The organism is Variovorax boronicumulans (genome assembly GCF_019352895.1).
Taxonomy (GTDB): Bacteria; Pseudomonadota; Gammaproteobacteria; order Burkholderiales; family Burkholderiaceae_C; genus Variovorax; species Variovorax boronicumulans_A.
The window spans coordinates 111,876-168,805 of sequence record NZ_JAAAFX010000015.1 but is presented as its reverse complement, the minus strand read 5'-3'; the positions used below and the strand labels follow the sequence as shown (position 1 = coordinate 168,805).

49 protein-coding genes and 1 riboswitch (1 of these 50 only partly in view) are annotated in these 56,930 nt (G+C 69.7%); of the genes, 21 read left to right on the top strand and 28 right to left on the bottom strand.

Annotation, left to right across the window (positions count from 1 at the left end; all coding sequences use genetic code 11):
- Positions 1-65: 65 nt before the first annotated feature.
- From K0H49_RS30355 to K0H49_RS30315, 9 genes are all read left to right on the top strand, one after another.
- Entirely contained in the window at positions 66-980 is a 915-nt protein-coding gene (locus K0H49_RS30355) for a LysR substrate-binding domain-containing protein (protein ID WP_219220755.1), read from the top strand.
- 36 nt (positions 981-1,016) lie between these two features.
- A complete protein-coding gene (locus K0H49_RS30350) occupies positions 1,017-1,985 on the top strand; it encodes a lipopolysaccharide kinase InaA family protein (RefSeq protein ID WP_219220753.1) in 969 nt (322 codons plus the stop codon).
- A gap of 18 nt (positions 1,986-2,003) precedes the next feature.
- The gene (locus K0H49_RS30345) at positions 2,004-2,981 is read left to right on the top strand and encodes a VWA domain-containing protein (RefSeq protein WP_219220751.1); all 978 of its coding nucleotides are present in this window, start codon (positions 2,004-2,006) and stop codon (positions 2,979-2,981) included.
- Between the two features lie 13 nt (positions 2,982-2,994).
- On the top strand, positions 2,995-4,305 hold the full coding sequence (locus K0H49_RS30340) for an adenylosuccinate synthetase (RefSeq protein ID WP_374122452.1): 1,311 nt from the start codon (positions 2,995-2,997) through the stop codon (positions 4,303-4,305).
- A 100-nt stretch (positions 4,306-4,405) separates the two neighbouring features.
- Positions 4,406-6,043, top strand: a complete 1,638-nt coding sequence (locus tag K0H49_RS30335; RefSeq protein WP_219220747.1) for an FAD-dependent oxidoreductase — start codon at positions 4,406-4,408, stop codon at positions 6,041-6,043.
- Complete coding sequence (locus K0H49_RS30330; RefSeq protein WP_219220746.1) at positions 6,040-6,369, top strand: 4Fe-4S binding protein; 330 nt, start codon at positions 6,040-6,042, stop codon at positions 6,367-6,369. Before K0H49_RS30335 ends, K0H49_RS30330 begins: the two co-directional genes overlap by 4 nt.
- Before the next feature lie 31 nt (positions 6,370-6,400).
- Positions 6,401-7,381 (top strand): ABC transporter substrate-binding protein, encoded by a 981-nt coding sequence (locus K0H49_RS30325; protein WP_374122451.1) that lies wholly within the window; start codon positions 6,401-6,403, stop codon positions 7,379-7,381.
- Between the two features lie 84 nt (positions 7,382-7,465).
- On the top strand, positions 7,466-9,184 hold the full coding sequence (locus K0H49_RS30320; protein WP_219220741.1) for a molecular chaperone HscC: 1,719 nt from the start codon (positions 7,466-7,468) through the stop codon (positions 9,182-9,184).
- A complete protein-coding gene (locus K0H49_RS30315; protein WP_219220739.1) occupies positions 9,181-10,584 on the top strand; it encodes a hypothetical protein in 1,404 nt (467 codons plus the stop codon). The genes K0H49_RS30320 and K0H49_RS30315 overlap by 4 nt, the downstream gene beginning before the upstream one ends.
- Before the next feature lie 18 nt (positions 10,585-10,602).
- Here the strand turns inward: K0H49_RS30315 and K0H49_RS30310 are convergent, their stop codons facing one another.
- Together K0H49_RS30310 and K0H49_RS30305 are read right to left on the bottom strand one after the other, a co-directional pair.
- A complete protein-coding gene (locus K0H49_RS30310) occupies positions 10,603-11,097 on the bottom strand; it encodes a hypothetical protein (protein ID WP_219220737.1) in 495 nt (164 codons plus the stop codon).
- Positions 11,094-11,645, bottom strand: coding sequence for a hypothetical protein (locus K0H49_RS30305; RefSeq protein ID WP_219220735.1), 552 nt, complete (start codon positions 11,643-11,645; stop codon positions 11,094-11,096). Before K0H49_RS30305 ends, K0H49_RS30310 begins: the two co-directional genes overlap by 4 nt.
- 374 nt (positions 11,646-12,019) lie before the next feature.
- On the opposite strand from K0H49_RS30305, the gene K0H49_RS30300 reads away from it, so the two are divergent.
- The 3 genes from K0H49_RS30300 to K0H49_RS30290 all read left to right on the top strand — a co-directional run bounded on the left by K0H49_RS30300 (position 12,020) and on the right by K0H49_RS30290 (position 14,970).
- Positions 12,020-12,943 carry an alpha/beta fold hydrolase gene (locus K0H49_RS30300; protein WP_374122450.1) on the top strand — a complete coding sequence of 308 codons (924 nt, stop codon included), beginning with the start codon at positions 12,020-12,022 and terminating at the stop codon, positions 12,941-12,943.
- A complete protein-coding gene (locus K0H49_RS30295; RefSeq protein WP_219220730.1) occupies positions 12,940-13,614 on the top strand; it encodes an alpha/beta fold hydrolase in 675 nt (224 codons plus the stop codon). Before K0H49_RS30300 ends, K0H49_RS30295 begins: the two co-directional genes overlap by 4 nt.
- A 117-nt stretch (positions 13,615-13,731) precedes the next feature.
- Positions 13,732-14,970: a TetR/AcrR family transcriptional regulator gene (locus K0H49_RS30290; protein ID WP_219220729.1), complete on the top strand. Its 1,239-nt coding sequence runs from the start codon at positions 13,732-13,734 to the stop codon at positions 14,968-14,970.
- An 86-nt stretch (positions 14,971-15,056) separates the two neighbouring features.
- Here the strand turns inward: K0H49_RS30290 and K0H49_RS30285 are convergent, their stop codons facing one another.
- The 11 genes from K0H49_RS30285 to K0H49_RS30235 form a co-directional block, all read right to left on the bottom strand.
- Entirely contained in the window at positions 15,057-16,103 is a 1,047-nt protein-coding gene (locus tag K0H49_RS30285) for a porin (RefSeq protein WP_219220727.1), read from the bottom strand.
- A 128-nt stretch (positions 16,104-16,231) separates the two neighbouring features.
- Entirely contained in the window at positions 16,232-17,368 is a 1,137-nt protein-coding gene (locus tag K0H49_RS30280) for an acyl-CoA dehydrogenase family protein (protein ID WP_219220725.1), read from the bottom strand.
- A 10-nt stretch (positions 17,369-17,378) separates the two neighbouring features.
- Positions 17,379-18,572, bottom strand: a complete 1,194-nt coding sequence (locus K0H49_RS30275) for an acyl-CoA dehydrogenase family protein (RefSeq protein WP_219220723.1) — start codon at positions 18,570-18,572, stop codon at positions 17,379-17,381.
- An 84-nt stretch (positions 18,573-18,656) separates the two neighbouring features.
- The gene (locus K0H49_RS30270; protein ID WP_219220721.1) at positions 18,657-20,747 is read right to left on the bottom strand and encodes a 3-hydroxyacyl-CoA dehydrogenase NAD-binding domain-containing protein; all 2,091 of its coding nucleotides are present in this window, start codon (positions 20,745-20,747) and stop codon (positions 18,657-18,659) included.
- 26 nt (positions 20,748-20,773) lie between these two features.
- On the bottom strand, positions 20,774-21,976 hold the full coding sequence (locus tag K0H49_RS30265; RefSeq protein WP_219220719.1) for an acetyl-CoA C-acyltransferase: 1,203 nt from the start codon (positions 21,974-21,976) through the stop codon (positions 20,774-20,776).
- Positions 21,977-22,118: 142 nt separating this feature from the next.
- Entirely contained in the window at positions 22,119-23,864 is a 1,746-nt protein-coding gene (locus K0H49_RS30260; RefSeq protein WP_219220717.1) for a long-chain-fatty-acid--CoA ligase, read from the bottom strand.
- Positions 23,865-23,884: 20 nt separating this feature from the next.
- Positions 23,885-24,862 (bottom strand): ABC transporter ATP-binding protein, encoded by a 978-nt coding sequence (locus K0H49_RS30255; RefSeq protein ID WP_219220714.1) that lies wholly within the window; start codon positions 24,860-24,862, stop codon positions 23,885-23,887.
- A 40-nt stretch (positions 24,863-24,902) separates the two neighbouring features.
- On the bottom strand, positions 24,903-25,871 hold the full coding sequence (locus K0H49_RS30250; protein ID WP_219220712.1) for an ABC transporter ATP-binding protein: 969 nt from the start codon (positions 25,869-25,871) through the stop codon (positions 24,903-24,905).
- Positions 25,872-25,939: 68 nt separating this feature from the next.
- Positions 25,940-27,643, bottom strand: coding sequence for an ABC transporter substrate-binding protein (locus K0H49_RS30245; protein WP_219220710.1), 1,704 nt, complete (start codon positions 27,641-27,643; stop codon positions 25,940-25,942).
- 40 nt (positions 27,644-27,683) lie between these two features.
- The gene (locus tag K0H49_RS30240; protein ID WP_219220709.1) at positions 27,684-28,619 is read right to left on the bottom strand and encodes an ABC transporter permease; all 936 of its coding nucleotides are present in this window, start codon (positions 28,617-28,619) and stop codon (positions 27,684-27,686) included.
- 11 nt (positions 28,620-28,630) lie between these two features.
- The gene (locus K0H49_RS30235; protein ID WP_219220706.1) at positions 28,631-29,587 is read right to left on the bottom strand and encodes an ABC transporter permease; all 957 of its coding nucleotides are present in this window, start codon (positions 29,585-29,587) and stop codon (positions 28,631-28,633) included.
- 855 nt (positions 29,588-30,442) lie between these two features.
- Here K0H49_RS30235 and K0H49_RS30230 point away from each other — a divergent pair.
- The 3 genes from K0H49_RS30230 to K0H49_RS30220 all read left to right on the top strand — a co-directional run bounded on the left by K0H49_RS30230 (position 30,443) and on the right by K0H49_RS30220 (position 33,688).
- Complete coding sequence (locus K0H49_RS30230) at positions 30,443-31,117, top strand: alpha/beta fold hydrolase (RefSeq protein WP_219220704.1); 675 nt, start codon at positions 30,443-30,445, stop codon at positions 31,115-31,117.
- The gene (locus K0H49_RS30225; protein ID WP_219220703.1) at positions 31,114-32,439 is read left to right on the top strand and encodes an MFS transporter; all 1,326 of its coding nucleotides are present in this window, start codon (positions 31,114-31,116) and stop codon (positions 32,437-32,439) included. Before K0H49_RS30230 ends, K0H49_RS30225 begins: the two co-directional genes overlap by 4 nt.
- A 232-nt stretch (positions 32,440-32,671) precedes the next feature.
- The gene (locus tag K0H49_RS30220; RefSeq protein WP_219220701.1) at positions 32,672-33,688 is read left to right on the top strand and encodes a Bug family tripartite tricarboxylate transporter substrate binding protein; all 1,017 of its coding nucleotides are present in this window, start codon (positions 32,672-32,674) and stop codon (positions 33,686-33,688) included.
- Positions 33,689-33,717: 29 nt separating this feature from the next.
- Here the strand turns inward: K0H49_RS30220 and K0H49_RS30215 are convergent, their stop codons facing one another.
- Both K0H49_RS30215 and K0H49_RS30210 read right to left on the bottom strand, forming a co-directional pair.
- The gene (locus K0H49_RS30215; RefSeq protein ID WP_219220700.1) at positions 33,718-33,927 is read right to left on the bottom strand and encodes a hypothetical protein; all 210 of its coding nucleotides are present in this window, start codon (positions 33,925-33,927) and stop codon (positions 33,718-33,720) included.
- 31 nt (positions 33,928-33,958) lie between these two features.
- Positions 33,959-34,540 (bottom strand): type 1 glutamine amidotransferase domain-containing protein, encoded by a 582-nt coding sequence (locus tag K0H49_RS30210; protein WP_219220697.1) that lies wholly within the window; start codon positions 34,538-34,540, stop codon positions 33,959-33,961.
- A gap of 288 nt (positions 34,541-34,828) precedes the next feature.
- Here K0H49_RS30210 and K0H49_RS30205 point away from each other — a divergent pair, with 288 nt between their 5' ends.
- Positions 34,829-35,317, top strand: coding sequence for a hemerythrin domain-containing protein (locus tag K0H49_RS30205; protein WP_219220695.1), 489 nt, complete (start codon positions 34,829-34,831; stop codon positions 35,315-35,317).
- Between the two features lie 325 nt (positions 35,318-35,642).
- On the opposite strand, the gene K0H49_RS30200 is transcribed toward K0H49_RS30205, so the two are convergent.
- On the bottom strand, positions 35,643-35,924 hold the full coding sequence (locus K0H49_RS30200) for a hypothetical protein (RefSeq protein WP_219220692.1): 282 nt from the start codon (positions 35,922-35,924) through the stop codon (positions 35,643-35,645).
- 304 nt (positions 35,925-36,228) lie between these two features.
- Here K0H49_RS30200 and K0H49_RS30195 point away from each other — a divergent pair, with 304 nt between their 5' ends.
- From K0H49_RS30195 to K0H49_RS30175, 5 genes are all read left to right on the top strand, one after another.
- Positions 36,229-36,894: a response regulator gene (locus tag K0H49_RS30195; RefSeq protein ID WP_219220690.1), complete on the top strand. Its 666-nt coding sequence runs from the start codon at positions 36,229-36,231 to the stop codon at positions 36,892-36,894.
- Positions 36,895-36,981: 87 nt separating this feature from the next.
- Positions 36,982-38,394 carry a sensor histidine kinase N-terminal domain-containing protein gene (locus tag K0H49_RS30190; protein ID WP_219220803.1) on the top strand — a complete coding sequence of 471 codons (1,413 nt, stop codon included), beginning with the start codon at positions 36,982-36,984 and terminating at the stop codon, positions 38,392-38,394.
- Positions 38,391-39,419 carry a Bug family tripartite tricarboxylate transporter substrate binding protein gene (locus K0H49_RS30185; RefSeq protein ID WP_257625322.1) on the top strand — a complete coding sequence of 343 codons (1,029 nt, stop codon included), beginning with the start codon at positions 38,391-38,393 and terminating at the stop codon, positions 39,417-39,419. The genes K0H49_RS30190 and K0H49_RS30185 overlap by 4 nt, the downstream gene beginning before the upstream one ends.
- Before the next feature lie 121 nt (positions 39,420-39,540).
- Positions 39,541-40,347, top strand: a complete 807-nt coding sequence (locus K0H49_RS30180; RefSeq protein WP_219220688.1) for an alpha/beta fold hydrolase — start codon at positions 39,541-39,543, stop codon at positions 40,345-40,347.
- 10 nt (positions 40,348-40,357) lie between these two features.
- Positions 40,358-41,503 (top strand): PAS domain-containing sensor histidine kinase, encoded by a 1,146-nt coding sequence (locus tag K0H49_RS30175; protein ID WP_219220686.1) that lies wholly within the window; start codon positions 40,358-40,360, stop codon positions 41,501-41,503.
- Positions 41,504-41,595: 92 nt separating this feature from the next.
- On the opposite strand, the gene K0H49_RS30170 is transcribed toward K0H49_RS30175, so the two are convergent.
- The 12 genes from K0H49_RS30170 to K0H49_RS30115 all read right to left on the bottom strand — a co-directional run.
- Complete coding sequence (locus tag K0H49_RS30170; RefSeq protein ID WP_219220684.1) at positions 41,596-42,159, bottom strand: vWA domain-containing protein; 564 nt, start codon at positions 42,157-42,159, stop codon at positions 41,596-41,598.
- 89 nt (positions 42,160-42,248) lie between these two features.
- Positions 42,249-43,337 carry an ATP-binding protein gene (locus K0H49_RS30165; RefSeq protein WP_219220681.1) on the bottom strand — a complete coding sequence of 363 codons (1,089 nt, stop codon included), beginning with the start codon at positions 43,335-43,337 and terminating at the stop codon, positions 42,249-42,251.
- A complete protein-coding gene (cobN, locus tag K0H49_RS30160; protein ID WP_219220680.1) occupies positions 43,334-47,164 on the bottom strand; it encodes a cobaltochelatase subunit CobN in 3,831 nt (1,276 codons plus the stop codon). Before cobN ends, K0H49_RS30165 begins: the two co-directional genes overlap by 4 nt.
- Positions 47,165-47,183: 19 nt before the next feature.
- On the bottom strand, positions 47,184-48,242 hold the full coding sequence (gene cobW, locus K0H49_RS30155) for a cobalamin biosynthesis protein CobW (protein ID WP_219220678.1): 1,059 nt from the start codon (positions 48,240-48,242) through the stop codon (positions 47,184-47,186).
- A gap of 29 nt (positions 48,243-48,271) precedes the next feature.
- Positions 48,272-49,195 (bottom strand): LLM class flavin-dependent oxidoreductase, encoded by a 924-nt coding sequence (locus K0H49_RS30150; protein WP_257625321.1) that lies wholly within the window; start codon positions 49,193-49,195, stop codon positions 48,272-48,274.
- Entirely contained in the window at positions 49,192-49,965 is a 774-nt protein-coding gene (locus K0H49_RS30145; protein WP_219220674.1) for an ABC transporter ATP-binding protein, read from the bottom strand. Before K0H49_RS30145 ends, K0H49_RS30150 begins: the two co-directional genes overlap by 4 nt.
- Complete coding sequence (locus K0H49_RS30140; protein WP_219220671.1) at positions 49,962-50,969, bottom strand: FecCD family ABC transporter permease; 1,008 nt, start codon at positions 50,967-50,969, stop codon at positions 49,962-49,964. Before K0H49_RS30140 ends, K0H49_RS30145 begins: the two co-directional genes overlap by 4 nt.
- A 235-nt stretch (positions 50,970-51,204) precedes the next feature.
- Positions 51,205-52,053, bottom strand: coding sequence for an ABC transporter substrate-binding protein (locus K0H49_RS30135; RefSeq protein WP_374122449.1), 849 nt, complete (start codon positions 52,051-52,053; stop codon positions 51,205-51,207).
- A 128-nt stretch (positions 52,054-52,181) separates the two neighbouring features.
- Complete coding sequence (locus K0H49_RS30130) at positions 52,182-54,350, bottom strand: TonB-dependent receptor (RefSeq protein ID WP_219220666.1); 2,169 nt, start codon at positions 54,348-54,350, stop codon at positions 52,182-52,184.
- Between the two features lie 128 nt (positions 54,351-54,478).
- Positions 54,479-54,756: riboswitch (cobalamin riboswitch) on the bottom strand.
- Between the two features lie 94 nt (positions 54,757-54,850).
- Positions 54,851-55,408, bottom strand: a complete 558-nt coding sequence (locus K0H49_RS30125; protein WP_219220663.1) for a fasciclin domain-containing protein — start codon at positions 55,406-55,408, stop codon at positions 54,851-54,853.
- 104 nt (positions 55,409-55,512) lie between these two features.
- On the bottom strand, positions 55,513-56,586 hold the full coding sequence (locus K0H49_RS30120) for a phospholipase (RefSeq protein WP_219220662.1): 1,074 nt from the start codon (positions 56,584-56,586) through the stop codon (positions 55,513-55,515).
- A 12-nt stretch (positions 56,587-56,598) separates the two neighbouring features.
- On the bottom strand, positions 56,599-56,930 hold the final stretch of the coding sequence (locus K0H49_RS30115; RefSeq protein ID WP_219220659.1) for a Tex family protein. The gene runs 2,047 nt beyond the window's last position; the window shows 332 of its 2,379 coding nt (coding positions 2,048-2,379); its start codon lies off the right edge, out of view — the gene reads right to left on this strand; its stop codon occupies positions 56,599-56,601.

The window sequence follows — 56,930 nt, the reverse complement described above, 5'->3', positions numbered from 1 at the left end:
TGCGCACAATCTGCGAGTTTGGAACCGAGCCTTCGGAATCCGCGAAGCCTTGCTAGCATCGGCGCATGCAATTCGACCTGACCGACCTGCGCCTGTTCGTCGCCACCGCCGAGCTGGGCAACCTCACGCGTGCGGCCGAGCGCCAGCACCTGTCGCTGGCCGCGGCCAGCGCGCGCATCAAGGCGTTGGAAACCCAGGCTGGGTTGCAGCTGCTGACGCGCGAGGCGCGCGGCGTGCGCCTGCTGCCGCAGGGCGAGGCCTTCCTGCACCACGCCCGACTGGTGCTGCACCAGACGGACCGGCTGCGCGACGAACTGCTGGCCTACGGCGGCGGGCTGCGCGGCCACCTGCGGGTGTTCGCCAACACCACGGCCGTGACCGACTTCCTGCCCGAACTGCTGCCGGCCTTCCTGGCGGCGCATCCGCGCATCAACGTCGACCTTCAGGAGAAACCGAACGCTCAGATCCCGCGCGGTGTGCTCGAGGGCCGGGCCGACATCGGCATCGTCGCGGGCAACGTCGACACGCTGGGCCTGGAGGCGATCCACTTCAGCACCGACCGGCTGGTGCTCGTCACCTCACGCCAGCATCGCTTCGCCAGGCGCAAGCGCATCGCCTTCGCCGAGACGCTGGACGAAGACGCGGTGGGCATGGCGCAGGGCAGCACGCTGCAGGCCTTCCTGACGCAGATCACCGAGCACCTGGGCCGGCGCCAGAAGCTGCGCATCCAGCTGGGCAGCTTCGACGCCATGTGCCGCATGATCGGCAGCGGCGTGGGCATCGGCGTGGTGCCCGAATCGGCCGCGCGCCGCAACCAGCAGGGCATGCAGCTCGCGCTGATCGAACTCAGCGACGACTGGTGCGTGCGCGAGCGCTACCTGCTGGTGCGCGAGCGCGCCAGCCTGCCGACCTACGCCAAGGCGCTGGTCGAGGCGCTGTGCGAGCACTATGCGCAGGTAGACAAGCTGGACGTCGGCTGACACTCGGCACCGTGCCGGCCAAGTATGCTTGGCCCGATGCTGACCCTCACGGCCCTCGTCTGCCCGCAATGCGCCGCACCGCTGCCCCGTGCGGCACGCTGGCGCACCGTGCAATGCCCGTACTGCGGTGCCACCGTCATGCGCGGCGAGGAGATCATCCAGCGCGCCGACTTCCGTGCCGCCTGGCTGCGCGCGCAATCGCACGCGGCGGACGGCCAGATCTTCCAGTGGCGGGATGCGCGCTACCGCGTGCTGGTGCCGCTGGGCCACGGCCTGCACCATGAGGTGCTGCTGGCCCAGCGCCTGGGCGCCGCGCCCGAGCGCGTCACCGTGAAGCTCGCGCATGTGGCCGGCCATGCCGACGCGCTGCGCCAGGAGTTCGACGTGCTGCGCGCGCTGCAGAAGCTGCAGGGCCCGGGCGCCGCCTACTTCACGCGCCGCCTGCCGCAGCCCATCGGCGTGGGCGCGGCCACCACGGCCGCCGGCGGCTCGCACGACGCGCTGCTGCTGCGCCACCCGCCCGGCCATTGGGGCAGCCTGGCGGCCGTGGCGCAGGCCCAGCCCGAGGGCATCGATGCGCGCCATGCCGTCTGGCTGTGGCGCCGCATGCTCGAGTTGCTGGGCTTCGTGCATTCCCACGGCTGGACCCATCGCGACCTGACACCCGCGCACGCGCTCGTGCATCCGCACGACCACGGCGTGCTGCTGGTCGGCTGGCGCGAAGCGCGGCAGGCCGAAGGCCGGGCGTTGGCCGATGCGGTGGCGCACGACCTGCGGCAGTCGGCCTGGGCGATCCGCGCGGTGCTGCACGGCAGCCGCGATGGCGGCACGCCCGGCCTGGGCGCGCACACGCCCGCGCCGCTCGCCGAGCTGCTGCGCCGTTGCAGCGAAGACGGCACGACCCTGGACGCGGCCGCCCTCCAGACCGCGCTGACCGAGGCCGCGCTGGCTTCCTTCGGCGCCCCCCGATTCATCCCTTTCAACCCCGCGCCGCACGGCGCGTGAACCCCAGGAGTCAACGAGATGGGCTATGGCAACTACTCGCACGCGGCCCATGCCGCGCTGCTCGCCGACCGTGCCGCGCAACCCGGCCAGGAGGTCTTCACCCAGCGCGGCGTGCACACGCTGATGAACCCGCGCGGCCTCAAGGTGCGCGAATCGCGCGACAACGCCGACCATCCGAACTCGCTGCCGGTGGTGTTCGCACTCGACGTCACAGGCTCGATGGGCGACATCCCGCAGCTGCTCGCGCGCCAGGAGCTGCCGACCTTCATGAAGCTCCTGACCGACTGCGGCGTCGCCGACCCGCAGCTGATGTTCATGGCCATCGGCGACGCGGTGTCGGACTCGGCCCCGCTGCAGGTCGGCCAGTTCGAATCGACCGCCGAACTCATGGACCAGTGGCTCACCTCGAGCTACCTCGAAGGCGGCGGTGGCGGCAGCGGCGAGGAGAGCTACGAGCTGGCCTTCTACGTGCTCGCCCAGCACACCGACAGCGACGCCTGGGCCCAGCGCAAGAAGCGTGGCTACCTGTTCATGACCGGCGACGAACTGCCCTACAACGCCGTCTCTCGCCACCAGATCGAGGCGCTGATCGGCGACAAGCTCGACGAGGACATCCCGATCGAGGAAGTGATCGCGGCCGCGGCCGAGACCTACCACCTGTTCTTCCTGATCCCCGACGCGCAGCGCCGCCGCCGGTGCGAGGGCCGCTGGCGCGAACTGCTGGGCGACCATGTGATCTGCATGGACGCGCCGGAAGACGCCTGCGCCGTGGCCGCGGGCATCGTGGCGCTGACCGAGCACGCCGTGACGGGCCTCCAGGGGCTCACGCAGGTGATGGCCGCGCACGGCACACCCAAGGAACGCATCGCCACGGTCGCGCATGCGCTCGAGGCCTATGCCGAGCTGCTGGACCCGAACGCGCCCCGGCGCGCGCGACCCACCGCGGCGACCGCGACCACCGCCCTCGGCTCGTGGTGGAAGAAGCTGGTCGGATGAAGACCCTGCGACGGTGACGCGCTACGTCTCGCTGCTGGGCCTGGGCTTCGGCGACTGCGGCAAGGGCCTGTTCACCGACCACCTCTGCCGCACCGAGGCCGCCCACACCGTCGTGCGCTTCAACGGCGGCGCGCAGGCCGGCCACAACGTGGTGCTGGCCGACGGCCGGCACCACACCTTCTCGCAGTTCGGCGCCGGCAGCTTCGTGCCCGGCACGGCCACGTTGCTCGCAAGCCCGGTGATCGTGCATCCGACCGGGCTGCTGATGGAGCACGCGGCGCTGGAAAAAGCCGGCGTGCACGATGCCTTCGCGCGCCTGCAGATCGACGCGCGCTGCCGCGTCACCACGCCCTTCCACCAGGCCGCGGGCCGGCTGCGCGAATGGGCGCGCGGCGCGCAGGCGCATGGCAGCTGCGGCGTGGGCGTCGGCGAGACGGTGCGCCAGGCGCTGGCGCAGCCCGACACCGTGCTGCGCTATGGCGACCTGCGGCATCCGGCGCGCGCACTCGAAACGCTCGAAGCCATCCGCCGCGCGCTGCACGACGAATTCGCATCGCACGCGCCGCCACACGCCGCATGGGCCCAGGAGTTCGCGCTGTTGGCGAGCCCGCAGGTGGCGCGGCGCTGGCTGGCCGCGGTGCAGCCCTGCCTCGAACGCGCACCGCCGGCCTCGGTCGACGCGGTGGCCGCGCGGCTCGCCCGGCCGGGCTGCGTGGTGTTCGAGGGCGCGCAGGGCGTGCTGCTCGACGAAGCGCGCGGCTTCCATCCGCACACCACCTGGAGCACGGTCTCGACGCAGGCGGTGGAGGATGTGCTGGGCGACGCCGGCATCGCCGCGCGCGTCGAGCACCTGGGCGTGCTGCGCAGCCACCTCACGCGCCATGGCGCCGGCCCGCTGCCTACGGCCGATGCCGCGCTCGACCGCCTGCCCGAGCCGCACAACGCCGACACCGGCTGGCAGGGCCGCTTCCGCCGCGGCCATCCCGATGCGCTGCTGTGGGCGTATGCGCTGCAGGCCGTCGGCCGGCTCGACGGCCTGGTCGCAAGCCACCTCGATGCGATCGATGCAGCCCATCCGCTGCGGTGGTGCGAGGCCTACCGGATCGATGGCGAGCCCGACCCGGTGCGCGCCCTGCCCTGCTCGCCCGTGCCCGACCTCGATGCGCAGGCCGCGCTGACCCAGCGGCTGCTGCGTGCCGAGCCCACATACGACGCCGTGCCCGTGTCCACGCCCGCGCAATGGATCGAACGCGTGCAATCGCTGGCCGGGCTGCCGGTGAAGCTGACGTCGTTCGGCCCCACCTCCGCGCACGTTCGGGCCTGAGCCCGCCGATCCGCGCATATCGATCCTCGGAAAACTTCCTTGGCCGCCATCGCGGCGCTGGGTAGGGTCGCTGTCTCACGACATACAGGCGATCTTCCCCATGGGCGCACGCGATTTCCTCCAGCACTCGGCACTTTCGACCAACGACGGCCAGCGCCGCCACGAGGCCGACGTGCTCGTCATCGGCGGGGGCCCGGCCGGTACCTGGGCCGCGGTGAGCGCTGCGGCGCAGGGCGCGCGCGTGGTGCTCGCCGACAAGGGCTTCTGCGGCACCTCGGGCGCCACCGCGCCCTCGGGCACGGGCCTGTGGCACGTCTCGCCCGAGGGCACGGCGCGCGCCGACGCCAAGGCCGCGCGCTTCGCCATGGGCGGCCACCTGGCCGAGCACGCCTGGATGGACCGCGTGCTGGCCCAGACCTGGGACAACGTCGAGCGGCTCAAGGAATGGGGCTACCCCTTCCCCACCGACGACGAAGGCCAGCTGCGCTGCAACTCGCTGCAGGGCCCCGAATACATGCGGCTGATGCGCAAGCGGGTCAAGGCATCCGGCGCGCGCATCCTCGACCACAGCCCCGCGCTGGAGCTGCTGGTCGACGAGCACGGCACGGTCTGCGGCGCCACCGGCGTCAACCGCCAGAGCGGCGAGACCTGGGTGGTGCGTGCCGGCGCGGTGGTGATCGCCACCGGCGGCTGCGCCTTCCTGAGCAAGGCGCTGGGCTGCAACGTGCTGACCGGCGACGGCCAGCTGATGGCGGCCGAGGTCGGCGCCTCGCTGTCGGGCATGGAGTTCTCCAACGCCTACGGCCTGGGGCCGGCCTTTTCGTCGGTCACCAAGTCGCTGTTCTACAACTGGGCCACCTTCTACGACCGCGACGGCCAACCCGTCGAAGGGGCAGGCTCCTCGCGCGGGCGCAGCATCATCGCGCAGACCCTGCAGACGCAGCCGGTGTTCGCCTGCATCGACCGCGCCGACGCGCAGATCCGCGCCTGGATGCGCACCGCGCAACCCAACTTCTTCGTCTCCTTCGACCGCCAGGGCATCGACCCCTTCACCCAGCACTTCCCCGTGACGCTGCGGCTCGAAGGCACGGTGCGCGGCACCGGCGGGCTCAACCTGGTCGACGACAGCTGCGCCACCTCGGTGCCCGGCCTCTACGCCGCGGGCGATGCGGCCACGCGCGAGCTGATCTGCGGCGGTTTCACCGGCGGCGGCAGCCACAACGCGGCCTGGGCGCTGTCCTCGGGCTTCTGGGCCGGCGCGGGTGCGGCCGCCTTCGGCAAGGACGCACGCAGCGCGGGCGCCCAACGCCTGGCCCTGCGCGCGGGCGGCGTGGCGCTGAACACGCGCGGCGCAATGCCCTTCGACAGCAACGCCGTGGTGCGCGCCGTGCAGGACGAAGTCTTTCCCTACGAACGCAACTGGTTCCGCCAGGGCGAGGTGCTCGACGCTTCGCTGGCGCGGCTCGATGCGCTGTGGGCGCAGCTGCGTACCAGCGCACCGGCGCCCACCGCCGCCGACGCGGTGCGCGCCCGCGAAGCCGCGGCCATGCTCGCCACGGCGCGCTGGATGTACCGCAGCGCGCTGCAGCGCACCGAAACCCGCGGCATGCACCGGCGGCGCGAGCACGGCGCGCTCGACCCGTCACAGCAGCACCGGCTGCTCAGCGGCGGGCTCGACGAGGTGTGGGTGCAGCGGCAGGCGGTGCATGCCGAATCCGCGTCGGAGGTGACGGCGTGATCGAGCTCATCAGCGCCGAGCGCTGCACCGCCTGCAACATCTGCGTCAACGCCTGCCCGACCAACGTGTTCGAAGCCGTGGCCGGCGGCCCGCCGCGCATCGCGCGCCAGGACGACTGCCAGACCTGCTTCATGTGCGAGCTCTACTGCCCCGAGGACGCGCTGTACGTCGCGCCCATCGCCGACCGCCGAGCCACCGCCGAGGAGCGCGAACCCGCCACCGCCGCGCTGATGGGCAGCTACCGCAGCGCCGTCGGCTGGGGCCGCGGGCGCCAATCGACCGCGTCGGACGATGCCAGCTTCCACCTGCTGGGCCGCGCGCACTGAACCGCCTTCCCCTTTCCTCCCCTCTTTCAACGTGAACGCTTCATCCCCCACCCGCCGCCGCCTGCTCCAGGGCGCACTCGGCGCCGCCGCGGCCAGCACCCTGCCCGGCCTTGCCATCGCCCAACCCCAAAGCGCGAACGGCGTGCTGCGCCTGGGCTACATCGGCCCGGGCAAGAAGCCCGCGGCCGCCACCGGCTGGGCACTGCGCGAAGGCGGGCTGCTGAAGGAACTCGCGCCGCTGGGCATCCGCGAGATCGTCACGCGCAACTTCCCCAACGGGCCCGACCTCAACGAGGCCTTTCTTTCGGGCGTGCTCGACGTGGGCATCTACGGCGACACGCCGGCCGTGGTCGCGCGCGCACGCGGCTTCGACGCGCAGCTGATCGGCTTCGACACCGTGGGCATGAACGTCTGGCTGCTCACGCCGCGCGGCGGCGTGCGCAGCGTGAAGGAACTCGAAGGCCAGACCATCGGCGTGGCGCGCGGCTCCTACATGCACCGCTACGTGCTGGGCCTGCTCAAGGAACACGGCCTGCAGAAGTCGGTCAAGGTGATCCACATGTTCCCGCGCGACAGCGAGGCCGCGCTCGACCGGGGCTCGATCGCCGCCTTCGCGGCGCAGACCGACGTCGGCCCGCTGCTGGCCTCGCGCGGCTACCCGGTGATCGACCAGGCCGACCAGCATCCGACACTGCGCGGCACGCAGGTGATCATCGCCTCGCAGAAGACGCTGGCCGCCGCGCCCGGCCTGCCCGCCGCCTGGACCCGCGCGCGCCACACCGCGCTGCAGGACATCCGGCGCCGCAGCGACGCCTACTTCGACTTCCATGCCGAGGTCAGCGGCTTCCCGCTCGAGGTGGTGAAGATCTCGCACCCGCTCTCGCAGTTTCCCGACGTCGCCTACCCGGCCGAAGGCCTGGCGCTGCTGGGCGAGGTCAAGCGCTTCCTGCTGAGCGAGAAGCTGATCGACAAGGATTTCTCGCTCGACGACTGGCGAGTGAACGACGCCTGATCCTGCCGTCCCGACCCGGCCTCGCCACGCGCGTGCGGCATCATGGTGGCCTTGCCACCCGCAGCACACACGAGGACCACACCGATGATCATCGGCATCGACCTGGGCACCACCCACAGCCTGGCCGCCGTCTGGAAGGACGGCCGCCCCCACCTGGTGGTGAACGCGCTGGGCGCCTACCTCACGCCCTCCTGCGTGAGCATCGACGAAGACGGCAGCGTGCTGGTCGGCCAGGCCGCGCGCGACCGGCTGCAGACGCATCCCGAACAGACCGCCGCGCTGTTCAAGCGCTACATGGGCAGCGACAAGACCTTCCAGCTCGGCGCGCGCAGCTTCCGCGCCGAGGAACTCTCGTCGCTGGTGCTGCGCTCGCTCAAGGCCGATGCCGAAGCCATGCTGGGCGAGCCCGTGACCGAGGCCGTGATCACCGTGCCCGCCTACTTCTCCGACAGCCAGCGCAAGGCCACGCGCATCGCGGGCCAGCTCGCCGGGCTGCAGGTGGAGCGGCTGGTCAACGAGCCGACGGCCGCCGCGCTCGCCTACGGCCTGCACCAGGACGAGGACGCGACCCAGTTCCTGGTGTTCGACCTGGGCGGCGGCACCTTCGATGTCTCGATCCTCGAGATGTTCGAGGGCGTGATGGAGGTGCGCGCGACCGCCGGCGACAACTTCCTCGGCGGCGAGGACTTCGTCAACGAGATCGTGCAGCTGTTCTTCGCCGAGACCGGCCTGCCTGAAACGGCACGCGCCGACGGCGCGTTCATGCAGCAGCTGGTGGCGCGCGCCGAAGTCGCCAAGCGCGCGCTGTCGGACCACGAGAGCGCCACCCTCGCGCTGCACTGGCGCGACCGCGAGCACACGCTGGTGCTGACGCAAGAGCGCTTCCGCGCGATCAGCGAGCCGCTGCTGGCCCGGCTGCGCGCGCCGGTCGAACGTGCGCTGCGCGACGCCAGCATCCGCGCCGGCGAGATCGACAACGTGGTGCTGGCCGGCGGCGCGACCCGCTCGCCCATCGTGCGCCAGATGGTCACGCGCATGTTCGGCCGCTTCCCCGCGATGGACATCAACCCCGACGAGGTGGTGGCGCTGGGCGCGGCCGTGATGGCCGGCCTGAAGGCGCGTGACGCGGCGCTCAAGGAAGTCGTGATGACCGACGTCTGCCCCTACACGCTGGGCGTCGAGACCGTGCACCGCATGCCCGGCGGCGGCGAGGTCGACGGCTACTTCTCGCCCATCATCGAGCGCAACACCGTGGTGCCGGCCAGCCGCGTCAAGCGCTACGTGCCGGTGCGCGAAGGCCAGCGCATGCTCGCCCTCGAGATCTTCCAGGGCGAAGCGCGGCTGGTGCGCGACAACATCAAGCTCGGCATGCTCGAAGTGCCGTTGCCCCAGGGCCCGCGCGCCGAAGCCAACGTCGAGGTGCGCTTCACCTACGACGTGAACGGCCTGCTGGAGGTCGAAGCCACCGTGCTGGCCACGCAGGAAGTGCACCGGCTGGTGATCCAGGGCAACAGCGGCGTGCTGAGCGAATTCGAGATCGCCACGCGGCTCGCGCAACTGGCCGAGCTCAAGATCCATCCGCGCGACAAGGCCGAGAACCGGGCGCTGGTGGCGCAGGCCGAGCGCGTGTTCCAGCAGCTGCGCGCCGATGCGCGCGAGCGGCTGGGCGACGAGATCTCGCGCTTCGAGCTCACGCTGGAATCGCAGGACGAGCGGCAGATCCGCCCCGCGCGCGAGCGGCTGCGCAAGGCCATCGGCTTCTTCGAGCGCGACAGCCACTTCGACCCGGACTTCGTGTTTTGAGCGCCGTGACCGCCGCCTTCGAGCACCTCGGCATCGCGCCGACCCGCGACGCCAGGACCATCAAGCGCGCCTATGCGGTCGCGCTGAAAGCCATCGACCAGACCCACGAGCGCGAGGCCTTCGAGCGGCTGCGCCAGGCCTACGAGCAGGCGCTGGCCTGGGCCGCGCGCGGGGAGGAGGAGGAGGAGGAAGAAGAGCAGGAAGACGACGAAGAGGACAGCGACGAGGAGGAGGACGGCGGGCACCGGGACGACGAGGCGCCCGCCGGCACCCACGCCCCGGCCGGCCCCGAGACGCCGGATGCGCCCGCGCCGTTCGCACCGCCACCTGCCCAGTCAACCGCGCCGTTCGCACCGCCGCCTGCCCAGTCACCCGCGGCGCCCGTGCCGCCGCCGCAGCGCCCCGACGAGACGCGCCAGGCCCTGCAGCACTGGAGCACGCAATTGCGCGACGCCGCCCCCGGCGCCGTCGCGGCCCTGCTCGAGGAGGCGCTGACCGACCCGCGGCTGCTGCACCTCGACAGCCATGCGCAGCTCGAAGCCCGCATCGCCGGCCTGCTGCACGAGAACCCGGCCGGCCGCGCCGTGCTGTTCGACACCTCGGCCCGGCGCTTCCACTGGACCGACCGCAACGCCCGGCCGATTGCCAGCACCCAGGCCGCGCAGTGGATCTCGCGCGTGATCAACCAGGGCCTGCAATGGCAGGCGCAGACGCCGGCGGCGATCGCGCTCCAGCAGCAGGCGCTGGCCACGGTCGCGCGCGTGCCCTCGCCCCAGGCGGAACAGACACGCCGCTTCGCCGAGGTGCTCGAGCACCTGGCCAGCGACTTCCCCGACTGGTTCGCGCTGCACCTCGACGCGCAGGGCCACGCGCACCTGCCGGCATGGCAGGCGGTGCATGCGAAGCTCGCGCCCCGGTGGGCGCGCCAGGCCGCACGCAGGGAGCGTCACTTCGGCACGCCCCGCAAGACGCTGAACACGGTCGTCGGCGGCCTCTTCGTGCTGGTGCTGGTCACGGCCGTGCTCTCGGGCCTGATGACCCGCTTCCTCGGCAGCCCCGCATCGCCCACCGTGGCCGCGGCGCAGGGCAAGACCGGCATCGGTGCACCGCCCGCCACGCCCGAAGCGGTGCTGGCCTACGAGTTCACCGGCGCCGTGACCCGCGACAGCTGCGAAAGCGCCGAGGAGTTCGTGCACGAGTCCAACTGGCTGCAGGTCGGCGACAACGACGCGGTGGCCCTGCTCGCCACGCGCGCCATCCGCTGCCAGGACAAGGGCCTGTGGTCACGCAAGGACGACACGCTGATGGCCTGCCTGCGGGCCGAGCGCGCGGCGGCGCTGGCGGCCGGGCGGCCCGAGGAAGCGCAGCGCTGCCTGAAGCTCGACGCGGCGGGCAAATAGAAAGAAAACGCGGAGGCGCTACTGCAGCGCGCCCCAGCGCTCCACGGCCGGCTCGGCCAGCGCCCAGCGCCATCCGGCGTCGCCGCGGCACACCGTGGTCACGAAGGCGGGCCGCGTGGCCGGGGTGTTGCCGTCGGCCACGGTGAACAGCGCCTCCTTGCAGTTCGCCAGCGGCGTCTCGAAGGCGCGCAGCACGGTGAAGTCGCCGTGCGCATTCCTGTAGGGCAGCGAATGCACCACGTCCCAGGCGCCGCGCTGGCCCACGGCCGTGGCGCCGATCGCGGTGGCGATGCGGGTCTGCTCCTCGTCGCTCCAGTCGCGCAGCACGGTCTTCACGGTGGCGTCCACGGCGGCCTTGACCCCGATGCCGACCGCGATGCCCACGCCCGGGTTGGCCGTGGCCGCGCCCGAAGCCAGGCCCGCGACACCGCCCGAGAGGCCGCCGATGGACGAACAGCCGCACAGCAGCCAGGCCGCGGCGCCGGCCGCCGCCGCCCGCGCGCGCGCCCTCATTGCAAGGCTCCCCAGCGCGCCGTGGCCGGCTCGGCCGAGGCCCAGTCCCAGCGGGTGCCGTTGCGGCAGATGGCCGCGACGTAGAAGGCGTTGGCCATGGCCGTCGTCGTGGCGGGCGCCGAAGCGTCCGCGGCCCGGCGCGTGCGCCGGTCGACCGAGAACACGATCTCCTTGCACTCGAGCGCGCCCTGGCTGATCAGCCGGCTGACCGTGACCCGGCCCGCCTCTTCGTCCTCGATCGGCATCGACAGCACCGTATGCCAGGGCTTGACCTGACCGACCTGCAGGGCGCCCGCGACCTGTGCGATTTGCTGCTGCGCCTCGCTGTGCACCTTGCGCTGCCCGTACTGGATGCCGGCGCGCGTCGCGGCCTGCACCCCGATGCCGATGCCCGACGCCACGCCGGCGTTGTCGGTCACCGCGCTGGCCAGCGAACCGCCCAAGATGCCGGCGCCGGCCGAGCCGCCTTCCGCCAGCAGCGAACTGCAACCGCTGGTCGCGGCAGCCGCCAGCACCCAGCCCCAAACCATCCACCCACGACGCTTCATGGCGTTCTCCCTGATTTCACTGATGAAACACGGGAGGAACTCTAAGGGATGGGAAGGTGGCGCCGTGTCGGCATCCCCTGCCGCACCGGCACTTGATGTAACGGACTGTCGATCCGGCATACCTTTGAAACAGTAGTTACCCCTTCACAACGCAATCCGCTTCTGAAGGAAATTTGCGAAGTGCCAAATATTTCCATACCATCAACACCAATAATCGTACCCTTCGCGTAAATTTAGGAATTATTCCGATCCAAAACCGCAGCTTACTCCGCTGTTCATGCGAAGCCCTTCTTCAGAAACCTCCATACTCTCAACCCCATATGCCTCTTTCCACTCCGTCCGCCGTCGCGCTCCCCGCACGACCTCAGCCCCCGGTGTTCGCGTCGGAGGAGGCCCGCTTCCTTGATTACCCGGGTGCACGCGCACCCGACCGCCAGCGCCGCGTCGATGCCAACGGCGTGAGCCTGGCCTGCTACGAATGGGGCGCGCCCGACGCACCACCCGTGCTGCTGGTCCACGGCGCGCTCGACTTCGCGCGCACCTTTGACGTCTTCGCCCCGCTGATCGCCGACGCGGGCTTTCGCGTGGTCGCCTACGACCAGCGCGGCCACGGCGACTCCTCGCATGCGGCCCTCTACGGCTGGGTCGCCGACGAGCGCGACCTGCTCACGGTCGCCGATTCGGTCACGCGCCAGCCGATGCCCGTGATCGGCCACAGCAAGGGCGGCTCGCTGCTGATCCACGCCATCGAGGCCCTGCCGCATCGCTTCACGCGCTTTGCCTGCATCGACGGCATGCCCTACCGCAGCCCGCACCCGGACACCGCGATGCACGAGCGGCGCTACATGTCGCCCGAGATCATCGGCAACTGGCTGGCCCATCGCCACACCGCGGCCTCGGCCGAGCGCAAGCCCTCGCCGCTGCAGGACATCGCGCGCCGCCGCGCCCGCATGAACCCGCGGCTGAGCCACGAATGGCTGTGCTACCTCGTGACCCAGGGCGCGCAGCACGACGCCGATGGCTGGCGCTGGAAGCTCGACCCCGCAATCCGCCCCGGCGGCTTCGGCGCCATGCGCTCGCGCTGGATGACCGACCGGCTGCCCGGCTTTCCCGTGCCGCTGCTGGCGCTCTTCAGCACCATCTCCGAACCCATGGGCTGGGACTGCAGCCTCGAGGACCTCGCGCCCTTCCTGCCGCCGTCGGCGCGCGGCATCGCCATGCCCGACACCGGCCACTTCATCCACATCGAGCGCCCGCGCGAGACCGCCGAGCTGATCGTCGACTTCCTTCGCCCATGACCGAATTCCTCCCGCACGGACGCATCCGCCTGGCCCTGCACCGCCTGCGCCCCGCCCTGCAGCCCGACAGCCATCCCCTGCTGCTGCTGCATGGACTGGGCGAATCCCAGGCCGCCCATCTCCCCGCCACCTACGACGGCTGGCCCGGCCCGGTCCACGCCCTCGACTTCACCGGCCACGGCCAATCCTCCATCCCCGCCGGCGGCGGCTACAGCTGCGAAGTCCTCATGGGCGACGTCGACATCGCCCTCGCCCACATCGGCCCCGCCACCGTCTGCGGCCGCGGCCTGGGCGCCTACGTCGCCCTGCTCATCGCCGGCGCACGGCCCGACCGCGTGCTCGGCGCCATCCTGCTCGACGGCCCCGGCATGGCCGGCACCTGCAGCGCCTCCACCCCCTACATCCCGCTCGTCGACACCACGCAACCCGCGCCGCCCGACCCCTTCGCCATCGCCGAACTCGCCACCGACGCCCGACCGCCCGAGTACGCCGCGCACTTCGCGCACCTGGCCTCGCAGCGCTCGCACCTGCCGCACCCCATCACGGTGTGCACGCGCGAGCAGCCGCCCTGGCTGCGTGCCGTCATCGACCTGCTGGGTTGCCAGCCCGTCGCGGCGCAGCAGGCATGGCGGGCCTATGCGGCGCCGCAGCGCCCCGTGGCCGCGGCATGAGGCCCTGCGCCGCCACGCCGCCGTTCGCCCACACCACGGGGTGCCTCACCCCTAGAATGCCGCCTCACCGCCGCCCTCCCAGCAGATGTGCGATCGGCACACCCTTCACTCGCGACCATGACTCCTCCCACCGCTGAAGCCGGCGACCGCATGACGGGGCGCTACAAACAAAAGCGCGAGGCCATCCTCGATGCCGCGGCCAAGCTGTTCGACGAGAACGGCCTCAAGGGCACGACGCTGGCCGAGGTGGCGACGCAGGTGGGGCTGAGCACCAACAGCATCACCTACTACTTCAAGAAGAAGGAAGACCTGGTCTTCGAGTGCCTGATGCACACGACCAGCACCATCTCCGCAATCGCCGGCCAGTGCGCCACCGCGGACACGCCCGAGGAACGCGTCAACCTGTTCGTGGTCGAGCGCTGGAAGAAGGTGGCCGCGGCAGCCGAGGGCCACTATCCGGCCATGATGTCCTTCCGCGACGTGGGCGAGCTCGATGCGAGCTACACCAAGATCATCTTCTCGGCCTACGGCGACATGTTCCGTCGTGTGCGCAGCCTGCTGGCCACGGGCCCGGTCACGTCCGAGAACCGGATGTCGCTCAACGCCCGCACGCACCTGCTGCTGACCTCCACGCTGTGGACCCGCACCTGGCTGCCCAACTTCAGCGTTTCCTCCTACGGGCGCGTGGCCGCCTACATGTGCGACGTGCTGATCAATGGCCTGGTCGCGCCGGGCACCGTGTGGGCACCGACGGCGCTGGACCAGCGCGTATCGTCCATCCAGTTGCCCGAGCCCTCGAACCACGGCTTCCTCGCGGCCGCGATCAGCCTGGTCAACGAGGTGGGCTACAACGGCGCGTCCATCGACCGGATCTCCGCGCGCATGAGCGTGACCAAGGGCTCGTTCTACCACCACATCCCCAGCAAGGACGACCTGTTCGCCGAATGCGTGAGCCGCACGCTGGCGGTGGTCGAAGGCATGCAGGCCGCTGCACTGAGCGGCGAAGGCACGGGCGGAGACAAGCTGGCCGCGCTGGCGCGCTCGCTGATCAGCCACCATTTCTCGCCGCGCGGGCCGCTGCTGCGCATCACCGCCTGGACCGAGCTGTCGAACCTCAGCCAGTTCTACGACCAGATCCAGCCCCTGCGCCAGCTGACGCAAACCGTCATGGACTTCCTGGCCACCGGGATGATGGACGGGTCGCTGCGCCCCACGCACCAGGCCATCGCGGCCTGGATGGTGGTGGGCATGATCAACGGCTCCATGACGCTCGACCGATGGGTGCCCGGCTCCGAGAAGAGCGATGCGCTCGCGCTCTATCTGAAACCGCTGTTCTTCGGCATCTGCAACGAATGAGCCGCGCGCTCGCGCGCGCGGCATCGCAGCGGCGAACCACCGCCAGGCCGCCTTGGTAGACCGGCCTGGAAGTGGCTTGGGCCGGCCTAGAACCGGTGCGTGATGCCCAGCGTCAGCGCCGAGGTGCCGCCATTGGCCGCCGTCGTGCCCGTGTAGCCGTTGGCCAGCCGTTGCGGACTCGACGGGTTCTTCTTGTGCAGCTTGGCGTAGCCGACGGTGAACTTGGTGCGCTTGGACAGGAAGTAGTCGTAGGTCGCACCGATCACCGACGCATCGTTGTTGACCGGCATCTTGTCGTTCTTGCGCACATAGGAGACCGTCACCGCGGACACCCCGATCGGGATGTAGACCCCGAGCAGCAGGTCGTTGTTGTCCTTGGTCTTGATGCCGGCCACGGTGTTGCGCGCAGAATTCTCCGCGTACGCGATGTAGGCCCGTGCGACGTCGAAGTCGTAGTTGGCCGCCACGATGGTGCTGCGCGAATCCACGTCCTGCACCGCCGAGGTGTAGGCGTTGGTCGCCTGGTGCGAGAGCTCGACGACCAGCGGCCCCTCGCCATAGCCGACGTTCCAGCCGGTGGCGTTGTTGCGCGAACTGCCCTCGGTGGACTCGCCGAAATAGTGCGCCACCGCGCCGTAGAAGCCGCTGCGCGCATAGGTCCAGGGATCGAAGCCCGGCGTGTTGTAGATCACGCCGTTGTTCAGGCGCACGCCGTGGCTCTCCATCAGGTTCGTGCTGGTCAGCACCGAGTAGGTGCCGCTGGGGTCGGCCACCAGCGCCAGCGTGGCGAAGGCCGGCGTGTAGACCCGGCCCGCGCGCACCGTGCCCCAGTCGCCCTGCAGCCCGACGAAGGCCTGCTTGTCGAAGAAGGTCGTCCCGCCGGCCATCGTGCCGGTGTCGGCATTGAAGCCGTTCTCCAGCTTGAAGATCGCCGCCAGCCCGCCGCCCAGGTCCTCCCTGCCGCTGAACATGAAGGACGAGGGGCCCGTCAGGGCCGTGCGCACCACGCCATCGCCTCCGCTGTTGAAACCCAATCCACCGTAGACGGAGCCGGAGAGCCGGATCGACGACTGCGCGTACGCAGAGCCGGCCGAGGCCGCCAACACCATCCAAGTCACCACCATTTTCTTCATCACGAAATTCCTTGACTGAAATCGATGCGAACAAATGGACAAAGGCCAGCCCCGGAAAGCCCAGCAAGCGCTTCCGCACTCGCGGTCTTCCCGGGCACTGGCCCAGCCGCGTGACAACGAGAGAAAGATCAGTGAGCCGCGAACTCGGGCTGACTGATGAAGCGACTTCGGTGGAAGTCGGTGTTGCCCAGCGTCATCTCAATGGCGGTCAGCCGCTTGAAGTAATGTGAGATGGACATCTCGTTGGTCATGCCCATTCCGCCGTGCATCTGGACGGCCTGTTGGCCGACGAATTTCAAGGCCTTGCCCACGCGCACCTTGGCCGCCGAGACCAGCTTGCGCCGCTCGGCCGCCGAGGCGGTCTGGACCTTGACCGCGGCCAGGACCGTGATCGACCGGGCCTGCTCCTGATGGATGTACATGTCGGCCATGCGGTGCTGCAGCACCTGGAAGGTGCCGATCGGCACGCCGAACTGCTTGCGCGTCTTGAGGTAGTCGAGCGTGAGCGCGTTGGCCGCCTCGATCGCACCGACCGCCTCGGCGCACAGCAGCGCCACGCCGAAGTCGGTCACGGCCTCGAGGATCTCCCAGCCCTGCCCGACCGGGCCGATGGCATCCGACGCGGCGACGCGCACCTTCTCGAAGCGCAGGTCGGCGCCACGCTGGCCGTCGAAGGTGCGGTAGTCGGTGACCGTCAGGCCCGGCGCATTGCGCGGCACGTACAGCAGCGTGATGCCGTCGACGTCGCGCTGCTCGCCGCCGGTGCGCACCGAGACCACGAAGCCTTCGGCCTGGCCGCCATGCACCACCGCGCACTTGGCGCCGTCGAGCACGAAGCCGTCGCCGTCCTGGCGCGCGAGGGTGCCGATGTTGGACAGCTCGTGGCCCGAACCGTTCTCGCTGAGCGCGCAGGCCAGCTTGAGATCGCCCGTGGCCACGCGCTCGAGCAGCGGCTGGTGGGCGCCGCCGAGCTTGAGGAACTCGGCTGCCAGCACGGTCGCGAAGTAGGGCTCGACCACCAGGCCGCGGCCGATTTCCTTCATCACGATCATCAGGTCCTCGGAGCTGCCTCCCATGCCGCCCGCGTCCTCGGGCACCGCGAGCGCGAGCGCACCGAGTTCGGCCAGCGCGGCATAGGCCGAGGCGGAAGCCCCGGTCTCGGAATGGATGATCTTCTGGCGGGCCTCGAAGGCGTAGTCTTTTTCGATCCAGCGGCGCAGCGAGTCGGAAAACTGCTGCTGTTCTTCGGAAAGGCGGAAGTCCATGGTCGTCTCCTTAAAGGCCCAGAATCATTTTGGAAATCACGTTGCGCTGGACCTCGTTGGAGCCACCGAAGATCGTGATCTTTCGCAGGTTGAAGTAGTGCGCGGCCAGCGGGGCGATGTCGTCCTGGCCGGTGATGGCATGCGCGCGCTTGCCGTCGAGGTACTCGGGGTCGAAGGCCAGCCCGCCCGGGCCGGCGGCCTCGAGCTGCATCTCGCTGATCTCCTGCGAGATCTCGGTGCCCTTGACCTTGAGCAGCGAGGCCTCGGGGCCGATCTTGCTGCTCGCGCCGTCGGCCACCAGGCCCAGCGCGGTCATCTCCAGCGCCATGAGTTCGATCTCGACGTCGGCGATGCGGGCGGCGAAATGCGGGTCCTGCAGCAGCGGCTTTCCGTTGCGCTGCGCCTGGGTGGCGCGGCGCTTGAGCACCTTGAGCTCGCGCTTGGAATTGCCGATGGCGGCGATGCCGGTGCGCTCGTGGCCCAGCAGGTACTTGGCGTAGGTCCAGCCCTTGTTCTCCTCGCCGATCAGGTTGGCCACCGGCACCTTCACGTTGTCGAAGAAGACCTCGTTGACCTCGTGCGCCTCGTCCAGCGTGATGATCGGGCGCACCGTGATGCCCGGCGTCTTCATGTCGATCAGCAGGAAGGAGATGCCCGACTGCTTGGTGCCTTCGGTGCTGGTGCGCACCAGGCAGAAGATCATGTCGGCATGCTGGCCCAGGGTGGTCCAGGTCTTCTGGCCGTCGACGATGTAGTGGTCGCCCTGGCGCACCGCGCGGGTCTTGAGCGAGGCCAGGTCCGAACCCGCGCCCGGCTCCGAGTAGCCCTGGCACCACCAGTCCTCGGCGTTGTAGATGCGCGGCAGGTAGTGCTGCTTCTGCTCCTCGCTGGCGAAGCCCAGCAGCACCGGCGCCAGCAGGTTCAGGCCGAAGGACAGGGTGGGCGGCGCATAGGCCAGCGCGTACTCCTCGGCCCAGATGTGGCGCTGCATCGCGCTCCAGCCGGTGCCGCCGTACTGCACCGGCCAGCCCGGCGCGATCCAGCCCTTCTTGGCCAGGATCTTGTGCCAGCGCACCGCGTCCTCGCGCTGCAGGTGGCGGCGCGCGCGCACCTTGTCGCTGAGCTCCTTGGGCACGTTCTCGCGAAAGAAGGTCTGCACTTCTTCGCGAAAACGAAGGTCTTCCTCTTTGTACTCCAGATCCATGATCGACTCCTTGGTTGAAAAATTGGGCAAAGCCTTCCCCGGAGGCGGCCCGAAGGCCGTCTCTGAAGCGGACGTTGCGTGGACTTATTTCGTGGTGTTCAGGTCGCTGAACCTGCGGCCGCTGGCCACCAGTTCCTCGAGCAGCTTCGAGGGCTTGAACTGCGGCCCGTAGCGGGACTCGAACTCCTGCATCTTGGCCAGCACCTTGGGCAGGCCCACGGCATCGCCGTAGGCCATCGGGCCGCCGCGGTAGACCGGCCAGCCGTAGCCGTTGACCCAGACCACGTCGATGTCCGAGGCGCGGATCGCGATGCCCTCCTCCAGGATCTTGGCGCCCTCGTTGACCATCGGGTAGATGCAGCGCTCGAGGATCTCCTCGTCGGAGATCTCGCGCGTGGCGATGCCCTTCTTCTGCGCGAAGGCACGGATCGCGTCCTCGACCAGCTTCGACGGCACCGCCGTGCGCTTCTCGTCGTAGTCGTAGAAGCCCGCGCCGGTCTTCTGGCCGCGCCGGTCCATCTCGCACAGCACCTCGCGCAGGGTCGAGCCCGAGGACTTCTCCTTGTTCCAGCCCAGGTCCAGGCCGGCGAGGTCGCTCATCGCGAACGGGCCCATCGGGAAGCCGAAACCGTAGAGCACGCGGTCGACCGCCCAGGGCATCGCGCCCTCGAGGATCAGCTGGTTGGCCTCGCGCTGGCGCTGCGCCAGGATGCGGTTGCCGACGAAGCCCTGGCACACGCCCACCAGCACCGCGACCTTGCCGATCTTCTTCGCCAGCTGCATCGAGGTGGCGATCACGCTGTCGGAGGTCTTGTCGCCGCGCACCACTTCCAGCAGCTTCATCACGTTGGCCGGCGAGAAGAAGTGCAGGCCGATCACCGATTCGGGCCGCGCGGTGGCCGAGGCGATCTGGTTGAGGTCCAGCGCCGAGGTGTTCGACGCCAGGATCGCGCCGGGCCTGGCGATGCGGTCGAGCCGGCCGAAGATGTCCTTCTTCACTTCCATGTTCTCGAACACCGCCTCGATCACCAGGTCGCTCTGCGCCAGGTCTTCCAGCGCCAGCGAACCGCTGACCAGCGCCATGCGCTGTTCGATCGCCTCCACCTTGAGCCGCCCCTTCTTGGCGGTGTTCTCGTAGTTGGTGCGGATGGTCTTCAGGCCGCGGTCCAGCGCCTCCTGCCGGGTCTCGACGATATGGACCGGGATGCCCACGTTGAGGAAGTTCATCGCGATGCCCGCGCCCATGGTGCCGGCGCCGATCACGCCCACCGTCCTGACCGGCAGGATCGCCGCGTCCTTCGCCAGCCCGGGCACCTGCCAGGCCTGGCGCGAGGCGAAGAAGTAGTGGCGCTGCGCCGCCGACTGCTCGCCCTTGAGCAGTTCGGCGAACAGCCGGCGCTCGAGCTGCAACCCCTCTTCGAAAGGCAGCCGCACCGCGGCCTCGATGCACTGCACGATCTTCTCGGGCGCCTCGAAGCCGCGGAACTTCTTCGCATTGGCCTGGCGGAAGGCATCGAAGAGCTCGGGGCGCGCGCGCGCGGCCTCGACCTTCTCGTTCAGGTCGCGCACCTTGCGCAACGGCCGCTTCTCGGCCACCACGCGCCGGGCCAGCGCGATGGCCGCGCCCTGCAGGTCGTCCTCCGGCGCGAGTTCGTCGATCAGCCCGCTCTGCAGCGCATCGGCGGCCTTGACCATCGCACCCGAGGTGATCAGCTCCAGCGCCACCTCGGGCCCGACGATGCGTGGCAGCCGCTGCGTGCCGCCCGCGCCGGGCAGCAGGCCGATGTTCACTTCGGGCAGGCCCATGCGCGCACTGGGCACCGCGATGCGGTAGTGGCACACCAGCGCGGTCTCGAGCCCGCCGCCCAGCGCCGTGCCGTGGATCGCGGCCACCACCGGCTTGGGCGAATCTTCCAGCACCCGCAGCACCTCGGCCAGGCCCACGCCGGCCGGCGGCTTGCCGAACTCTGTGATGTCGGCGCCCGCGATGAAGGTGCTGCCGTCGCAGCGCAGCACGATCGCGCTCACCGCGGGATCGGCGATCGCCGACTGCGCCGCGGCATGGATGCCGTCGCGCACCGCCGCCGACAGAGCGTTGACGGGCGGGGAATCGAGCACGATCACCCCGACGCCGTCGATGATGGAATAGCTCGTCACGTTGTTGATCTTGGCCATGGATGTCTCCTGTGGAATGCGGTCTCTCAATAGATCTCGAACAGCCCGGCCGCACCCATGCCGCCGCCGACGCACATCGTCACCACGCCGTACCTGGCGCCGCGGCGCTTGCCCTCGATCAGCACATGGCCGGCCATGCGCGCGCCCGACATGCCGAAGGGATGGCCGATGGAGATCGAGCCGCCCGAGACGTTGAGCCGGTCGTTCGGGATGCCCAGCCTGTCGCGGCAATAGAGCACCTGGCAGGCGAAGGCCTCGTTGAGCTCCCAGATGCCGATGTCGTCGATCGACAGCCCGTGCAGCTTGAGCAGCTTCGGGATCGCGAACACCGGCCCGATGCCCATCTCGTCGGGATTGCAGCCGGCCACCGCCATGCCGCGGTAGGCGCCCAGCGGCGCCATGCCGCGGCGCTGGGCCTCCTGGGCCTCCACAAGCACCATGGCCGAGGCCCCGTCGGACAGCTGCGAGGCATTGCCCGCGGTGATGAAGCGGCCCTGCTTGACCACCTGCCCGTCCTTGAACACCGGGTTGAGCTTCTGCAGGTCTTCCAGCGTGGTGCCGGGGCGGTTGCCTTCGTCGGCCGAAATGGTCATGGGCTTCTCCGACACCGCGCCCGAGACCTTGTGGGTGAGCGTCATCACCGTCGACATGGGTGCGATCTCGGCGTCGAAGCGCTTCTCGCGCTGCGCCTGGGCGGTGCGGGCCTGCGACTCGACCGCGTAGGCGTCCTGCTCCTCGCGCGAGATGCCGTAGCGCTCGGCCACGATCTCGGCGGTCTCGATCATCGCCATGTAGAGCTGCGGGATGTTGGCCTGCAGGTAGGGGTCGCGCGCCCGGTGCGTGTTGGGCTTGCCCGACTGCACCAGCGAGATCGACTCCAGCCCGCCGCCCACGGTCACCTGCATGCCGTCGACCACGATCTGCTTGGCGGCGGTGGCGATGCCCATCAGGCCCGAGGAGCACATGCGGTCGATGGTCATGCCCGCGACGGTCTGCGGCAGGCCCGCGCGCAGCAGGCTCTGGCGCGCGGTGTTGCCGCCGCTCGTGCCCTGCTGGGCCGCGCAGCCCATGACCACGTCCTCGATCAAGGCGGGGTCGATGTCGGCGCGCTGGACCGCATGCGAGATCGCATGCGCGCCGAGCTCCTGCGCCTGGGTGTTGTTGAACGCACCACGAAAGGCCTTGCCGATCGGGGTACGGGCGGTCGAAACGATCACGGCTTCACGCATGTCTGACTCCTGTCCATTCAATGAGAAAAAAACGTCGATGAGAAGATTTCGGCGCAAGGCCTCCCCGGCGCCCGCGCGGGGCGACTTGAAAAACCATCGCTGAGTGGAAAAAGGACGGGCTCTTCAGCCCGCCATGAAAGAGCTAAGCAGGCTGGCGGCTGGTGTCCTTGGCGGTCGCGAGGAACTGCTGCAGGTTGTCCCGAATGGCCTTCTTGTTGTACTTGCCGACGCTGGTCTTGGGGATCGCCGGCGTGATCGCCACCAGCCGCGGCAGCATCCACTTGGTGATCTTCCCGGTGTCCACCCCGTGCTCGATCAGGAAGTCGACCACGTCGTTCTCGGTCGCGTCCGAGCCGGGCCGCAGGCTCACCAATGCCATCGGCACCTCGCCCCAGACCGGGTCGGGCACGCCGACCACCGCCGCCTCGACCACGAAGTCGGCCATGGCGATCAGGTTCTCGAGCAGCACCGTGGGCACCATCTCGGCGCCGCTGCGGATCACGTCCTTGAGGCGGTCGGCGATGATCACGAAGCCCTCCTCGTCGACCTTGGCCAGGTCGCCGGTGTGGAACCAGCCGTCGTACCAGACCTCGGCGGTGCGCTCGGGCGCCTTGTAGTATTCCTTCATCACCCAGGGCCCGCGGATCACGATCTCGCCCACGGTCTTGTTGTCCCACGGCACCGGCACGCCCTGGCCGTCGACCACCTCAACCTCCAGCCCCAGCGACGGCAGCCCGGTCTTGACCATCACCTCGTCGATCGCCTCCTTGGGCCACTGCACCATGTGCTTCTTGACGAAGGCGCCGATCGACACCGGCGCGGTCTCGGTCATGCCGTAGCCCGAGCCGGCGCGGAAATGCGGGATGGCCTTCTCGAGCTTGGTCTTCAGGCCCAGCGGCAGCGCACCGCCGCCCACGCCCACGTTGACCAGGCTGCTCAGGTCGTACTTGTCGAAGTCCTTGAACTCCAGCAGCATGGCCGCGATGGTCGGCACGATGCCCACCGAGGTGACCTTCTCGCGGTCGACCAGCTCGCAGAAGCCGCGCACGGTGAAGGTGCCGGGCAGCACCACCTTCTGCGCGCTGAACACCGTGGTGAAGGGCGCACCCCAGCCGTGGATGTGGAACAGCGGCGTGTTGAGCATCGGCACAGCGTTCTCGCCCAGCCGCTCGACCGCGACGAAACCCGGCGTGTTGACGATGCTCTGGCGCGCCATGCCGTGCAGCGTCATCAGGTAGAGCTGGCGGTGGGTGAAGTTCGCGCCCTTGGGCTGGCCGGTGGTGCCGGTCGTGTAGCACAGCGTGGCGGTGGTGTCCTCGGCCAGGTAGGGCCAGTCGAAGTCCCTGGCTTCGCCCGCGATCAGCGTCTCGTACTCGATCAGGTTGGGCAGCTTTGTCTCGGGCAGGCCGGGCTTGTCCGACATGTAGACGAACACCTGCACCGTGTCCTTGATGCGCTCGTAGATGTTCTCCAGCAGCGGCAGCACCACGTCGTCGACGAAGATCACCGAGTCCTGCGCGTGGTTGATCGTGTAGACGATGTGGTCCTCGGACAGCCGGATGTTGATCGGGTGCAGCGTGGCGCCGATGCAGGGCACGGCGTAGTAGAGCTCGAGGTGGCGATGGGTGTTGTAGGCCATCGTGCCCACGCGGTCGCCGAGCGCGCCCGGCGTGCCCGGCTTGACGCCGAGCCGGCCCTGCAACGCATGCGAGAGCTGGCACACGCGCTCGTACCAGGCGCGCCAGGTGAAGCGCTGGTAGTCGCCCGTCACGTGGTTGCGGTACACCACGCCGATCTGGTCGGGGTAGTAGCGCACCGGGCGCTTCATGAAGGTCGTCAGCAGCAGCGGGTAATTGGTGCTGAACTCGGGGAAGGTCTGGGCAGCCATGGGGTCTCCGTTGGGGGTGTTCACGTGTACAGGTGGCAGGCCACGGCATGGCCGCCGCCGTGCTCGCTCATGGCCGGGTCCTGCGTCCTGCACTTGTCCATCGCGGCCGGGCAGCGGGTGTGGAAGCGGCAGCCCGACGGAATGCGCAGCGGGCTCGGGATCTCGCCCTTGAGCACGATGCGTTCCTTGTCGCGCTCGGCGTCCACGTCGGCCACCGGCACCGCCGACAGCAGCGCCTGGGTGTAGGGATGCTTGGGGCTCTTGTAGAGGTCGTCGCGCGAGGCGATCTCGACCACCCGGCCCAGGTACATCACGGCGATGCGGTCGCTGATGTGGCGCACCACCGCCAGGTCGTGGGCGATGAAGACGTAGGTCAGGCCCAGGCGCTTCTGCAGGCTCTTGAAGATGTTGATGACCTGGGCCTGGATCGACACGTCGAGTGCCGACACCGGCTCGTCGCAGACGATCAGGCTGGGCTCAAGCGCCAGCGCGCGCGCGATGCCGATGCGCTGGCGCTGCCCGCCCGAGAATTCGTGCGCGTAACGGTCGGCCATGTCCGGCAGCAGGCCGACCATGCGCAGCAGTTCGGCGATGCGCTGGTCGTACTTCTCGCGGTCCTTGTCCAGGCCGTGCACCTCGAGCGGCTCGCCGATGATGTCGCGCACCTTCATGCGCGGGTTGAGCGAGCCGTACGGGTCCTGGTAGACCATCTGCACGCGGCGGCGGAACTGCTTGACCTGGTCGCGCGAGAAGCTGGTCACGTCCTGCCCTTCGAACAGGATGCGGCCGCTGGTGGTCGCGAGCATGTGCATCAGCGCCAGCCCGGTGGTGGACTTGCCGCAGCCGCTCTCGCCCACCACGCCCAGGGTCTCGCCACGCTTGACCGAGAACGACACGCCGTCCACGGCCTTGACCGTGGCGACCTGCTTCTTGAACACCACGCCCTTCATCACGGGAAAGTGGATCTGCAGGTTTTCGACTTTCAGGATGTCTTCCATGACGCCTTCTTCAGATGGGTTGGAACGGAGACGACGTGCTTCAGGTGTTGAAGCAGGCCTTGACGTGGGACTCGCCCACAGGGGTCAGCGGCGGACGCGCCGCGGCGCATTCGGCCGTGGCCTGCCGGCAGCGCGGGCCGAAGGCGCAGCCCGCGGGCAGTGCCGAGAGATCCGGCGGCATGCCCTCGATGGCCTGCAGCGGCTGGTCGGTGTCGCTGTCGATGCGCGGGATCGAGGCCAGCAGGCCGCGCGTGTAGGGATGGGTCGGCCGGTTGAAGATCTCGCGCGCCGGGCCCTGCTCGACGATGCGCCCGCCGTACATCACGGCCACGCGGTCGGCATAGCGCGCGACCACGCCCATGTCGTGGGTGATCAGGATCATCGAGGTCTGCGCCTTGCGTGTGAGCTGCTTGAGCAGGTCGAGGATCTGCGCCTGCACGGTCACGTCGAGTGCGGTGGTCGGCTCGTCCGCGATGATCAGCCGCGGGTCGCAGGCCAGCGCCATCGCGATCATCGCGCGCTGGCGCATGCCACCCGAGAACTGGTGCGGGTAGGCCGACAACCGGTTCTGCGCGTCGGGGATCTGCACCATGCTCAGCAGGTCGCGGGCGTTGCGGTAGGCCTCGGCCCAGGAGGCGTTGCGGTGCAGGTTGATCGGCTCGGCGATCTGCTTGCCGATGGTGATCGACGGGTTGAGCGAGGACATCGAGTCCTGGAAGATCATCGCGATGCGGTTGCCGCGCACCGCGCGCATCTCCTCGTCGCTGAGCTTGAGCAGGTCCCGGCCGTCGAACAGGATCTCGCCGCGCTCGATGCGCCCCGGCGGCGAGGCGATCAGGCGCAGGATGGACATCGCGGTCACGCTCTTGCCCGAGCCCGACTCGCCGACGATGGCCAGCGTCTCGCCGGCGTTCACGTCGAACGAGACGCCGTCGACCGCGGTGACCATGCCGCGTTCGGTCCTGAAGCGGGTGGTGAGGTTTCTGACCTGCAGAACGGGAGTGGCCATGGTGGCCTCCTTTGCAATCGTGGGCTGGCGCTTCGCGGGTGCCGCGAAGCGGGCGTGGCTTCTCTGGCTCAGAAACCCATCTTCTTTTTCATGTCCTGGTCGATCCAGACCCGGGCATGGATCGGCGCATTGCGGCCGGCGCCGACGAAGAGCTCGCCGCCGTAGTTCCGCACCCAGGGCCACCAGGCCGTGTAGCGGTAGGGCGCGGGCATCCAGATGGCCGGGGCCTGCTCGAGGATGAAGGCCGTGCTCTCGCGCAGGATCTGCTGGCGCTTGGCCTCGTCGCGCTCGCCCAGCGCATCGACCACGCGCGCATCGAACTTGGGGTCGTCCCACATCGGCGCGTTGTAGACCTGGCCCTTGCCGTAGTTGATGCGCAGCGAGGTGGTCGGGTTGACGTCGGGGATGGTCGTCAGGTAGCCCGCGCCGTTGGTGTGGGTGGTCATGGCCGACAGGTGCGCGCCGTATTCCATCGGCACGATCTCCATCTTCACGCCCACCATCTCGAGGTAGGCCGCGACCAGTGGCATCAGCTCCATCTGCTCGGCGTTGCAGGTGCAGATCTGCATCTTGAAGGCGAAGCCCTTGGGGTAGCCGGCCTCGGCCAGCAGCTTCTTCGCCTTGGCCGGGTCGTACTTGAACAGTTCCTGTACCGCGGGCGGCATGTCCTTGAGCGGCGTGTGGTAGCCCACGTACTCGGGATGCATCGGGAACACGAACATCTCGGCCTCGCCGCCGTAGAACTTGTCGATGACTTCCTGCTTGTTCACCGCCATGTTGAGCGCGCGGCGCACGCGCACGTCGGTGAAGGGCTTGGTGTCGACGCGCAGCGCGACGCGCGCGGCCGAGGTGCTGAGCCAGCGGTTCCACTTGACCTGCGGCGCGGTCTTCTTGAGTTCCTTCGCGGCCTCGGAGGAGATCGAGGACAGGATGTCGAGCTTGCCGGTGCGCAGCGCGGCCTGCTGCGTGGCCTCGTCCTTGATCACGCGGTGGACCAGCTTGTCGACGAAGGGCAGCTTGTAGGCGGTGCCGTTGATGGTTTCCTTGTCCCAGTACACCGGGTTCTTGGTGAAGGTCAGCGAGTTGCCCTGCGCCACGTTGCCGAGCATGAAGGGCCCGGTGCCGTTGACGTTCTTCCAGTTGCCCGGGCCCGCATCGACCACTTCCTTGGGCACGATGCCCGAGAAGAAGCCATTGCCGAAACGGTAGTCCCAGTCGGCCAGGAACTTGTTGAAGGTGAAGACCACCGTGTCCTTGTCCTTGGCGCTGACCTTGTCGATGTGGTCGTAGTAGCCCTGGGTCTTCTTGGCGCTGGTGTTCATGCGGTTGAAGCTGAACACCACGTCTTCGGCGGTGAGCTCGCGCTCGGGCATCACGCCGGCCTTGGCCGGGAACTTCACGCCCTTGCGCAGCTTGATCTCCAGCACCAGCGGCGTGACCCACTCCCAGCTCTCGGCCAGTTCGCCGCGGATCGCGTCGCTGGGCTGCCAGCCGCTGATGGTGAACGGGTACTTGCCGCCGCGGCTCTTGGCCTTGCCCAGGTCGACCGAGAACAGCTGCTCGTAGAACTGGCCGGTGTCGCGCGTCTGCAGCGTGGCCTGCCAATCGGCCAGGTCCCACGACAGGGTCGTGACGCCGGTGCTGGTGGTGGCGATGTCGAGCGTGCCACCGTACTTGGGCGTGTCGGTCGACGCCTGCGCCATCGCCTGGCCGGCCACCGTGGCCAACGCCATGCCCGTGATGCCTGCGAGCAAAGTCCTGATCATCTTCATTGCCTGTGTCTCCTTCTGTTTTGGGGTGGGGTGCGGGGGCTCAGCGCGAGCCGCGCATCCGCGGATCGAGCATGTCGCGCAGCGCATCCCCGAACACGTTGATCGCGTAGACGACCAGGGTCAGGCACAGGCCGGGCGCCAGCGCGAGCCAGGGACCCTGCAGCATGTAGGTGCGGCCGTTGCCCGAGAGCATCCCGCCCCAGGTCGGGTATGGCGGCGGCACGCCCAGGCCCAGGAAGGACAGGCCCGACTCGGCCAGGATGGCCGTGCCCACACTGGAGGTGAACAGCACGATCAGCGGCGCGATCACGTTGGGCAGCACGTGGCGCCAGAGGATGCGCGGGGCCGAGGCGCCGATGGACTTGGCGGCGTGGATGTACATGTCCTCGCGCACCGAGACCACCGCGCTGCGCACGATGCGCGAGCCGCCGATGCCGATCAGCAGGCCCAGCGTGATGATGATCTGGGTGATGCCCGAGCCGAACACCGAGGCCACGACGATCAGCACGATCAGGCCCGGAAAGCTCATCCACGCATCGACGAAGCGCTGCACCACCATGTCGACCTTGCCGCCGAAGTAGCCCGAGACGATGCCGATGGTGGCCGAGATGAAGGTCGAGATGGCCGCCACCAGCAGGCCGATGACCACCGAGATCTGCGCGCCGTAGATGCAGCGCGACAGCAGGTCCCGGCCCAGGTTGTCGGTGCCGAAGGGGTGCCCCCATGAAGGCGACTGCAGCCGCGCGCCCATGTCCACCTCGTTCATGCCGTAGGGCGCCAGCACATCGGCGAACAGGCCGAAGAACAGGAACACCAGCGCGATCACCGCACCGGCCGCGCCCAGGCGTTTCTCGCGGAACAGCTTGCGCACGAACCAGCGCAGCTGGCTCTTCTTCGTGCTCGCCGGGCGGCCGCTGGCGGCCGGCTTCGGCGCCGGCACCACGGGCGCAACGGTCACGGCGGGATGGGCTTGCATCTTGGCTTCCATTAGCGCTGCCTCACTTTGGGATCGATCAGGCCGTAGCTCAGGTCGACCAGCAGGTTGATCAACATCACGGTCAGGCCGACCACGAAGAAGACGCCGGTGACGACCGGGTAGTCGCGCTGGTTGACGGCGTCGAGCAGCAGCATCCCCATGCCGGGCAGCACGAAGATCTGCTCGAGGATCACGGCGCCGCCGATCAGGATCGGCGCCTGGCTGCCGATCAGCGTGATCACCGGGATCAGGCCGTTGCGCACCGCATGGCGCGTGAGGATCAGTGTTTCCTTGAGGCCCTTGGCGCGCGCGGTTCGGATGTAGTCCTGGCGCAGCACCTCGAGCATCATGGTGCGCGTCATGCGCATCGTGATGGCCGACAGCGACAGGCCCAGGATCACGGCCGGGATGAGCATCTGCTGCAGGTTCTGCAGCGGATCCTCGCGGAAGGGCATGAAGTGGATCTCCGGCGACCAGCCCCACCAGATCGAGGGAAACACCGTGACCATCGTGCCGACCCAGAAGCTCGGCACCGCGAGCATCAGCAGAGAGAACGAGCGCGCGATGTAGTCGCCCGCGGCGTCCTGCTTCACCGCCGAGTACACGCCCACCGGGATCGCCACGCTCAGCGCGATGACCATGGCCAGCAGGCCGAGCTCGAAGGTCACGGGCAGGCGGGTGGCGATCATGCTCAGCACCGAATCGCCCTGCCATAGCGAGTGACCCAGGTCGCCCCTGAAGGCCAGGTCGCCGATCCAGATGCCGTACTGCTTCCACATGGGCTTGTCGAGGCCCAGGGTCTCGAGCAGCTGCTCGCGGGTCAGGTTGTTCGAGCCGGCATCGTTCTGGCTCAGCATCAGGTCGACCACATCGCCCGGCACCATGCGGACGATCACGAAAACAATGACGCTGGCGATGAACAGCGTGGGCAGCAGGGCCAGAAGCCGTCGCAGGATGTAGGTCTGCATCGCCCTACCTTCCGCCGCGTCGCAGGGAAGGAGAAGAAGGCGCGACGGTCAGGCCATCGGCCCGGCGCCGTCGTCTCGCTGCAAGGAGCCGTTCACCGGCCCGCGTTGATTCATCAGTGCTCACCATTTGTCTCCTGTACTTCTTTCGAACCACCGGCGAAGCGCGTCACCCCACGTCGCCGGCTGCTGCCCATCGCGGGCCCCTTGGCTAGGGAACGTACCGAGAAAGCCAATCTGCATCGCCGAACGGCATGAACCGATCCGAGTGCACTGGCAAGCTCGATGAAAGAATCATACCGAGACCACTAAATCGGTCAAACCAATCGCGCCTCATTGACGGATTTCCAGGGTATCCCCCTAGAAATCGGTCGTTTCTTGCATTGCAACAAAGCAGAAGAAAGTCGTCCTTCCAAAAAAATGAATCAGAAAACAACAAACCGAAAACACAAAACAACAGAAGAACTCAGGCCAATAGGCATCCGAGCAAAGACAGGAAACCATCAACATTAAGAACTTCACACTGGAGAAACCGGCATCCAAGGCACTCCTACACATCAAAATCTTGTCCGTGCTAGCATCCTCAAAACCATACCAAGTACACCAATAAGCGTACCCATCAAACATAAGTCGAATCAAGCCCTGAAGGCACAACGAGAGGGGCCTGCAAGTGCTTGTTTATGAATGGTTTTCTCTCCGCCGAGCGCCGCCCTGACACGAGGAACATACCAACATCATGATTTCCACCGCGCCTCCGATGACGGCCGGCACAGAAGGCCGAGCACCGCACCCCATGACAGGCGACCCGAGCATCCCGGCCTGGCCCCTGTCGGGAACGGCACTGTCGGCAGGCAGGCCGTGACAGCGTTCCTTGCGCATGGGCGCATCCGCCTGGCCCTGCACTGCCTGCGCCCTGCCCTTCAGCCCGACAGCCACCCCCTGCTGCTCCTGCATGGCCTGGGCGAATCCCAGGCCGCGCACCTCCCCGCCACCTACGACGGCTGGCCCGGTCCCGTCCACGCCCTCGACTTCACCGGCCACGGCCAATCCTCCATCCCCGCCGGCGGCGGCTACAGCTGCGAAGTCCTCATGGGCGACGTCGACATCGCCCTCGCCCACATCGGCCCCGCCACCGTCTGCGGTCGCGGCCTGGGCGCCTACATCGCGCTGCTCATCGCCGGCGCACGGCCCGAACGCGTGCTCGGCGCCATCCTCCTCGACGGCCCCGGCATGGCCGGCACCTGCAGCGCATCCACCCCCTACATCCCGCTCGTCGACACCACGCAACCCGCGCCGCCCGACCCCTTCGCCATCGCCGAGCTCGCCACCGATGCCCGTCCGCCGGCGTACGCCGCCCATTTCGCCGCGCTCGCCACGCAGCGCTCCCCCCTCCCCCATCCCATTGCGGTCTGCACCCGTGAGCGGCCGCCCTGGCTGCGCGCGGTCATGGACCAACTGGATTGCCAACCCATCGCACCCGCCGATGCAAGGCAGGCCTTCGCCGCCGCGTCGCTCCACACCGCCCACACATGAACAAGCTCGACACCCCCAGCGCCGCCGCGACGATCGAGGGCTCCGCCAGCGACGAGGCGCTCTACAACGAGCAGGTCATGCGCGACCTGCCGCGCAACTTCGCGGCCAACCTGGCGCACGGCATGCTCGGCATGACGGGGTTCCGGCTGATGAGCGCCCCGACCTTCGTGCCCGCCTACATCTACATGCTCTCGGGCTCGAAGGTCGCGGTCGGACTGGCCCTGGGCGCGCAGTTCATCGGCATGGCGCTGTCGTCGATCTGGGGCGCGACGCTGATCGAGCACCGGGACCACGTGATGCGGGTGGTGTATTCGGTCGGCTGGCTCATGCGCCTGCAGATCCTGGGTCTTGCACTCAGCGCCTTCCTGCTCTCGGGCCAGTGGGCGCTGAGCGCCGCCTGCGTCTTCCTCGGACTCTTCGGCTTCTTCGGCGGCATGCAGGGCGTGACCTTCAGCGTGCTGATGTCCAAGGTGATCCCGGTCAACCAGCGCGGGCGGCTCACCGGCATGCGCAACTTCCTCGGCGGGCTGACGGCCTCGGGCGTCGCCTACCTGGGCGGCGAGTACCTCGTGGGCTCCAACGCCTTCGGCAGCGGCTACGGCTCGACTTTCCTGCTGGCCTTCGTGCTCACGAGCGTCGGCATCAGCGCCCTGACCTTCGTGCGCGAGCCCAAGTCGCTGTCGGTGCGCGCCGCACCCTCCAGCCTGCTGCAGCGCCTGGCCGACGTGCCCGCGCTGCTGCGCGCCGACCCGCACTACCGCCGCTTCTTCTTCGCGCGCGCGCTGGCCGCGCTGGGCACGTCGGCCGTGCCCTTCTATATCCTGCACGTGGGCAAGTACGTGAGCCTCTCCGGCGCGGCCCTGGGCTACTTCTCGCTGGCCTTCCTGCTCTCGCAGACGATCAGCAACCTGCTGTGGGGCAAGATCGCCGACCGCCACGGCTACCGCCTGGTGTTCATCCTCAGCGTCTGCGTGTGGTCGAGCGCCACGCTGCTGCTGATCCTGGGCGCCTCGATGCCGGTGTTCATCCTGGCCTTCTGCGGCCTCGGGGCAGGCTTTGGCGGCTACCAGGTCGCGGCGCAGAACTTCGTGCTGGAGTTCGGCAAGGCGCACGAACTGCCCATGCTCATCGCCGTGTCCGACACCGCATCGCACCTGATGATGGCGCTGGGCCCGCTCATGGGTGGCCTCATCGCCACGACCTGGGGCTACCCGCCCATCTTCTGGCTGGCGCTCGGTTTCAAGGCCCTGGCGATCGCCATGGTCCTACGCATCGAGGAACCCCGGCATCGGCGGCGGCGGGAGGCGCAGCAGGCGGTTTGAGGGGGCGTGCCGGGGAACCGGGCGCATCGCCTGCCGACGGTGCGCGGCGCGATCGACCGCGGCTGCACGAGCGCTCGGGACCGCACGAGGTCCCGCCCGCAAGCCTTCGACTCGAGGGCGCTGCAGGGCCTGCGCGCTGCGCCTCCTGCGCCCCGGGGCGACAGCTGACAGCCTTCTGAAAGCTTCCTTCGCGCAGTATCGGCAACTCCTCCAACAATCAGAGACACCCCACATGTTCGACAACGCACCCGCCGTGAGCGAAGCCACGCACCCTTCCCGCAGGACCTTGCTCCAGTTCGCCGGCGCGCTGGGCCTGGGCGGCGCGTTGCCGGCGGCCTCGCTGGCACAGCCGGCCTGGCCCAGCAAGTCGATCCGCTTCGTCGTGCCCTTCGCACCGGGCGGCAGTTCGGAGATCGTGGCGCGCTCGACCGCGGCCGAGCTGTCGAACACGCTGGGCCAGAGCGTCTTCGTCGACAACAAGCCCGGTGCGGCGGGCAACATCGCGATGTCGGAAGTGGCGCGCAGCGAAGACCAGCACACGATCATCCTGGGCCACATCGGCACGCTGGCCGTCAACCCCTACATCTTTGACAAGCTGCCCTACGACGCCAACAAGGACTTCAAGCCGGTGAGCCTGCTGGCCAAGGTGCCGAGCCTCTACGTGGTGCACCCCGACGTGCCGGCGAAGAACCTCACCGAGTTCATCGCCTACGCGAAGAAGAACCCGGGCAAGCTCAGCTACGGCTCGGCAGGCAACGGCAGCGCGGGCCACCTGGCCTTCGAGTACCTCAAGATCACCTCGGGCGTGTTCATGCTGCACGTGCCCTACCGCGGCACCGGCCCCATGCTGACCGACCTGCTCTCGGGCCGACTCGAGGCCTCTGCCATCGGCGCGGCCGCGATCATCCCCTTCATCAAGGCCGGCAAGGTGCGCTGCATCGCCACCGGCTCGGCCAAGCGCCTGCCCCAGCTGCCCGACGTGCCGACCGTGGCCGAGCAAGGCTTTCCCGGCTTCGAGATGACGCAGTGGTACGGCATGCTGGCGCCGGCCAACATGCCGGCCGCCCACATCGCCAAGCTGTCGCAGGAGACGATGAAGGCGGCCAAGACCTCGGCCGTGATCGAGCGGCTGCGCGGCGATGCGGCCGAGTCCGTGGGCGACAAACCCGAGGAGTTCGCCAAGTTCATCGCCATCGAGCAGGAGCGCTGGAAGAAGGTGATCGCGCGCGCGAACATCAAGCCGGACTGAAGGCTGCGCGCTGCGGGGCCCGCTGCCGGCTATCGCTTCGGTGCGGCCCTCTTTGCCGAGGGACGCTGAGGTTTCATCGGCCGCGGCCCACCGCAGCGCAGGAAGGTCTCGTCGGTGCGCCGCACGGACGCCGCCTCCAGCCGGTCCAGCGCGTCGATGCGTTCGCTGGCACGCGAGCGCTTGCGCAGTGTCTTGTTGTCCGCCGCATCTGCCTTGTCGGGCGTCTTTTCCGCGTTCATGCGCTGCTCCTGCGCAAGCCCTGCCCGGCCCTCAACTCCTTGCCTTGCGTGTGCCCGCGCTCGCGAACAGCTTGACCATCTCGCGGTCGAAGGCCGGCAGGTCGTCCGGCTTGCGGCTGGTGACCAGCTGGGGCGCCACCACCACCTCCACATCGCGCCACTCGGCGCCTGCGTTCTCGAGATCGACGCGCAGCGAGGGCCATGAGGTCACCTGCTTGCCCTTCACGCCCCCGGCGTTGATCAGCGTCCAAGGCCCGTGGCAGATCGCGGCGATGGGTTTTCCGGCTTCCACGAAAGCCTTGACGAAAGCGATGGCGCGCTCGTCGATGCGCAGCGCGTCGGGGTTCACGACGCCGCCGGGGAGCAACAACGCGTCGTAGTCGGCCGGCTTGGCGTGCTTCAGGGCGACGTCGACCTCGAAAATATCCGCCGGGTCGTGGTGCTTCCAGCCGCGCACGCTGCCATCCATCGGCGAGACGATCGCGGTCTCGGCGCCCTGCGCGATCAATGCCTGGCGCGGGTCGGTCATCTCGACCTGTTCGAAGCCGTCGGTCACCAGGATGGCGACCTTGAGGCCGGCGAGGGCGTTGTGTGAGGTTGTCGTTGTGCTCATGGGGCACCTTCCATGTCTAGGGGTTTGGGGTCGAATGTCCAAGAACTCAAGCTACTCCGCTGAACATGACGCCGTATCAGCGCAGGGGCGGCCTGCGTGTCGGACGTTTCGACGGTGTGGGTCGAGCCACGAGGCCGCTGCACGCCGCCAAGGCCGGCGAGGCCCCGGCGCCTTCGGAGCGCCGTGCCGTGTCCTCCGGCCACCTCGCGCTTCGAGCGCGCTGGTCCTACGCAAGGCGTTGCGACCCAGGCGGATGTTCCAGTTCCCACGCACACAACGGAACACCCCATGACCACCCCCCGCGCCCCCGCCGATGCCTGCAGCCTGCTCGATGCCGACCACCGTGCCGTCAAGAAGCTCTTCAAGGAGTTCGAGCCCCTGGCCGAATCCAAGGCCAAGACGGCGCCTGCCAAGCGCCGCCAGCTGGCGGACCAGATCTGCCTGGAGCTCAGCGTCCATGCGCAGATCGAGGAAGAGATCTTCTACCCGGCCCTGCGGGCCGCGGCGAAGGCCGAGGACCTGCTCGACGAGGCCGAGGTCGAGCATGCGAGCGCCAAGGACCTGATCGCCCAGATCCGCGACGGCGACGAGAACGACAGCAAGTGGTGCGCCAAGGTCATCGTGCTCGGCGAGTACATCGACCACCATGTGAAGGAAGAGCGCAACGAGATCTTCGTGAAGGCACGGGCCGCCCGCAACCTGGACCTGGTCGCCATGCGCCACGAGCTGCAGGCCCGCAAGGAAGAACTCATGTCCGAAATGGCGGTCGCCGCCTGACGAGGAGCCCCGGCGCGCTGAAGAAGCAGCCGTTCACTCGAACACATCCAGGAGATGCCATGACCCAGCGCAGAGGACCCCAGCGGCCCGGCAGCCCCGATCCCAAGGAGGTGCCGACGCCGCGGGCGGGCAGCAACCCCGACGGGAAGACTCCTGCGGAGTTGCCTACGGATACGCGGCAGCCGGACAAGAAGCGGTAGCGGCCGTGCCGGCAAACCGTGGCGTTGGGAGCAACGCGCCAAGCGCGCGACGGTTAGCCGAAAGGACAAGCAGTCGAATGGACCGGGGCCAAGGGGAAGCGACTCCCTCCAAGGCCAAACCCGCTTCAGGGCGGCCTGCTGCCGAAGGCCTCGCGGCGTTGCGCAACGGCGATCTCGCCGACGATCTTCCTGAACGCCAGGAACCGCGCGCCGCAGACCTGGCATTGGTAGGCCCTGACGCCCGGCAGCAGTCGCATCCAGGGGCTGCGCTTGACCCGTTCGAGCCGTTGCGGCGCGCAGGCGCACCGACGTTTCAGGAACTGCAATTCACTCTCCTTGAACTTCCGCCCGGCGCTGTGGCGCGCCGGCATGGTCAGCAGAAACGTCGGCCTGCCTTGAATGACCACGGACCACCGTAACAGGCCCGCGCGGCGGCGGAAGCCTTTGCCGGGTTTGTCGAAGGGTGAAGAAACAGGATGTGCCCAGCCCTGGCAACCCTGGCGCCGCGCACATCGAAGGCGGCGCGAGCACCGATTCACGGCAGGCGACCGCGCGCTCGGCCTTGCTGCAGCACATTGGCGATGGTCAAAGGTGCAGCAACACGGTCGCCGCGCGCGCCGACATCACCCCCCACACACGGCCAGGCCACGCCCCCGATCTGCAGGGTTTGCAGCGTTGCGATCGCCTCCGCCGCGACGCTAGCATCGCGCCATGCGCATCCTGCTCGCGGAAGACGAACACAGCCTCGGCACCTGGCTCAGCCGCGCGCTCGAGCGCGCGGGCATCCAGGTCGAATGGGTCGACGACGGGCGGCTGGCCGACCAGGCCCTGCAGGCCCGCGACCACGACGCGGTGGTCCTCGACCTGGGCCTGCCCGGCATGGACGGCCACACCGTGCTCGAGCGGCTGCGCAAGCGCGACCAGCGCCTGCCCGCGCTGATCCTCACGGCGCGCGATTCGCTGACCGAGCGAGTGGGCTCGCTCAATGCCGGTGCCGACGACTTCCTCGCCAAGCCCTTCCAGCTGGCCGAGCTCGAGGCGCGGCTGCATGCGCTGGTGCGCCGCGCGCGCGGCATCGAGCATCCGCGGCTCGCCTGCGGGCCGCTGGTGTTCGACGGCACCAAGCGGCAATTCCACCTCGACGGCGAAGTGCTCGCGCTGTCGCCGCGCGAGCTGTCGGTGCTGCGCGTGCTGGCCCAGCGCAGCGGCGAGCCGCTGTCGAAACAGCAGATCCTCGACCGCGTGTTCTCCGACGAGGAAGACATCCATCCCGAGGCTGTCGAGGTGATCGTGCACCGGCTGCGCAAGCGCCTCGAAGGCAGCGCCGTGCGCATCGTCACCATGCGCGGGCTGGGCTACGCGCTGGAAGCGAGCTAGGTGCCCGCCTCCAGCCTCGGCGTGCATCGCCTGCGCCCCGCGCGCGCCTGGTTCCAGCGCGCGAGCCTGTGGCAGCGCCTGGCGCTGATGCTGGTGCCGGCGCTGCTGATCGTCACCGCCTCCGAACTCTGGCTCACGCGCCACGACGCATTGGGCGCCGCCAACGCCGCCTACGACCGCTCGGTGCTGGGCGCGCTCAAGGCCATCGATGCCAACATCTCGACCGCCTCGGGCGGCCTGTCGGTCGAGCTGCCGTACACGATGTTCGAGTTCTTCGAGCTCACGGCGAGCGGGCGCGTGTACTTCCGCGTCGCGACCTCCGACGGCCTGGTCGAGCTGGGCAGCGCCGACCTGCCCGAGCCGCCCACCGCGCTTGCGCCCGGCGTGCCGGTGTTCTACGACGCCGAGTACTTCGGCGAGCCCGTGCGCTTCGCGGCCTACCGCCGCGCGCTCGACCTCCCCTCGGCAAAGGAGGACGGCGGCCGCAGCGTGCTGGTGCAGGTGGGCGAGAGCACCAAGTCGCGCCAGGACTTCACCGCGCGCTTCGTGCGCCGCGCCGCGCTGCGCGACTCCCTGGTGCTGGCCGCGCTGATGCTCGCCACCTCGCTTGGCCTGGTCGCGGCGCTGCGACCCTTGCGCCGCTTTGCGCGCGAAGTGCAGGCGCGGCACCCCGACGACCTCACGCAGATCGAGGAAGTGGCCATCCCCGCCGACATCCGGCCGCTGGTGAGCGCGGTGAACCAGCACATGGCGCGCACCAAGGCGCTGGTGACGCAGCAGCGCCAGTTCCTCGACGATGCCTCGCACCAGCTGCGCACCCACCTGACCACCTTGCAGATGCAGGCCGACTACGCGCAGCGCGAGGACGACCCGAAGGAACTCAAGGCCGCGCTCGAAGGCATGCGCATCGAGATCGGCCGTGTGACGCGCACCACCCAGCAGTTGCTGGCCCTGGGCCGCTCCGACACCGCGTCGCTCGAGCTCGAGACGGTCGACCTGGCCGAACTGCTGCGCGAGGTGGCGCTGGGCCTGCTGCCGATGGCGCGCGCCAGGCACATCGACCTCGGCATCGCCCCGCTCGCGCTGCATGGCCCCGCGGTGGCCGACGCCGCCCTGCTGCGCGAGGCGCTGGGCAACCTGGTGGCGAACGCGCTGATCTACACGCCCGAACACGGCAAGGTCACGCTCGATGCGCGCGACGACGATGCCGCGCAATGGCAGCTCAGCGTGGAAGACAACGGCCCCGGCATGAGCGAGGACGAGCTGGCCTCGATTGGCCAACGCTTCCGCCGCGGCCGGCGCGCGGCACAGGGTGGCTCGGGCCTGGGTCTGGCCATCGCGGCCTCGATCGCGCAGCGGCATGGGGGCGGGTTACGGCTGGGCGGCGTGAACGACGGCGACGACAAGAACGACAACACAGGCCTGCGCGCGAGCCTCTGGTGGCCCAAGCTGCCCGCGTCGGCTGTGACGGCGATGACAAACAAGGAGCCGATGGCATGACCTCGTTGTCGTTCATGCGCCAGCGGCGCACCCTCCTGCTGCGCGCAGGCGCCTCGCTGCTGCTGCCCCTGCCCGGCGCCGCCCTGTACGCCCAACCCCAGGACCCGAGCCTCGCGCCCGCCGAATGCGTGATCCCCGCCAAGGCCGGCGGCGGCTTCGACCTGACCTGTGCGCTGGCGCGCGACGCACTGCAGATCGTGCGCCCCACGCGCCCGCCGCTGGTCCAGCGCTTCATGCCCGGCGGCATCGGCGCCGTAGCCTTCGACCGCATGGCCACGGGCCGCATGGGTGGGACGGACCTGCTGGTCGCCTTCTCCAGCGGCTCGCTGCTCAACATCGCCCAGGGCCGCTTCGGCCCGCACCCCGCCAACGCCGTGCACTGGCTCGCCACGCTGGGCACCGACTACGGCGTGGTGGCCGTGCACCGCGACTCGCCCTACAAGACGCTGCAGGACGTGATGAGCGCCATCCGCCGCGACCCTTCGGGCGTGGTCTTCGGCTCGGGCGGCACCGTGGGCAGCCAGGACTGGGTGAAGTCCGCCCTGCTGGTCCGCGCCGCCGGCCGCGACCCCAAGGCCATGCGTTTTGTCTCCTTCGAAGGCGGCGGCGACGCGCTGGCCGCGCTGCAGGGCAAGCACGTCGACGTTTTCCCGGGCGACGCCGCGGAAGCGCTTCAGGCCATCGCGGGCGGCGCCGCGGTGCGCATCGTCGCGGTGCTGTCGGCGACCCGCCTGGGCGATGCGCTCCAGGGCGTGCCCACCGCGCGCGAGCAGGGCGTCGAGATCGTCTGGCCGACCGTGCGCGGCGTGTACATCAGCGCCAACGTGTCCCAGGAGGCGGCTCGCCAATGGGCCGCGGCCTTCCAGGAGGCGCTGGCCTCGCCGCAGTACGCAGCCCTGCGGAGCCGGCATCGGCTCTATCCGTACTCCCTGACGGGGCCCGCCATGGACGACTTCGTGGCGCGGCAGTTGGCCGCCTACAGGGAGATGGCCAGCACGCTGGGCCTGCGGCGCTGGGACCGATAGCACAGCCATGAGCCATCACGGGAAGATGGCGGACAGACACAGGGCTTGCAGCGGGCACAATGGCCGCACCCACGCCCGGCCGCCCTGACGCCCCGGCAGCCCTTCCCCCGGATTCGCCCCCATGAACATCCAGCAGCGCAACAACGTCCAGGTCCAGGGCGCAGGTCCGGCCACCATGGTCTTTGCGCATGGCTTCGGCTGCGACCAGAACATGTGGCGCTTCGTCGCCCGGCATTTCTCGCAGCGCTACCGGGTCGTCACCTTCGACCATGTCGGCTCGGGCAACTCCGACCTGAGCGCCTACCAGCCTTCGAAGTACGCCGAGCTCGCGGGCTATGCCGACGACGTGCTGGAGATCGCCGCCGCCACGGCGCAGGGCCCGACCTGGTTCGTCGGCCATTCGGTGAGCGCGATGATCGGCATGCTGGCCGACCTGAAGTCGCCCGGCACCTTCGCGGCCCACATGATGATCGGCCCCTCGCCCTGCTACATCAACGACGGCGACTACATCGGCGGCTTCACGCGCGAGGACGTCGAATCGCTGCTCGACACGCTGGAGAGCAACTACCTGGGCTGGGCCAGCAGCATGGCACCGGCCATCATGGGCGTGCCCGAACGGCCCGAGCTGGGCGAGGAGCTGAGCGCCAGCTTCTGCCGCACCGACCCCGAGATCGCCAAGCAGTTCGCCAAGACCACCTTCCTGTCGGATTCCCGCAAGGAGGTCGCGCGGCTGCAGACGCCCACGCTCATCGTGCAATCGTCCGAGGACCTGATCGCGCCGCTCGCGGTCGGCGAATACCTCCAGCGCACGCTGCCGCACGGCATGCTGCGCGTGGTCGCCAACACCGGCCACTGCCCGCACCTGAGCGCGCCCGGCCCCACCTGCGACGCGATCGAGGAATTCATCGACGCGCTGCCGCGCCGCTAGCGGGCCCCGCATGTCCGCGGCCGCCTCGCCCGTCCCCGTTCCCGACACCGACGAACTGTTCGACCAGGCCCCCTGCGGTCTGCTGGTGACCGCGCTGGACGGCACCCTGCTCAAGGTCAACACCACGTTCTGCGGCTGGCTCGGCATGCCGCGCGACGCACTCGTGGGCAGCAAGAGGCTGCAGGACCTGTTCACCATGGGCGGACGGATCTTCCACCAGACCCACTGGGTGCCCACGCTGCAGATGCAGGGCTCGCTGGCCGAGGTCAAGTTCGATGTGCGCCGCCCCGACGGGCAGCTGATCCCGATGATCCTCAACGCGCGCCGCCGCAAGCGCGCCGAAGGCGAGTTCGACGAGATCGCCGCCTTCGTGGCACAGGACCGCAACCGCTACGAGCGCGAACTGATGAACGCTCGCAAGAAGGCCGATGCGCTGCTCGAGGTCGAGCTGCAGTCGCAGCGCCTGCTGCGCGACCGTGCCCTGTTCGCCGAGCAGATGGTCGGCATCGTGAGCCACGACCTGCGCAATCCGCTGTCGGCCATCCTGATGGGCGTGCAGTTGCTGGGCCGCGCCGAGAAGACCGAACGCGGCGTGCGCGTGCTGGGCCATGTGCGCAGCTCGGCCGAACGCGCGCAGCGGCTGATCGAGGAACTGCTCGACTTCACGCAGGCGCGCGTCGGCACCGGCCTGGCCGTGAGCCTGCAGCCCATGGACCTGCACGCGCTGACCGCACGCACGCTGGACGAACTCCGGCTCGCCTTTCCCGACCGCGAGATCGTGCACGGCACCCGGGGCCCGGGCGCCTGCGTGGCCGACCACGACCGGCTCGCGCAACTGATCGGTAACCTGGTCGGCAACGCCGCCGCCTACGGCCGGCCCGGCACGCCCATCACCGTCACCTCGGCCATCGAGGCCACGCAGGCCGAACTGCAGGTCCACAACCAGGGCGACCCCATCGACGCCGCCACCCTGCCCACGGTCTTCGAACCGATGGTGCGCGGCGACACCGGCAGCAACACCGTGCGCAGCGTGGGCCTGGGCCTCTACATCGTCAACGAGATCGCGAAGGCGCACGGGGGGACGATGGCGGTGGCGTCTTCGGTGGGGGAAGGGACGGCGTTCACGTTGCGGTTTGGGGCCGGGGTGGGCGCTTAGGGCGGACGGCTGCGGCGCCATGGCCAGTTAAGGCCGCCGCTGCAGGCGGCAACCCGGGCCACTTCATGCCTGGCCACTGAAGCGCTGCGTTGTCAGAGCGCCGGCCTCACGTGCGCAGCGCGCCACGCCGCCGCCAAGGACGCCGCCCGCCCCAACGCCCCGGGCCCGGCTTCGAAGTCCACCACCGTCGCCATATCCACCCCCGGCGGCCGCGTTGGACTCTCCGTACTCCGCCCATCCGTCAACAGCCACAGCCACCGCTGCGCGGACTCATGCTTCGCCAGCAGGATGCCGGCCTGCTGAACGCCCAGCGTGAGAGGCGTGCCCCCACCCCCCGCAATGGGCGTCAGCCAGGCGTCGTTGAATGCGCCTGCGCGCCGAGGCGGCATGCGCAGTTCGACGGTGTTGCCGCCGAAGCACAGCAAGGCCACGCGGTCGCGGCGTCGGTAGGCCTCTTCCATCAACGCCACCAGCACGCCCTTGGCGCGCGCGAGCTTGCCGTCCTTGAGCATGGAGGCGGAGCAGTCGAGCAGGAAGCAATGCAGCGCACCGCTGCGGGCCTCCTGCGGGCGGCGGCGCAGGTGCTCGGGGCGCAACTGGGCCTCGGCGCCGCGAGCCATCAGGGTGCGGGGCCAGTCGTAGGCGCTGCCGCCCATCGGCGATGCGATGTGGCGCGACGTGTCCCGTTGCGTGCCCTGCCTCCGGTCACCCTGGCGTGCGCCAGCGGGGTCGGCGTTCCGGAGGCTCAGGCTTTTTTTGGGGTGGGGGCCGCGGCCATCAGTGGGCGCAGCGGCTTGACGCGTTCGATGCCCACAGGCTCGGGGGGCATCGCGCCCCAGTCGGCGTCGTCATCGGAAGCAGATGTGGAAGCCTCGCCCGATGCGCCGTCGCCCTGGCCGGACGAGGGGCCCGGCGCGTTGGCCTGAGATGACGAAGGGGCCGCGCTCTGCGCCGTGCCCGGCTTGCGCCGATGCAGCAGCACCAGGTCGGCCACCTGCTGCACATGCGCGGTCGTGAGCGTGTCGGCCTGCTCCCAGGCGGCCAGGGCGCGGGCGGCGCGCAGCATCACCAGGTCGGCGCGCAGGCCGTCGACCTGGGCGGCCATGCACAGCGCGCCGACGGCGGCATGCACTTCGTCTTCGTAAGGCAGCGCCTCGCGGTCGGCCACGGTGGCGCGGGCGCGGCCCAGGGCCAGGGCCAGGGCGCCCTGGGCGTCGGCATGGTCGGCACGGAAGCCCTGCGGGTCGGCGTCGAAGGCCAGGCGGGCGCGCACGATGGCCTGGCGCGACGCGGCGTCGTCGATGTTCGAGAGGCGCACGCAGAGGCCGAAGCGGTCGAGCAGTTGCGGGCGCAGTTCGCCCTCCTCCGGGTTCATGGTGCCGACGAGCACGAAGCGCGCGGCATGGCGGTGCGAGATGCCGTCGCGCTCCACGCTGTTGACGCCGCTGGCCGCCACGTCGAGCAGCGAATCGATCAGCGCGTCGGGCAGCAGGTTGACCTCGTCGACATACAGCACGCCGCCATGCGCGCGCGACAGCAGGCCGGGCGCGAACTTCACCTGATGGCCGGCCAGGGCCTGGCCCAGGTCCAGCGTGCCGACCAGGTGCTCGAGGCTCGCGCCCAGGGGCAGCGTGACGAATGGTGCGCCAGTCAGCAGCTCGGCCAGCGCGCGCGCGGCCGTGGACTTGGCCGTGCCGCGCGGGCCTTCGATCAGCACGCCGCCCAGGCCGGGGTCGACCGCGGCCAGCAGCAGCGCCTGGCGCAGTTGCGGCTGGCCGGCGATGGCGGCGAAGGGAAAGGGCAGCGGCAGGGCCGCGCTCGCGGGGGTGGTCATCGGGTTCCTTCCATCTTCTGCTCTTGATCCAGCAGGAGATCTTCTAGTTGTCGCTGGTAGTCGCCAGGTGCCTGCCACAGGCCGCGCTGCATGGCTTCAAGCAGTCTGCTCAGCATGTCGTGCAGCGCCTGCGGGTTGTGGTCCTGGATGAACTGCCGCGTGGCCGGGTCCATCACGTAGGCGTCGGCCACCATCGCGTACTGGTGGTCGCCGACCACGCGCGCGGTGGCGTCGAAGCCGAACAGGTAATCGACGGTGGCGGCCATCTCGAAGGCGCCCTTGTAGCCGTGGCGCTTCACGCCGGCGATCCACTTGGGGTTGACCACGCGCGCGCGGATCACGCGGCCGATCTCTTCCTTCAGGGTGCGCATGCGCGGCGCCTGCGGGTTGCCGTGGTCGCCGTGGTACATCGCGGGCTGCTGGCCGCTCAGGTGCCGCACGGCCGCGACCATGCCGCCCTGGAACTGGTAGTAGTCGTTGGAGTCGAGCAGGTCGTGCTCGCGGCTGTCCTGGTTCTGCAGCACCACGTCCATGGTCTTCAGGCGCTCGACCAGCGCGGCCTGCGCGGGCACGCCGTCGCTGCCCTGGCCGTAGGCATGGGCACCGCCGGCTACATAGGCGCGTGCCAGGTCGTCGTCGCTCTGCCAGTCGCCGCGGTCGAACAGCGGCTGCAGGCCCGAGCCGTAGTGGCCCGGCGCCGAGCCGAACACGCGCCAGCCGGCCTGCGTGCGCGCAGTAGCGGCATCGAGTCCCTGGGCCTCCAGCGCCGCGGCCTCGCGCAGGATGCGGGCGCGGATAGGGTTGCGCTCGGCGTCCTCGTCCTCCTGCGCGGCCACGGCCTGCACCGCGGCGTCGAACATCTGCACGGCCGCGGGGAAGGCGTCGCGGAAGAAGCCCGAGATGCGCAGCGTGACGTCGATGCGCGGACGGCCGATGCCCACGGTGGGCAGCACCTCGAAGTCGACCACGCGCTGGCTGCCGGCCGCCCACTTGGGCCGCACGCCGATCAGCGCGAAGGCCTGCGCCAGGTCGTCGCCGCCCGTGCGCATGGTGGCCGTGCCCCAGACCGACAGGCCCATCGCGACCGGGTACTCGCCATGTTCCTGCAGGTGCAGTTCGACCAGCCGCGCGGCGGACTTGAGGCCCAGCATCCAGGCGGTGGGCGTGGGGATGGCACGGGTGTCGACCGAGTAGAAGTTGCGCCCGGTCGGCAGCACGTCGGGCCGGCCACGCGAGGGCGAACCGCTCGGGCCGGCGGGCACGAAGCGGCCCTGCAGCGCGCGTGAGAGCTGATGCAGTTCCTGCGTGCCGCAGGCGTCGAGGTCGGGCGACAGGCGATGGGCGATGCGGCCGAGCACGGCCTGCGTGTGCGGCATGTCTTGCGGCAGCGCGATGCCCGCATCGGCCTCGTCGAGCAGGCGCTGCGCGAGCAGCTCCAGCCGCTCGCGCGTGTCGCCCGCATGGCGCCAGGGGTCGTCGCTGACCGACTGCAGCAGCGCGGGCCGCGCGCCCAGCCAGGGCGTGGCGGGCTCGATGTCGAGCGGCGCGAAAGCGTCGCCGGGCAGCAGGTCGCGCGACAGCGCATCGAGCAGGCCCGCGTTCTCGCCCGCGCCGTCGGCCGAGGGGTAGCGTGCGAGCGCGAGCAGGGTGTCGCGGCGCAGGCGGCCTTCGGGCGACTGGCCGAACACATGCAGGCCGTCGCGGATCTGCGTTTCCTTGAGCTCGCACAGGTAGGCATCGACGCGCGCGAGCACGGTGTCGTCGTCGGCCGCCGCCGATGGCAACGCGAGTTCCTCGGCCAGGTGCTGCGCGCGCACGGTCGCGAGGATCTGCGCGCGCAGCACGCGGGCGCGGCGCGCATCGACCAGCAGCGCGTCGTAGTACTCGTCGACCTGGCGCTCCAGGTCCTGCATCGGGCCGTGGTTCTCGGCGCGCGTGAGCGGCGGCATCAGGTGGTCGACGATCACGGCCTGCGTGCGGCGCTTGGCCTGCGCGCCCTCGCCCGGGTCGTTGACGATGAAGGGGTAGACGTTGGGCAGCGGCCCGAGGATGGCGTCGGGCCAGCAGGTCTGCGACAGCGCCAGGCTCTTGCCCGGCAGCCATTCGAGGTTGCCGTGCTTGCCCACGTGCACCACCGCGTCGATGGCGAACACGTCGCGCAGCCAGAAGTAGAAGGCGAGGTAGCCGTGCGGCGGCACGAGCTCGGCGTCGTGGTAGCTGGCGTAGTCCTGCGTGCCCTGCACCGCCAGCGAACGCGCGGGCTGGATGCCGACGAACACGCGGCCCAGCCGCAGGCCGGCGATCATGAAGCGGCCCTGGCGCACCGACGGGTCCTGCTCGGGCGCGCCCCAGCGCGCGTCGATGGCCGCGGCCATGCCTTCGGGCAAGCTCGCCAGTCGCGCACGGTAGTCGGCCAGCGCATAGCTCTGCCAAGCCGGGCGCAGCGGCCATTGCGAGGGGTCGTTGGCGATGCCCTGCTGCAGCGTATGCATCAGCGCGTCGCCGTCGGCCGGCAGCTTGTCGGCATCGCCCAGCGCATGGCCTTCGGCCGCGAGCGTGCGCAGGATCGCGATCACCGAAGCCGGCGTGTCGAGCCCCACGCCGCTGCCGATGCGGCCTTCGCTGCCGGGGTAGTTGGCGAGGATCAGCGCCAGGCGCTTGTCCGCGGCGCTCAGGCTGCGCAACTTGCACCAGCGCCGCGCCAGTTCGGCCACGAAGGCGATGCGGTCGGGCTCGGGCTGGTAGTTCACCACCTCGGTTTGCGTGAGTTCGTCGCGGTGCGACAGGCCCTTGAAGCTGATGGCGCGCGTGACGATGCGGCCGTCCATCTCGGGCAACGAAATCTGCATCGCAATGTCGCGCGGACGCAGGCCCTGGCTGTCGGCCAGCCAGTCCTCGCGGTTGCCGCCGCTCACGATCACCTGCAGCACGGGCGCATCGCCCGCGAGCTCGGCCACCGCATCGCCCGCGTTGTCGCCCTGCCCCAGCGCCGCGAAGGCCGTGGTGTTGAGCACCAGTTGCACGTCGTGCGCGCGGCACAGGCCGCGCAGCGCGGAAATGCACAGCGGGTCTTTCAGGGAATCGAGCGCGACCGGCAGCGGGTTCAGGCCTTCGGCCTGCAGCGCGGCGGCCATCGCATCGAAGACCGCCGTGTTGCCCGACTGCAGGTGCGAGCGGTAGAACACCAGCGCCACCACCGGCGCACCGTCGCGCCACAGCGCGCGCAGGTCGTCGATGCCGGCCACCGTGTGCGTGGCGCCGAAGCCGCCGGGCACATGCAGCGCCACCTGCGGCAGGCTGCGCGGCGGCTGCGGCGCCTCGCCATGGCCCAGGCCGTGGAAGGCGATGGCGCGCAGGAACTGCTGCGCATTGGCCGCGCCGCCCGCGCGGGTGTACTGCCACAGCTGGCGGCCCACGTCCTGCGGCAGCGTGCTGCGCGCCAGCAGGTCTTCGTCTTCCTGCAGGTCGCCCGAGAAGATCGCCAGCTGTTGGCCCTTGCGGCGCGCGAGCTTCTCGATCTGCTGCAGCCCGTAGGCCCAGGCCGATTCGGCACCCAGGTGGTCGACGATCACCACGCGCGCATGCTGCAGCACCTCGTCGACATAGAGGTCGAGCGAGGCCGGCTGGCGCAGGTACTGCAGGTTGGCCAGCCGCAGCGAGGGGTAGCCGGGGTCGGTGGCGGCAAGCGCCGTGCGCGCGGCGGCCAGCAGCGCGAGCGTGGTGTCGGCCGAACTCAGCACCACGATTTCGCCTGGCGTCTGGTCGAGCCGGGTGACGACGCTGTCGTCTTCGACGAAGCGGCCGGGCTGGGTGCTCAGCAGGTGCATCGCGCGCCGGCCCGAGGCGTCAGGCCGCGACGGCGACGGCCGCCTGCAGTGCCTCGCGCAGCACGGCCTCGTCGAGGTCCTCGCCGATGAACACCAGCTGCGTGCGGCGGGCCTCGCCCTCGCGCCACTGGCGGTCGAAGTGGTGGTCGAAGCGCTTGCCCACGCCCTGCACCAGCAGGCGCATCGGCTTGCCCGGAATCGCGACGAAGCCCTTGATGCGGTAGACGGTGTGCACGGCCACGATCTGCTCCAGCGCGGCCAGCAGGCGGTCGCGGTCGACCGCGGGCAGGTCGATCACCAGCGAGTCGAACTCGTCGTGGTCGTGGTCTTCCTCGTGGTCGTGGTGGCTGACGCGCTGGTCGATGGTGGTCTCGGCCGCGCGGCCCTGGCCCAGCAGCAGGGCCAGCGGGAGCTTGCCCTGGGTGGCGGCGACGATCTTGACCTCGGCCGGGATCTCGGCGCGGATCAGCGCCTCGACCTGCGCGCGCGCGGCGTCGTCGAGCAGGTCGGACTTGTTGAGCACCACCAGGTCGGCGGCCGAGAGCTGGTCTTCGAACAGCTCGTGCAGCGGCGACTCGTGGTCGAGGTTGGGGTCGGCGCGGCGCTGCGCATCGACGGCCTCGGTGTTCTCGGCGAACTGGCCCGAGGCCGTGGCCGGGCCGTCGACCACCGTGACCACCGCGTCGACGGTGAACACGTTGGCGATCTCGGGCCACTGGAAGGCCTGGACCAGCGGCTTGGGCAGCGCCAGGCCCGAGGTCTCGATGATCACCGCATCGATGTCGCCGCGGCGCGCGGCCAGCTGCAGCATCACGGGCTGGAACTCTTCCTGCACGGTGCAGCAGACGCAGCCGTTGGCCAGTTCGTACAGGGCGCCTTCGCGCTCGTTGCCTTCGTCGTCGCAGCCGATGCCGCAGCCGCGCAGGATCTCGCCGTCGATGCCCAGCTCGCCGAACTCGTTGACGATGACGGCGATGCGCTTGCCTTCGGCGTTGCCGAGGATGTGGCGCAGCAGCGTGGTCTTGCCGCTGCCGAGGAAGCCGGTGACGATGGTGACGGGGATCTTGGCGCTTTGCATGAGGGTGTGGCTTTCTGGGATGGGATGGATCATGCCGGCTCGCGAAGCGCGGGGAGCACCTCGTTCGCAAAGAGCGTCATGCCGGCGAGGGCTTGGGTGTTGTCGAGCAGGCCGTTGGCGTTGAACACGCAGCGCAGCGCATCGATGCCGCTGCGCGCGCGCAGGGCGAGGATCTGCGCATGGCATTGCGCGGGGTCGCCGTGGATGAACTGCTCGCGCAGCATGCGTTCGGGCTCGATGCGCGGCACCTGCTCGGGCGGCACGCCGCGCCTGGCGGCGAAGAATTCGCGGCGCGCCTGCAGCTGGGCCCAGAGGCCGTCGAGCTGCGATTGCACCGACGCGGCGTCGGCGCCGATGCACACGTAGCGCGCCAGCGACGATCGCCGCAGCAAGGTCGAAGGCCGGCCCTGCAGGATGTCGGCCACATGGCCCAGCTGCGTGGTCTCGGGCGGCTCCAGGCTCAGCAGCAGCGGCAGGTCGCGTTCGATCGCGAAGCCCAGCGTCTCGGGGGTGGAGCCGGCCACGTAGAGCGGCACGTGCGCGGCCTGGTCCTGCAGCACGATGCAATTCCGCTCGAAGCGCGCGCGGGTCTGGGCCGCGTCGATGTTCAATGCGGCCAGCGTGGCGGGCTCGGTGCCGCGGCCCACGCCGATGTCGATGCGCCCGCCGCTCTGGAAGGCCAGCTGCGCAATCTCGTCGGCCAGCAGCAGCGGCTGGTGCAGGGGCAGCACCAGCACCGAGGTGCCCACGCGCAGCCGCTCGGTGCGCGCCAGCAGCGCGGCGGCCAGCAGCAGCGGCGACGGGTACGGCCAGTCGGCCGTGGGCAGGCGGAATTCGCTGAACCAGACGCCGTCGAAGCCCAGCCGGTCGGCGGTGTCGAACAGCGCGAAGAAGGCGCGCGGGTCGCCTTGCGTGGCTTCGCGGGTCCAGCCGGCCAGGTCGATGCGCATCATGGGCCGGCCTGCCGGCGCAGCCGCGCGCGCAGCATCACGCCGGGCGGCACGCCGATGCGGTCGAACACCACGCCGAAGCTCTCGTCGAGCAGCGCGGCATGGATCAGCTCCTCGCCGCCGTCGATCACGATGCGGCCGTCGGCCACCACCACGATGCGCTCGAAGTGGCGGAAGGCCAGGTCGAGGTCGTGCATGGCCACGATCACCAGCCGCGTGCGGCCGCGCTGCGCCAGCGCCTCGACCAGCGTGAGCCGGTGCCGCACGTCGAGCGCGGCGCCGGGCTCGTCGGCCAGCAGGATGGGCGGATCGGTCGCGAGCACGGTGGCCAGCAGCACGCGGGCCTGCTCGCCGCCCGACAGCGTGGACCAGCGCCGGCCGCGGAAGGCCTGGAGCTGGTTGCGCGCGATCACCTCTTCGACCGTGGGCCACTTGTTCTTCACCGCCTTGCCGCGCGGCGGCGTGAGGCGCATGCCCAGCAGTTCTTCCAGCACCAGGTCCCAGTGGGGCTCGAAGTGCTGAGGCATGAAACCGATGGCTTGCGCGCGCTCGGCGGCCGGTACGTCGACCACGCGCCGCATGCCCAGGCGCACCTCGCCCTGCGCAGGTGTCTCCAGGCCGGCCAGCAGCGCGAGCAGCGTGGACTTGCCGGCGCCGTTGGGGCCGATGATCGCGACCGAGCCGGTGGCGCCGAAGCCGATCGACACGTCGCGCAGGATGGACTTGTGGCGGCGCGAGACGCCGAGGTGCTGGGCTTCGAGCAGCAGGTTCATGAACGCAGCCTCCGCGCCAGCAGCACGATGAAGAAGGGCCCGCCCGCCACGGCCGTGACCAGCCCCAGCGGGATCTCGGCCGGCGGCAGGGCCGAGCGCGCGATGGCGTCGGCCACGGTCACGACGATGGCGCCGGTGAGCGCCGAGGCCGGCAGCAGCGCCCGGTGCAGCGGACCGACCATCCAGCGCGCGATGTGCGGCGCGGCCAGCCCGACGAAGGCCACCAGGCCGCCATAGGCCACGGCGGCGGCCACCACCAACGAGCCGACGATCACCGCGATGGGCGTGAAGCGCGCCACATCGAGCCCGAAGCCCTGCGCCGCGCGCGTGCCCAGGCCCAGCAGGTCGAGCCCGTGCGCGATGCGCGAGGTGGCCAGCAGGCAGGCCACGCACAGCGCGGCGAGCAGGCCCAGGCCGGGCCACGACGGTGTCTGGATGCCGCCCAGCACCCAGCTCATCACGACCTGCAGGCTCACGGTTTCATCGGACAGCGCGAGCATGAGGAAGGAGCGCAGCGCGCCCAGCATCGCGGCGATGGCCACGCCGGCCAGCAGCATGCCGGCGGCATCGAGCGCGCCTGCCACGCGCGAGACGCCGAGCACCAGCGCGGTGGCGCCCCATGCACCGGCGAAGGCCAGCACGGGCAGCGAATAGGACTGGGGCACGCCCAGCGGCACCAGCAGCGCGACGGTCGCGCCCAGTGCCGCGCCGCCCGAGGCGCCGAGCAGGTAGGGCTCGGCCAGCGGGTTGCGAAACACGCCCTGGAAGACCGCGCCCGACAGGCCCAGCAAGGCGCCGACCAGTGCGGCGGCGAACACGCGGGGCAGGCGCCATTGCAGCAACAGGCGGCTGCGCAGGCTGTCATCGCCGGCGAGGGCGCGGTAGAGGGCTTGAGGGGACGACCACTCGTGGCCGGCGCAAGCGGCGAGCAGCAAGGCGACCGTGAGCACGGCCGCGGCGATGAGCCAGGCGCGGGCGGGGTGGCGTGGGGTGGGTGGGGTCATGGGCTTGGCTCCTTCCCCCTTTGGGGGAAGGCGGGGATGGGGGCTGTCACGATGGAGGCGCTGCCGGCCCCCACCCCTGCCCTCCCCCAGAGGGGGAGGGAGCAAGAAGAAGGTCGCGGGATGTCGGGCTCCTTCCCCCTCTGGGCGAAGGCAGGGATGGGGGCTCGCTCGATGGAGGCGCTGCCGCCCTCACCCCAACCCTCTCCCGGAGGGAGAGGGAGTAAAACCGAAACACTCACGGCCGCACCTCCACCGACCCCAGCCACTTGGCCAGGTTCTCGATCCCGTCGATGGTCCGCGGCCCCGGAATCAGGAACTCGCTGCGCGACACCGTCACCGCGCGCTTGTCCCGCACCGCCCGCATGTCGCGCCAGCCCGGCAGTTGCACCAGATCGTCGAGAGCAGCCTTCGTCCCCGCGAACAGCAGCACGTCCGGGTCCGACGCGAGGATCGCTTCCGGCGACACCTGTGCCACCGCCCCTCGTCCTGCGATCGCGAAGCGGCCACCGGCCATGCGCATCGCCTCGCCGGTGTAGGTGTCGGCGCGCGCCACCAGCAGCATGCCGTTGCCCACACGCCCGGTGATCATCACCATGCGCGGGGCGGTGCGTTGCGCGACCTGCTGCGCCACGGCATCCAGCCGCGCCTGCAGCGACTGCGCCAGCGCCTCGCCGCGGTCGGGCACGCCGGTGGCGCGGCCGATCAGGCGGATGTTGTCCAGCACCTCGCCGACCGAGCGGCTCAGCAGCACGATCACCGGCACGCCGATGCGCGTCATCGGGTCGACCAGCTGGTTGGCCGCCTGCCGCGCGGGCGTGACGATCACCAGGTCGGGCCGCTGCGCGACCACCGCGTCGACCGAGAAACCCAGCCGGCCGCCGACCCTGGGCTTGTCCATGACCTCGGGCGGAAAGCGCGTGTATTCCTCGACGCCGACGATGCGGTCGGCCAGGCCCAGCGAGGTCACCAGCTCGGTGTTCGACGCGAAGATGGTCACCAGCCGCTGCGGCGCCGCGGGCAGCACCACGCTGCGGCCCAGCGCATCGCGGACCTCGATCGGCGCGGCGTGCGAGAGACCAGCCACCCACAGCACTCCGAGCGCCGCGGCTCCCTTCCAGGAACACCGCGGAACCGGCTTCGCCGGGCCGCCGGTGTTGCCCCCTGCAAGGGGGTTGGCGAAGCGACACGAAGTGCGCGGAGACTGGGGGTCCATCAAAAGGTCATCTGCATGCCGACCTGGAACTCGCGGCCCGGCATCGAGGTGCCGCAGCCGCCGTTCTGGAAGCGCGGATCGGCGAGGCACGGCTTCTGGTCGAGCGCGATGAAGATCGGGCTGCGGTTCAGGTCGAACAGGTTGTTGACCGCCGCGAACACCTTCACGCGCTTGTTGATGCGGTAGTCGCCGCGCAGGTTCCACACGGTGAAGGCGCCCTTCCTGTGGATGTAGGTGCTGTAGGGCTCGCCCTGCGGGATCAGCAGCGCTTCCTCGGTGTCGTACCACATCGGTCCACGCAGCAGCGCACCGATCTGCAGGCTCCAGTCGTCGGGCAGCTTGCCCGCGCCGCGGCCGTAGCGCAGGCCCAGCGAGGCCTCGTACTTGTACATGCGCTGCACGCGGTCGGTGTCGAGCGCGGTCGCGCCCTTGTCGCGCATCGTGAAGTTGTAGTAGCCGTTGGCATACGCGTTGAGGCTGTGGGCGCCGGTCGAGAAGTTCAGCGCCTTCGCCAGGTCGATGTTGGCGCTGGCCTCGATGCCGCGCACCACGATGTCGGCCGCGTTGTTGGCGTAGTCCGAGGTGTTGGTGGTCGGGCCGCGCGACACGGTGATGATGCGGTCGGAGATCGTGTTCTGGAACAGCGCCACGTCCACGTTCCAGACCGGCAGCTGCAGCGTGCCGCCGAACTCGATCTGGCGGTTGCTCTCGGGCTTGAGGTTCGGGTTGCCGAAGCTGCGGCCGCCGCCCACCGCGGTGAAGTCCGAGCCCAGCTCGGTCGAGGTCGGCGCGCGGAAGCCGGTCGAGATGCCGGTGCGCAGGTTCAGCACGTCGAGCGCGCGCCAGGTCGCGCCGGTCGACCAGGTGGTCTCGCCGTACGACTGGCTGCCGCTGCGCTGCAGCGGCAGGTTGGGCGTGAAGTCGAAGCTGGTGCGCCCTTCGGTGCGGCGCGCGCCGCCGCGCACCGTCACGCGGTCGTCGAAGAACTTCTGCGAATCCTCGAAGTACAGCGCGTTGACGTGTTCGGTCTGGTTGTTGTCGTAGGGCGCGACCTGGCCGGTGGGGCCGCCGGGCAGCGCGACGCGGAAGCGGTCCGAGCGCAGCCGGCTGCGTTCCCAGTCGTAGCCCAGCAGCAGGTCGTTGCCCTGCCCCAGCTTGAAGCGCGGCTGCAGGCGCGTGCCCAGGATGTCGAGCTTGCGGTCGTTGTAGTCGCTCGAGGTGCCGGGCGTGGCCCGCGTGCCGGAGCGCACCACGGGCGAGGCCCACTTGAACTCGTCCTCGTCGGCCACCGAGTAGATCTGCGCCATCCAGCTGATGCGCTCGTCGGCCGTGCGGCCTTCGTAGGTGAGGTCGGCCGAGGCGTTGGTGCGGTCGTCCTTGCTGATGGTGTTGGCGCCCGATCCGCGGAAGCCGGCGTTGTAGATGCCGTCGGTACGCAGCTTGAGTTCGAGCCGGTTGCGCTCGTCCACCTGGAAGCCCAGCGCGCCCGCGAAGCCGCGGCGTTCCCAGCCGGTGTTGGCCAGCTTGCCGCCGCCCTTGCCCGACTCGTAGTCGTCGCGCTGGCCGCCCGAGACGCCGAAGTACCAGTCGAAGCGCTCGCCGCCGCCGCTGGTCTGCGCATTGGCCTGCACGCCGCCCCACGAACCCACGCTCAGGCCGGCCTGGCTCGGCGGCGCGTTGTAGCCGCTCTTCATGATGATGTTGATCACGCCGCCCATGTTCTGGCTGCCGTAGATCACCGAGGCCGGGCCGCGCACGATCTCGATGCGCTCGACCTCGTTGGCGCTGAGCTTGGAGATGTTGGCCGTGCCGGCGCGCCGGCCGTTGACCAGCACCAGCACCTGGCCCTTGTAGTCGCGGCCCTGGCCGTCGCTGGTGGCGCCGCGGATGTTGATCGAGGTCTGTGCCGCGGTCCATTCGCTGAAGAAGCCGACGGCGTTCTCGGCCAGCAGGTCGGTCACCGACTTGGCGGTCGAGCGGTCGATGGCCGCGCGGTCGATCACCTGCGTGGTCGCGGCGATGCTGGCGCGTGCCTCGGGTCGGGCCGTGGCCGTGACGAAGATCTCATTGAGGGCATCGGCTTCCTGCGCCATGCCCTGGCCTGCGGCCATCGAGAGCAAACCCAGCACGCCCACACGGACCGGGTTCAGGATCATTGTTCTTTTCATGCGTATTCCAACCGTGCCCCGCCACCCCGCGGAGCCCAAACCAGTGATTACGCCGAAGAAGAACGCCTCGCGGCCAAGCCCGGTGCGTGTGTGCACCGGCTTGCCCGGACCCTCGCTCTCCCGCAGCGGCCGAAGCGGTTGCGAAGGCCGGTATCCGGGCTTGCGGACCGTCCTGCATGCGCGTTGCATGCAGGACCGGAAGCCCTCGCCTTCCCACGCCAGAAGGCGCAGTGACTGCCATGCCGAAGAAGGCATGACCTGAGGGTTTCCAAGAGATCCGCTGACCGTTGCGGGGGCAGCGCAGGACTTGTCGCGTCGTGTGAAGACGCAAGGCACCTGCTTCCCGTTTAACCCCGAGACCCTCCGAGGCGGAGAGCGTGCGGGGCACCTTCGAACCGTGCGGGCGCGGCGCTCACAGCGCCGGCCCGACCACAGAATTATAGGAAGGTAAAGAAATCTGACAGCTTGCCGCGCGAGGCTTGCCGTCGGAAGCGGCCTGCTTACTTGGGCAGCAGCACCTTGTCGACCACGTGGATCACGCCATTCGACTGGTAGACATCGGCGATGGTCACGTTGGCGGTGCCGCCCTTTTCGTCGGTCACGGTCACGGTGCCGCCGGTGCTCTTGGCCACCAGCGTGCCGCCCGAAACGGTCTTGAGCGAGGCCATGCCCTTGCCGTCGTCGATCATCTTCATGAGCGACTTCGCATCGACCTTGCCGGCCACCACGTGGTAGGTCAGGATGGTCGTGAGCGTGCCCTTGTTCTCGGGCTTGAGCAGCGTGTCGACCGTGCCGGCCGGCAGCGCGGCGAAGGCGGCGTTGGTGGGTGCGAAGACGGTGAACGGACCCGGGCCCTTGAGCGTCTCGACCAGGCCGGCGGCCTTGACCGCGGCGACCAGGGTCGTGTGGTCCTTGGAATTCACGGCGTTGTCGATGATGTCCTTGGTGGCGTACATCGGCGCGCCGCCGACGGTGACCTGGGCGATGGCGGAGACCGCACCGACCGACAGAGCGGCTGCGAGTGCGAGGGAAGCGAGGCGTGAGAACTTGGCTTGCATGGATGGCTCCTGTTGCGTTCACCGCCACGAAGATGCGCAGCGGGTGAGATGGATACGGCCATCGCCGCGCACTGGATTCAGTCGCTGCAAGAAATCGTGCGACCTCAGAGTTCGCGCACCTCGCCCGGGTCGGGCCGCTCCAGCCATTGCTGCAGTTCGTCGGCCAGCCGCTGGGCCTCGGCCGCGGCGGTACGCCAGGCCTGGATGCGGCCGGCCAGGTCGTTGCCGTAGCGCAGGAAGTCGTTGCGGTCGGGCAGCTTGCCGTTGGGCAGGGTCGCGACCCATTCGGGCGACGGCGCCAGCACCACCATGCTGTCGAGGAAGGGCGTGGCCTTGTGGCGCCACTTGAGGCCCTTGTCGAGCCAGCCCGGCACCACCGCCTGCTGGAAGTGCGGGTAGAGCACGATCCCCCGGGGCCCGGTGCGGTAGTCGAGGTGCAGGTGGTAGTCGGTGATGCCGCCGTCCCAGTAGGCACCGACCGGCGCGCCGGGGATGTCGTGCACCGCCTCGAGCATGAAGGGGATCGAGCACGAGGCCTGCAGCGCGGGCGCGAAGTTGGCTTCGCTCAGCGCCACGCGCCGGGTCGCGAAATCGGTGGTGGCGAAAGGCAGGGCCGCATCCGGCGTGGAGAACACCACCCGCTCCAGCCAGCCGCCCAGCGCCTTGCGCCGCACGCCGTTGACCATGAAGGCGCCCAGGTAGCCCAGCAACGTGCGCCCCCGCCCTTCGCGGCCCAGCAGGTGCCGGCCATGGGCGGTGATCACATGCAGGCGGTAGCGCGGATGCTTCAGCACCTCCTGCGCCCGGCCGCCGTAGAAGCTGCGCAGGCCCTCGCCGAACTGCGCGCTCACCTGCTTCGCCGTGAGCCGCTTCTGGCCCGGCGGGAGTTCGAAGTGCTGCGTGATGTAGCCGTCCTCGAAGTCGCGCAGCGCGCGCATCGGGTCGTCGAGGCAGGCATTGGCCAGGCGCCAGGCGCCGATGGAGGCGCCCACCAGGTCGATGGGCTGGTCGGCGCGCGGCAGCCAGTCGCCGAACAGGAAGCGGTCGATGGGTCCGAGGATCAGGCCCTTGGGGCCGCCGGCCGCGCCCGGCACCACGCGCACGTCCTCGGGCCGCAGGCCCTGCGCTTCGATCAGGCGCCTGGCGGCCGGACCGGCATGGATGCGCAGTGCCTTCATCGGGGAGGCGGCTTACTTGCCGCGCAGCCCCTGCAGCTTGGCGAAGGCGCTGGCCATCTGGCCGGCCGGCTGCGGCGTGTTGTCGCGGCGCGGGCCCTGCTGCTGGCCGCGGCTGGCGCCTTCGAAGCGGTTGTCGCGCGGGCCGTCGCGGCGCGCGGGTGCGGCATCGAGGCGCATCGACAGGCCGATGCGCTTGCGCGCCACGTCGACCTCCATCACCTTGACCTTGACGATGTCGCCGGTCTTGACGATCTCGCGCGCGTCTTCGACGAACTTGTTGGCGAGCTGGCTCACGTGGACCAGGCCGTCCTGGTGCACGCCCAGGTCGATGAAGGCGCCGAACT

Excerpts from the sequence above, each read along its gene's own strand:
- K0H49_RS30355 (WP_219220755.1), top strand. The coding sequence starts at position 66 with ATGCAATTCGACCTGACCGACCTGCGCCTGTTCGTCGCCACCGCCGAG.
- K0H49_RS30350 (WP_219220753.1), top strand. The coding sequence starts at position 1,017 with ATGCTGACCCTCACGGCCCTCGTCTGCCCGCAATGCGCCGCACCGCTG.
- K0H49_RS30345 (WP_219220751.1), top strand. The coding sequence starts at position 2,004 with ATGGGCTATGGCAACTACTCGCACGCGGCCCATGCCGCGCTGCTCGCC.
- K0H49_RS30335 (WP_219220747.1), top strand. The coding sequence starts at position 4,406 with ATGGGCGCACGCGATTTCCTCCAGCACTCGGCACTTTCGACCAACGAC.
- K0H49_RS30320 (WP_219220741.1), top strand. The coding sequence starts at position 7,466 with ATGATCATCGGCATCGACCTGGGCACCACCCACAGCCTGGCCGCCGTC.
- K0H49_RS30310 (WP_219220737.1), bottom strand. The coding sequence starts at position 11,097 with ATGAGGGCGCGCGCGCGGGCGGCGGCGGCCGGCGCCGCGGCCTGGCTG.
- K0H49_RS30305 (WP_219220735.1), bottom strand. The coding sequence starts at position 11,645 with ATGAAGCGTCGTGGGTGGATGGTTTGGGGCTGGGTGCTGGCGGCTGCC.
- K0H49_RS30295 (WP_219220730.1), top strand. The coding sequence starts at position 12,940 with ATGACCGAATTCCTCCCGCACGGACGCATCCGCCTGGCCCTGCACCGC.
- K0H49_RS30290 (WP_219220729.1), top strand. The coding sequence starts at position 13,732 with ATGACTCCTCCCACCGCTGAAGCCGGCGACCGCATGACGGGGCGCTAC.
- K0H49_RS30285 (WP_219220727.1), bottom strand. The coding sequence starts at position 16,103 with ATGAAGAAAATGGTGGTGACTTGGATGGTGTTGGCGGCCTCGGCCGGC.
- K0H49_RS30280 (WP_219220725.1), bottom strand. The coding sequence starts at position 17,368 with ATGGACTTCCGCCTTTCCGAAGAACAGCAGCAGTTTTCCGACTCGCTG.
- K0H49_RS30275 (WP_219220723.1), bottom strand. The coding sequence starts at position 18,572 with ATGGATCTGGAGTACAAAGAGGAAGACCTTCGTTTTCGCGAAGAAGTG.
- K0H49_RS30270 (WP_219220721.1), bottom strand. The coding sequence starts at position 20,747 with ATGGCCAAGATCAACAACGTGACGAGCTATTCCATCATCGACGGCGTC.
- K0H49_RS30265 (WP_219220719.1), bottom strand. The coding sequence starts at position 21,976 with ATGCGTGAAGCCGTGATCGTTTCGACCGCCCGTACCCCGATCGGCAAG.
- K0H49_RS30260 (WP_219220717.1), bottom strand. The coding sequence starts at position 23,864 with ATGGCTGCCCAGACCTTCCCCGAGTTCAGCACCAATTACCCGCTGCTG.
- K0H49_RS30255 (WP_219220714.1), bottom strand. The coding sequence starts at position 24,862 with ATGGAAGACATCCTGAAAGTCGAAAACCTGCAGATCCACTTTCCCGTG.
- K0H49_RS30250 (WP_219220712.1), bottom strand. The coding sequence starts at position 25,871 with ATGGCCACTCCCGTTCTGCAGGTCAGAAACCTCACCACCCGCTTCAGG.
- K0H49_RS30245 (WP_219220710.1), bottom strand. The coding sequence starts at position 27,643 with ATGAAGATGATCAGGACTTTGCTCGCAGGCATCACGGGCATGGCGTTG.
- K0H49_RS30240 (WP_219220709.1), bottom strand. The coding sequence starts at position 28,619 with ATGCAAGCCCATCCCGCCGTGACCGTTGCGCCCGTGGTGCCGGCGCCG.
- K0H49_RS30235 (WP_219220706.1), bottom strand. The coding sequence starts at position 29,587 with ATGCAGACCTACATCCTGCGACGGCTTCTGGCCCTGCTGCCCACGCTG.
- K0H49_RS30225 (WP_219220703.1), top strand. The coding sequence starts at position 31,114 with ATGAACAAGCTCGACACCCCCAGCGCCGCCGCGACGATCGAGGGCTCC.
- K0H49_RS30220 (WP_219220701.1), top strand. The coding sequence starts at position 32,672 with ATGTTCGACAACGCACCCGCCGTGAGCGAAGCCACGCACCCTTCCCGC.
- K0H49_RS30215 (WP_219220700.1), bottom strand. The coding sequence starts at position 33,927 with ATGAACGCGGAAAAGACGCCCGACAAGGCAGATGCGGCGGACAACAAG.
- K0H49_RS30210 (WP_219220697.1), bottom strand. The coding sequence starts at position 34,540 with ATGAGCACAACGACAACCTCACACAACGCCCTCGCCGGCCTCAAGGTC.
- K0H49_RS30205 (WP_219220695.1), top strand. The coding sequence starts at position 34,829 with ATGACCACCCCCCGCGCCCCCGCCGATGCCTGCAGCCTGCTCGATGCC.
- K0H49_RS30195 (WP_219220690.1), top strand. The coding sequence starts at position 36,229 with ATGCGCATCCTGCTCGCGGAAGACGAACACAGCCTCGGCACCTGGCTC.
- K0H49_RS30190 (WP_219220803.1), top strand. The coding sequence starts at position 36,982 with ATGCTGGTGCCGGCGCTGCTGATCGTCACCGCCTCCGAACTCTGGCTC.
- K0H49_RS30185 (WP_257625322.1), top strand. The coding sequence starts at position 38,391 with ATGACCTCGTTGTCGTTCATGCGCCAGCGGCGCACCCTCCTGCTGCGC.
- K0H49_RS30180 (WP_219220688.1), top strand. The coding sequence starts at position 39,541 with ATGAACATCCAGCAGCGCAACAACGTCCAGGTCCAGGGCGCAGGTCCG.
- K0H49_RS30175 (WP_219220686.1), top strand. The coding sequence starts at position 40,358 with ATGTCCGCGGCCGCCTCGCCCGTCCCCGTTCCCGACACCGACGAACTG.
- K0H49_RS30170 (WP_219220684.1), bottom strand. The coding sequence starts at position 42,159 with ATGGGCGGCAGCGCCTACGACTGGCCCCGCACCCTGATGGCTCGCGGC.
- K0H49_RS30165 (WP_219220681.1), bottom strand. The coding sequence starts at position 43,337 with ATGACCACCCCCGCGAGCGCGGCCCTGCCGCTGCCCTTTCCCTTCGCC.
- cobN (WP_219220680.1), bottom strand. The coding sequence starts at position 47,164 with ATGCACCTGCTGAGCACCCAGCCCGGCCGCTTCGTCGAAGACGACAGC.
- cobW (WP_219220678.1), bottom strand. The coding sequence starts at position 48,242 with ATGCAAAGCGCCAAGATCCCCGTCACCATCGTCACCGGCTTCCTCGGC.
- K0H49_RS30150 (WP_257625321.1), bottom strand. The coding sequence starts at position 49,195 with ATGATGCGCATCGACCTGGCCGGCTGGACCCGCGAAGCCACGCAAGGC.
- K0H49_RS30145 (WP_219220674.1), bottom strand. The coding sequence starts at position 49,965 with ATGAACCTGCTGCTCGAAGCCCAGCACCTCGGCGTCTCGCGCCGCCAC.
- K0H49_RS30140 (WP_219220671.1), bottom strand. The coding sequence starts at position 50,969 with ATGACCCCACCCACCCCACGCCACCCCGCCCGCGCCTGGCTCATCGCC.
- K0H49_RS30130 (WP_219220666.1), bottom strand. The coding sequence starts at position 54,350 with ATGAAAAGAACAATGATCCTGAACCCGGTCCGTGTGGGCGTGCTGGGT.
- K0H49_RS30125 (WP_219220663.1), bottom strand. The coding sequence starts at position 55,408 with ATGCAAGCCAAGTTCTCACGCCTCGCTTCCCTCGCACTCGCAGCCGCT.
- K0H49_RS30120 (WP_219220662.1), bottom strand. The coding sequence starts at position 56,586 with ATGAAGGCACTGCGCATCCATGCCGGTCCGGCCGCCAGGCGCCTGATC.